Origin of the sequence: Dellaglioa algida (genome assembly GCF_030127605.1) — a bacterium.
Taxonomy (GTDB): domain Bacteria; phylum Bacillota; class Bacilli; order Lactobacillales; family Lactobacillaceae; genus Dellaglioa; species Dellaglioa algida.
The window spans coordinates 57,672-115,342 of sequence record NZ_JANXLE010000006.1; the positions used below are offsets into that span (position 1 = coordinate 57,672).

59 protein-coding genes, 1 tRNA gene and 1 other RNA gene (2 of these 61 cut by a window edge) are annotated in these 57,671 nt (G+C 35.8%); 45 read left to right on the forward strand and 16 right to left on the reverse strand.

Annotated elements, in window-relative coordinates; genetic code table 11:
* A protein-coding gene (locus tag N0K73_RS06025; protein WP_057973729.1) for an ABC-F family ATP-binding cassette domain-containing protein crosses the window boundary here: on the reverse strand, positions 1-697 show its beginning. Its footprint begins 935 nt before the window's first position; only the first 697 of its 1,632 coding nucleotides appear in the window; the start codon lies at positions 695-697; its stop codon lies beyond the left edge, outside the window.
* A gap of 239 nt (positions 698-936) precedes the next feature.
* Between N0K73_RS06025 and N0K73_RS06030 the strand changes: the two genes are divergently transcribed.
* Positions 937-1,995 carry a 3D domain-containing protein gene (locus N0K73_RS06030; RefSeq protein WP_225428602.1) on the forward strand — a complete coding sequence of 353 codons (1,059 nt, stop codon included), beginning with the start codon at positions 937-939 and terminating at the stop codon, positions 1,993-1,995.
* Positions 1,996-2,048: 53 nt separating this feature from the next.
* Here the strand turns inward: N0K73_RS06030 and N0K73_RS06035 are convergent, their stop codons facing one another.
* Positions 2,049-2,615 (reverse strand): GNAT family N-acetyltransferase, encoded by a 567-nt coding sequence (locus N0K73_RS06035; RefSeq protein ID WP_181647371.1) that lies wholly within the window; start codon positions 2,613-2,615, stop codon positions 2,049-2,051.
* 160 nt (positions 2,616-2,775) lie between these two features.
* Here N0K73_RS06035 and N0K73_RS06040 point away from each other — a divergent pair, with 160 nt between their 5' ends.
* From N0K73_RS06040 to N0K73_RS06055, 4 genes are all read left to right on the forward strand, one after another.
* Positions 2,776-4,185, forward strand: coding sequence for an amino acid ABC transporter substrate-binding protein/permease (locus tag N0K73_RS06040; RefSeq protein ID WP_225416488.1), 1,410 nt, complete (start codon positions 2,776-2,778; stop codon positions 4,183-4,185).
* Entirely contained in the window at positions 4,185-4,922 is a 738-nt protein-coding gene (locus N0K73_RS06045) for an amino acid ABC transporter ATP-binding protein (RefSeq protein WP_112250318.1), read from the forward strand. The genes N0K73_RS06040 and N0K73_RS06045 overlap by 1 nt, the downstream gene beginning before the upstream one ends.
* 151 nt (positions 4,923-5,073) lie before the next feature.
* Positions 5,074-6,393, forward strand: coding sequence for a PTS transporter subunit EIIC (locus N0K73_RS06050; protein WP_112250316.1), 1,320 nt, complete (start codon positions 5,074-5,076; stop codon positions 6,391-6,393).
* Entirely contained in the window at positions 6,383-7,252 is an 870-nt protein-coding gene (locus N0K73_RS06055) for an alpha/beta hydrolase (RefSeq protein ID WP_112250314.1), read from the forward strand. The genes N0K73_RS06050 and N0K73_RS06055 overlap by 11 nt, the downstream gene beginning before the upstream one ends.
* Before the next feature lie 74 nt (positions 7,253-7,326).
* Here N0K73_RS06055 and N0K73_RS06060 read toward each other — a convergent pair whose 3' ends face one another.
* The gene (locus tag N0K73_RS06060) at positions 7,327-8,193 is read right to left on the reverse strand and encodes a Cof-type HAD-IIB family hydrolase (RefSeq protein ID WP_112250312.1); all 867 of its coding nucleotides are present in this window, start codon (positions 8,191-8,193) and stop codon (positions 7,327-7,329) included.
* 126 nt (positions 8,194-8,319) lie between these two features.
* Here N0K73_RS06060 and N0K73_RS06065 point away from each other — a divergent pair, with 126 nt between their 5' ends.
* Genes N0K73_RS06065 through tsaE form a run of 3 tightly spaced genes read left to right on the forward strand, consistent with a single transcriptional unit; the run spans position 8,320 to position 10,491 of the window.
* Positions 8,320-9,000 carry a uracil-DNA glycosylase gene (locus N0K73_RS06065; protein ID WP_112250310.1) on the forward strand — a complete coding sequence of 227 codons (681 nt, stop codon included), beginning with the start codon at positions 8,320-8,322 and terminating at the stop codon, positions 8,998-9,000.
* Between the two features lie 17 nt (positions 9,001-9,017).
* The gene (gene pta, locus N0K73_RS06070) at positions 9,018-10,007 is read left to right on the forward strand and encodes a phosphate acetyltransferase (protein ID WP_112250308.1); all 990 of its coding nucleotides are present in this window, start codon (positions 9,018-9,020) and stop codon (positions 10,005-10,007) included.
* Positions 10,008-10,023: 16 nt separating this feature from the next.
* On the forward strand, positions 10,024-10,491 hold the full coding sequence (gene tsaE, locus N0K73_RS06075) for a tRNA (adenosine(37)-N6)-threonylcarbamoyltransferase complex ATPase subunit type 1 TsaE (protein WP_112250306.1): 468 nt from the start codon (positions 10,024-10,026) through the stop codon (positions 10,489-10,491).
* Positions 10,492-10,523: 32 nt separating this feature from the next.
* Here tsaE and N0K73_RS06080 read toward each other — a convergent pair whose 3' ends face one another.
* Both N0K73_RS06080 and N0K73_RS06085 read right to left on the reverse strand, forming a co-directional pair.
* Complete coding sequence (locus N0K73_RS06080) at positions 10,524-10,997, reverse strand: glutathione peroxidase (protein WP_112250304.1); 474 nt, start codon at positions 10,995-10,997, stop codon at positions 10,524-10,526.
* Between the two features lie 35 nt (positions 10,998-11,032).
* Positions 11,033-11,566: a 3'-5' exonuclease gene (locus tag N0K73_RS06085; RefSeq protein ID WP_057973739.1), complete on the reverse strand. Its 534-nt coding sequence runs from the start codon at positions 11,564-11,566 to the stop codon at positions 11,033-11,035.
* 190 nt (positions 11,567-11,756) lie between these two features.
* On the opposite strand from N0K73_RS06085, the gene murB reads away from it, so the two are divergent.
* Together murB and N0K73_RS06095 are read left to right on the forward strand one after the other, a co-directional pair.
* Positions 11,757-12,656: a UDP-N-acetylmuramate dehydrogenase gene (gene murB, locus N0K73_RS06090; protein WP_112250302.1), complete on the forward strand. Its 900-nt coding sequence runs from the start codon at positions 11,757-11,759 to the stop codon at positions 12,654-12,656.
* Between the two features lie 18 nt (positions 12,657-12,674).
* Entirely contained in the window at positions 12,675-14,783 is a 2,109-nt protein-coding gene (locus tag N0K73_RS06095) for a cation:proton antiporter (protein ID WP_112250300.1), read from the forward strand.
* Positions 14,784-14,820: 37 nt separating this feature from the next.
* Here the strand turns inward: N0K73_RS06095 and N0K73_RS06100 are convergent, their stop codons facing one another.
* Positions 14,821-15,477, reverse strand: coding sequence for a DUF1361 domain-containing protein (locus N0K73_RS06100; protein WP_112250298.1), 657 nt, complete (start codon positions 15,475-15,477; stop codon positions 14,821-14,823).
* A 157-nt stretch (positions 15,478-15,634) separates the two neighbouring features.
* Here N0K73_RS06100 and cdaA point away from each other — a divergent pair, with 157 nt between their 5' ends.
* The 17 genes from cdaA to N0K73_RS06185 all read left to right on the forward strand — a co-directional run bounded on the left by cdaA (position 15,635) and on the right by N0K73_RS06185 (position 31,791).
* The gene (gene cdaA / locus N0K73_RS06105; RefSeq protein WP_057973743.1) at positions 15,635-16,474 is read left to right on the forward strand and encodes a diadenylate cyclase CdaA; all 840 of its coding nucleotides are present in this window, start codon (positions 15,635-15,637) and stop codon (positions 16,472-16,474) included.
* Positions 16,471-17,598 carry a CdaR family protein gene (locus N0K73_RS06110; RefSeq protein WP_112250296.1) on the forward strand — a complete coding sequence of 376 codons (1,128 nt, stop codon included), beginning with the start codon at positions 16,471-16,473 and terminating at the stop codon, positions 17,596-17,598. Before cdaA ends, N0K73_RS06110 begins: the two co-directional genes overlap by 4 nt.
* A 21-nt stretch (positions 17,599-17,619) precedes the next feature.
* On the forward strand, positions 17,620-18,975 hold the full coding sequence (glmM, locus tag N0K73_RS06115; RefSeq protein WP_057973745.1) for a phosphoglucosamine mutase: 1,356 nt from the start codon (positions 17,620-17,622) through the stop codon (positions 18,973-18,975).
* Positions 18,976-19,184: 209 nt separating this feature from the next.
* Positions 19,185-21,002, forward strand: a complete 1,818-nt coding sequence (gene glmS / locus N0K73_RS06120; RefSeq protein WP_112250294.1) for a glutamine--fructose-6-phosphate transaminase (isomerizing) — start codon at positions 19,185-19,187, stop codon at positions 21,000-21,002.
* Positions 21,003-21,148: 146 nt separating this feature from the next.
* Positions 21,149-21,859 carry a glucosamine-6-phosphate deaminase gene (locus N0K73_RS06125; RefSeq protein ID WP_112250292.1) on the forward strand — a complete coding sequence of 237 codons (711 nt, stop codon included), beginning with the start codon at positions 21,149-21,151 and terminating at the stop codon, positions 21,857-21,859.
* A gap of 150 nt (positions 21,860-22,009) precedes the next feature.
* Positions 22,010-23,077 carry an ABC transporter ATP-binding protein gene (locus N0K73_RS06130; protein WP_112250290.1) on the forward strand — a complete coding sequence of 356 codons (1,068 nt, stop codon included), beginning with the start codon at positions 22,010-22,012 and terminating at the stop codon, positions 23,075-23,077.
* Positions 23,078-23,367: 290 nt separating this feature from the next.
* Entirely contained in the window at positions 23,368-23,676 is a 309-nt protein-coding gene (locus tag N0K73_RS06135) for a hypothetical protein (protein WP_112250288.1), read from the forward strand.
* Positions 23,677-23,748: 72 nt separating this feature from the next.
* Positions 23,749-23,820, forward strand: a tRNA-Asn gene (locus N0K73_RS06140).
* A gap of 151 nt (positions 23,821-23,971) precedes the next feature.
* Positions 23,972-24,124: a hypothetical protein gene (locus N0K73_RS06145; RefSeq protein ID WP_169787604.1), complete on the forward strand. Its 153-nt coding sequence runs from the start codon at positions 23,972-23,974 to the stop codon at positions 24,122-24,124.
* 147 nt (positions 24,125-24,271) lie between these two features.
* The gene (locus N0K73_RS06150) at positions 24,272-24,973 is read left to right on the forward strand and encodes a ribonuclease H family protein (RefSeq protein WP_112250286.1); all 702 of its coding nucleotides are present in this window, start codon (positions 24,272-24,274) and stop codon (positions 24,971-24,973) included.
* A gap of 185 nt (positions 24,974-25,158) precedes the next feature.
* Positions 25,159-25,503 (forward strand): ArsR/SmtB family transcription factor, encoded by a 345-nt coding sequence (locus N0K73_RS06155; RefSeq protein ID WP_057973751.1) that lies wholly within the window; start codon positions 25,159-25,161, stop codon positions 25,501-25,503.
* Positions 25,504-25,507: 4 nt separating this feature from the next.
* The gene (locus tag N0K73_RS06160; RefSeq protein ID WP_112250284.1) at positions 25,508-27,187 is read left to right on the forward strand and encodes an oleate hydratase; all 1,680 of its coding nucleotides are present in this window, start codon (positions 25,508-25,510) and stop codon (positions 27,185-27,187) included.
* A gap of 90 nt (positions 27,188-27,277) precedes the next feature.
* Complete coding sequence (locus tag N0K73_RS06165) at positions 27,278-28,429, forward strand: aminotransferase class I/II-fold pyridoxal phosphate-dependent enzyme (protein WP_112250282.1); 1,152 nt, start codon at positions 27,278-27,280, stop codon at positions 28,427-28,429.
* 56 nt (positions 28,430-28,485) lie between these two features.
* Positions 28,486-28,659: a hypothetical protein gene (locus N0K73_RS06170; protein WP_169787605.1), complete on the forward strand. Its 174-nt coding sequence runs from the start codon at positions 28,486-28,488 to the stop codon at positions 28,657-28,659.
* Positions 28,660-28,698: 39 nt separating this feature from the next.
* The gene (locus tag N0K73_RS06175) at positions 28,699-29,181 is read left to right on the forward strand and encodes a universal stress protein (RefSeq protein WP_057973754.1); all 483 of its coding nucleotides are present in this window, start codon (positions 28,699-28,701) and stop codon (positions 29,179-29,181) included.
* A 142-nt stretch (positions 29,182-29,323) separates the two neighbouring features.
* Entirely contained in the window at positions 29,324-30,598 is a 1,275-nt protein-coding gene (locus tag N0K73_RS06180; protein ID WP_112250280.1) for a cation:dicarboxylate symporter family transporter, read from the forward strand.
* A gap of 26 nt (positions 30,599-30,624) precedes the next feature.
* Positions 30,625-31,791: an MDR family MFS transporter gene (locus N0K73_RS06185; protein ID WP_057973756.1), complete on the forward strand. Its 1,167-nt coding sequence runs from the start codon at positions 30,625-30,627 to the stop codon at positions 31,789-31,791.
* Between the two features lie 39 nt (positions 31,792-31,830).
* Here N0K73_RS06185 and N0K73_RS06190 read toward each other — a convergent pair whose 3' ends face one another.
* The 3 genes from N0K73_RS06190 to trpX are packed head-to-tail and all read right to left on the reverse strand — an operon-like array spanning position 31,831 to position 34,486.
* Positions 31,831-32,601 carry an ABC transporter ATP-binding protein gene (locus tag N0K73_RS06190; RefSeq protein WP_112250278.1) on the reverse strand — a complete coding sequence of 257 codons (771 nt, stop codon included), beginning with the start codon at positions 32,599-32,601 and terminating at the stop codon, positions 31,831-31,833.
* Complete coding sequence (locus N0K73_RS06195) at positions 32,598-33,491, reverse strand: ABC transporter permease (protein ID WP_057973758.1); 894 nt, start codon at positions 33,489-33,491, stop codon at positions 32,598-32,600. Before N0K73_RS06195 ends, N0K73_RS06190 begins: the two co-directional genes overlap by 4 nt.
* Positions 33,488-34,486, reverse strand: a complete 999-nt coding sequence (gene trpX, locus N0K73_RS06200) for a tryptophan ABC transporter substrate-binding protein (RefSeq protein ID WP_057973759.1) — start codon at positions 34,484-34,486, stop codon at positions 33,488-33,490. Before trpX ends, N0K73_RS06195 begins: the two co-directional genes overlap by 4 nt.
* Positions 34,487-34,926: 440 nt before the next feature.
* Here trpX and N0K73_RS06205 point away from each other — a divergent pair, with 440 nt between their 5' ends.
* From N0K73_RS06205 to N0K73_RS06220, 4 genes are all read left to right on the forward strand, one after another.
* Complete coding sequence (locus N0K73_RS06205) at positions 34,927-36,309, forward strand: L,D-transpeptidase family protein (RefSeq protein WP_112250276.1); 1,383 nt, start codon at positions 34,927-34,929, stop codon at positions 36,307-36,309.
* Between the two features lie 123 nt (positions 36,310-36,432).
* Positions 36,433-36,705, forward strand: coding sequence for a hypothetical protein (locus tag N0K73_RS06210; protein ID WP_057973761.1), 273 nt, complete (start codon positions 36,433-36,435; stop codon positions 36,703-36,705).
* A gap of 33 nt (positions 36,706-36,738) precedes the next feature.
* A complete protein-coding gene (locus tag N0K73_RS06215; RefSeq protein ID WP_112250274.1) occupies positions 36,739-37,545 on the forward strand; it encodes a Cof-type HAD-IIB family hydrolase in 807 nt (268 codons plus the stop codon).
* A 102-nt stretch (positions 37,546-37,647) separates the two neighbouring features.
* Positions 37,648-38,454 (forward strand): Cof-type HAD-IIB family hydrolase, encoded by an 807-nt coding sequence (locus tag N0K73_RS06220; protein WP_181647369.1) that lies wholly within the window; start codon positions 37,648-37,650, stop codon positions 38,452-38,454.
* A 79-nt stretch (positions 38,455-38,533) separates the two neighbouring features.
* On the opposite strand, the gene N0K73_RS06225 is transcribed toward N0K73_RS06220, so the two are convergent.
* Positions 38,534-39,163, reverse strand: a complete 630-nt coding sequence (locus N0K73_RS06225) for an NAD(P)-dependent oxidoreductase (protein ID WP_057973764.1) — start codon at positions 39,161-39,163, stop codon at positions 38,534-38,536.
* 124 nt (positions 39,164-39,287) lie between these two features.
* On the opposite strand from N0K73_RS06225, the gene ssrA reads away from it, so the two are divergent.
* Positions 39,288-39,658: a transfer-messenger RNA gene (gene ssrA, locus N0K73_RS06230) on the forward strand.
* 143 nt (positions 39,659-39,801) lie between these two features.
* Here ssrA and N0K73_RS06235 read toward each other — a convergent pair.
* Entirely contained in the window at positions 39,802-40,668 is an 867-nt protein-coding gene (locus N0K73_RS06235; RefSeq protein WP_112250270.1) for a LysR family transcriptional regulator, read from the reverse strand.
* Between the two features lie 123 nt (positions 40,669-40,791).
* Here N0K73_RS06235 and N0K73_RS06240 point away from each other — a divergent pair, with 123 nt between their 5' ends.
* Positions 40,792-41,358 (forward strand): DapH/DapD/GlmU-related protein, encoded by a 567-nt coding sequence (locus tag N0K73_RS06240; RefSeq protein WP_112250268.1) that lies wholly within the window; start codon positions 40,792-40,794, stop codon positions 41,356-41,358.
* 83 nt (positions 41,359-41,441) lie between these two features.
* Here N0K73_RS06240 and N0K73_RS06245 read toward each other — a convergent pair whose 3' ends face one another.
* Positions 41,442-41,768: a heavy metal-binding domain-containing protein gene (locus tag N0K73_RS06245; protein ID WP_057973767.1), complete on the reverse strand. Its 327-nt coding sequence runs from the start codon at positions 41,766-41,768 to the stop codon at positions 41,442-41,444.
* A 73-nt stretch (positions 41,769-41,841) separates the two neighbouring features.
* A complete protein-coding gene (locus tag N0K73_RS06250) occupies positions 41,842-42,576 on the reverse strand; it encodes a peptidylprolyl isomerase (protein ID WP_112250266.1) in 735 nt (244 codons plus the stop codon).
* Between the two features lie 156 nt (positions 42,577-42,732).
* Between N0K73_RS06250 and N0K73_RS06255 the strand changes: the two genes are divergently transcribed.
* The 12 genes from N0K73_RS06255 to dltD all read left to right on the forward strand — a co-directional run bounded on the left by N0K73_RS06255 (position 42,733) and on the right by dltD (position 54,407).
* Positions 42,733-43,047: an ArsR/SmtB family transcription factor gene (locus N0K73_RS06255; RefSeq protein WP_225416484.1), complete on the forward strand. Its 315-nt coding sequence runs from the start codon at positions 42,733-42,735 to the stop codon at positions 43,045-43,047.
* Positions 43,048-43,168: 121 nt separating this feature from the next.
* On the forward strand, positions 43,169-45,415 hold the full coding sequence (locus N0K73_RS06260) for a transglycosylase domain-containing protein (protein ID WP_284068363.1): 2,247 nt from the start codon (positions 43,169-43,171) through the stop codon (positions 45,413-45,415).
* Between the two features lie 2 nt (positions 45,416-45,417).
* Complete coding sequence (locus N0K73_RS06265; RefSeq protein ID WP_112250260.1) at positions 45,418-46,473, forward strand: hypothetical protein; 1,056 nt, start codon at positions 45,418-45,420, stop codon at positions 46,471-46,473.
* Positions 46,474-46,560: 87 nt separating this feature from the next.
* Positions 46,561-46,806 carry a hypothetical protein gene (locus tag N0K73_RS06270; protein WP_112250258.1) on the forward strand — a complete coding sequence of 82 codons (246 nt, stop codon included), beginning with the start codon at positions 46,561-46,563 and terminating at the stop codon, positions 46,804-46,806.
* Between the two features lie 52 nt (positions 46,807-46,858).
* On the forward strand, positions 46,859-47,473 hold the full coding sequence (locus N0K73_RS06275) for a CadD family cadmium resistance transporter (RefSeq protein WP_112250256.1): 615 nt from the start codon (positions 46,859-46,861) through the stop codon (positions 47,471-47,473).
* 95 nt (positions 47,474-47,568) lie between these two features.
* Positions 47,569-48,294, forward strand: a complete 726-nt coding sequence (locus N0K73_RS06280) for a winged helix-turn-helix domain-containing protein (RefSeq protein ID WP_112250254.1) — start codon at positions 47,569-47,571, stop codon at positions 48,292-48,294.
* Positions 48,294-49,754 (forward strand): sensor histidine kinase, encoded by a 1,461-nt coding sequence (locus N0K73_RS06285; RefSeq protein WP_112250252.1) that lies wholly within the window; start codon positions 48,294-48,296, stop codon positions 49,752-49,754. Before N0K73_RS06280 ends, N0K73_RS06285 begins: the two co-directional genes overlap by 1 nt.
* A 248-nt stretch (positions 49,755-50,002) precedes the next feature.
* Positions 50,003-50,152 (forward strand): teichoic acid D-Ala incorporation-associated protein DltX, encoded by a 150-nt coding sequence (locus tag N0K73_RS06290; protein ID WP_083478933.1) that lies wholly within the window; start codon positions 50,003-50,005, stop codon positions 50,150-50,152.
* Positions 50,153-50,169: 17 nt separating this feature from the next.
* The gene (gene dltA, locus N0K73_RS06295) at positions 50,170-51,699 is read left to right on the forward strand and encodes a D-alanine--poly(phosphoribitol) ligase subunit DltA (protein ID WP_112250250.1); all 1,530 of its coding nucleotides are present in this window, start codon (positions 50,170-50,172) and stop codon (positions 51,697-51,699) included.
* On the forward strand, positions 51,699-52,895 hold the full coding sequence (gene dltB, locus N0K73_RS06300) for a D-alanyl-lipoteichoic acid biosynthesis protein DltB (RefSeq protein ID WP_057973775.1): 1,197 nt from the start codon (positions 51,699-51,701) through the stop codon (positions 52,893-52,895). Before dltA ends, dltB begins: the two co-directional genes overlap by 1 nt.
* A 30-nt stretch (positions 52,896-52,925) precedes the next feature.
* On the forward strand, positions 52,926-53,162 hold the full coding sequence (gene dltC, locus N0K73_RS06305; RefSeq protein ID WP_057973776.1) for a D-alanine--poly(phosphoribitol) ligase subunit DltC: 237 nt from the start codon (positions 52,926-52,928) through the stop codon (positions 53,160-53,162).
* A complete protein-coding gene (dltD, locus tag N0K73_RS06310; RefSeq protein WP_225416483.1) occupies positions 53,163-54,407 on the forward strand; it encodes a D-alanyl-lipoteichoic acid biosynthesis protein DltD in 1,245 nt (414 codons plus the stop codon).
* Between the two features lie 37 nt (positions 54,408-54,444).
* Here dltD and N0K73_RS06315 read toward each other — a convergent pair whose 3' ends face one another.
* From N0K73_RS06315 to N0K73_RS06325, 3 genes are all read right to left on the reverse strand, one after another.
* The gene (locus N0K73_RS06315) at positions 54,445-55,002 is read right to left on the reverse strand and encodes a hypothetical protein (RefSeq protein ID WP_112250248.1); all 558 of its coding nucleotides are present in this window, start codon (positions 55,000-55,002) and stop codon (positions 54,445-54,447) included.
* Positions 54,983-55,756, reverse strand: coding sequence for an FtsX-like permease family protein (locus N0K73_RS06320; protein ID WP_112250246.1), 774 nt, complete (start codon positions 55,754-55,756; stop codon positions 54,983-54,985). Before N0K73_RS06320 ends, N0K73_RS06315 begins: the two co-directional genes overlap by 20 nt.
* A 124-nt stretch (positions 55,757-55,880) precedes the next feature.
* Positions 55,881-57,671: the 3' portion of an LTA synthase family protein gene (locus N0K73_RS06325; RefSeq protein ID WP_112250244.1), read on the reverse strand. Its footprint extends 402 nt past the window's final position; the window shows 1,791 of its 2,193 coding nt (coding positions 403-2,193); its start codon lies off the right edge, out of view — the gene reads right to left on this strand; its stop codon occupies positions 55,881-55,883.

Consider the following 57,671-nt stretch of genomic DNA (forward strand, 5'->3'; position numbering starts at 1 on the left):
ATAATTTGATTTTACCAAAATCAACATCACACATATGTGTGCAGACATTATTCAAGAAATGTCTATCATGGGAAACCACAATAACGGTATTTGAAAAGTTAATTAAGAAATCTTCCAACCAGTTAATTGATTTGATATCTAACCCATTAGTAGGTTCATCGAGTAGCAGAACATCAGGATTACCAAAAAGTGCTTGTGCAAGCAAGATTTTAACTTTTTGACTTTCTGTTAATTCGCTCATCTTTTTATCTTGCATATCTTCGCCAAAGCCTAAGCCTTGTAACAGCATTGAAGCTTCTGATTCAGCTTCCCAACCATTCATTTCGGCAAAGTCAGATTCTAATTCGGCAACTTTGATACCATCTTCGTCAGAAAAATCGGCTTTTGCATAGATAGCGTCTTTTGCTTTCATAATGGCATAAAGTTCTTTATAACCCATGATGACAGTTTCAAGAACAGTATATTCTTCAAAACCATAATGATTTTGTTGAAGCATTGTCATACGTTCATTGGGATCCAATGAAATATTACCCGTGCTTGGTGTGATTTCACCAGATAAAATCTTTAAAAATGTTGATTTACCAGCGCCATTAGCACCGATTAGTCCGTAACAATTACCAGGCGTGAATTTTAAATTGACGTCATCGTATAATTTACGGTCTGAAAAACTTAAACTTACATTACTTACAGTTATCATTTAATACCCTCACTATTCGTTTGTATAATCTACATATCATAGCATATTTTGAGCCTAAAATGAAACGGTTTTGAAAATGCGTGTTAATAAAGCGTTTATTTCTGAAAATGATAGCGGATTAGTCACAGAGTTGTAACATGAGTGATGTTTTGTAATACGACTGACACATGCCTGACTTGTCAGTTCGTTATACTCTGTGGATAAGGTAACTAAGGTATTTATAAAAAAGGAGCATTATTTTGAAAATTAGAAATATTATTGGACTCGGAGTAATTGCGATTGGACTTCTAGGTAACTCAGTTTCTGTTAGCGCAACATCTATCAGTGACTTGAAGAAGCAAGAATCTGCTGCGCAAGAAAAAGTAACGACTGCAAATTCAGATATTGCAAAATCGTTGACTAGTATTAATGATGAGTACGCGAAAGTTGATAAATTAAATCAAGAAGTTTCTGATAAAGAAGATAAGATTGGTTCACAAGATAAATCAATTGAAGACCAACAGGCACAATTAGATACACGAATTGAAAATGCCAAAGATAGATTAAGAAGTCTACAAGTTAATGATTCAAGCAGTAAAATGGTAACAGCCGTCCTTGAAGCAAAAAATGCGGGTGATTTTATTAACCGTGTTTATGCCGTTTCAGTTTTACAATCTGCGGATAATAAAACGATGCAAGATGTCACGGCTAATATTAAAGACATGCAAGAAGCCAAGGCTAAGTTAGAAGTTGAACAAAAAGCATTGAAGTCTAAGCAAGCTGAAGCTAAACAAGAAACGGAAAAAATGGACAAACAATTGGTCGCTTTAAAAGGAACCTTAGGTGATGCTAAAAGCGAACTTGATAAAGTAAAAAAAGCAAAAGATGAAGAATTATCAAAAGAAGCAAGAGAAAAAAAGGCGAAGGAAGACGCCAAAGCAGCAGCTGAAGAAAAGAAAGCTGATGCTAAGGCAACGAAAAATATAGAGTCAACTGATCAAAAAGCAAGTAATGATACTTCTGGTAAAACAACTAAGAAAACCTTGCAAATGGAAGCAACGGCTTATTCAACTAATGCACCAGGTATGGGAACTCATGGTTCATACGGTTTGAGCTTATTAAGTAATCCGCAGCAAATTGCTGTGGATCCAACAGTTATTCCATTAGGAACTGTTGTTTGGGTATCTGGTTACGGCGTAGCGGTTGCCGGCGATACTGGAACTGCTATTAAAGGAAATCGAATTGATGTTCATTTCTTGTCGAATGAGAGATGTTTTGCATGGGGTAGAAAAACAGTAACTGTTAAAGTTTTAGACTAAAATATAACGAAAATGGCCACCTAAAATTTAAATTTTAGGTGGCCATTTTTTAATTAAATATCTTTTTGCATATGGTGGTAGTCATGACCGCTAATAACCGTGTTGCCAACAGTTTTAAAGCCCATTTTAGTGTATAATTTTTCAGCTTTAGGGTTTCCTACATCGACGTTTAAACCAATTTTATTCTTTCCAGCGGCACGGGCAACTTCTGGTAACGACTCTAAAAGAGTTGTCCCAATTCCTTGGCCTTGGAAGTCAGGTGAAACAGCAAGTGTATCGAGATACCATTCATCTGGTAAAACTTCTGATTCTGGGAAAAACTCAGTTGATTCAGGCAAACCAATTTGTGGGAAGAATTGGCTCATCGCGTGATCAATGTGGCCTTCATCTTCATCTGGGTAACCGAAGGCGACTCCGGCAACCTTACCGTCGATATCCGCAATTTGAACGCGACCATAACTATAACGGTAATCTTCTGTTTCAAATGCAAGTTCCAATACCTTGAAGAGGTCAGGCAATGGAATCTCTTTAAGAATAGGGATTTCCATATCTTCTAAGATAATGTTCACTAAAGGAACGACCTCATGTGCATCTTCTTTTGTTGCTCTTCTAATAATCATAAAAACCATCCTTTCCTGAATAAGTCTAGTGTATAGGGTATAGAAATAATTGTCAAAACAACCCAATTGCACGCTGAGAATGGATATGTTATATTATGTAACATGAAGTCAATTTGAGGAGGATATTATGAAAAAATGGCAGTCAATGATCATAACATTCATGTTCGCATGTGGGGTTGGATTATTTTTACATAGTAGTCAAGTGAGCGCAGCAGAAAAAACATATACGATAGGAACAGATGTAACCTATGCACCATTCGAATACCAGGCAGAAGACGGAAAGTCGTACGTTGGTATTGATATGGACATCATGCGGGCCGTCGCTAAAGAAGAAGGATTTAAAGTTGATATCAAAGCTTTAGGATTTAATGCAGCAGTTCAGGCGTTAGAAGCCAACCAAATTGACGGTGTAATGGCGGGAATGACTGTATCTCCTGAACGTCAAGTGAAATTTGATTTCTCAGAGAGTTACTATGATGCTGGGGTTGCAATGGCAGTTGGGACCAACAGCACAATTAAATCATTAGATGATTTAAAAGGAAAAAAAGTTGCCATTAAAGTGGGAACATCCTCTGCAGAGTTTGTTAACTCAATTAAAAAGCAATACAACATTACGACGACAACATTTGATGATTCAAGTAATATGTATGATGACGTCATGACGGGTAATTCGGTTGCTGCTTTTGATGATAAGCCCGTTTTGGCTTACGGAATTAAAAATGGTATCAAAATGAAAATTGTTGGTGAAACATATGAAAAAGGTGAATATGGATTCGCCGTTAAAAAGGGTACAAACAAAGAATTACTCACAAAATTTAACTCGGGCTTAAAGAAACTTAAGGCTAATGGCGAGTACAAAAAAATTGTTGATAAGTATACGGGTACAAATGCCAAGAGCGCTAACTCTAACTCAAAAAGCTCTCGAACAATTTTAGGCTTATTAAAAACAAATAGTGGCACCTTGTTAGATGGCTTTAAACAAACGATGTTACTAACTATTGTTGCAATTGTTTTTGCGACGGTATTAGGAATTATTCTAGGAATGATGGGTGTTGCACCGAATAAATGGCTTAATGGCCTTTCAAGCACATTAATTTATATTTTCCGTGGACTCCCATTGATTGTCTTAGCATTCTTCATTTACATTGGTATTCCTAATTTAACGGGGACTAAGATACCAGCATTCGTTGCCGGAATTATCACGTTAACGTTAAACGAAGGCGCCTATACGGCCGCATTTGTTAAGGGCGGTATAAAGGCCGTTGATAATGGCCAAATGGAAGCGGCCCGTAGTTTGGGGTTACCCTATGGTAAAGCAATGATGAAAGTTATTATGCCGCAAGGAATTAAAATCATGATTCCGTCATTTATTAATCAATTTATTATTACCTTAAAAGATACCTCAATTCTATCCGTTATTGGTATTTTAGAATTAACACAAACCGGCAAAATTATTATCGCAAGGAATCTTGAAGGGTTTAAAATGTGGCTAATTATTGCGGTTATTTATCTCGTAATTATTACGTTATTAACGTGGTTATCTAATTTAGTCGAAAGGAAGATTAAATAATGGCAGCTAAAATTCAAGTAACAAATTTAAAGAAAAACTATGGTTCAAATGAAGTTTTAAAGGGATTAGATCTTTCAGTGGCGGAAAAAGAAGTCGTTTGTATGATTGGACCTTCTGGATCAGGTAAGAGCACATTCTTACGTTGTTTGAATAAACTGGAGGATTTAACTTCTGGTTCAATTGTGGTAGATGGACATGATATTAGTGATGCAAAAACCGATTTAAACGTTATTCGTCAAAATATTGGTATGGTATTCCAGCATTTTAATTTATTTCCACACTTAACGGTTCTTGAAAATATCATTTTAGCTCCTGTTGAGTTGAAGAAAGAAACAAGAGAAGAGGCAATTGAAGAAGCGAAACGATTACTTGCCCAAGTTGGATTAAGTGATAAAGCTGATGCCGCACCTAATTCATTATCCGGGGGACAAAAGCAACGTGTTGCAATTGCGCGTGCATTAGCGATGAAACCGGATATTATGTTGTTCGATGAACCAACGTCTGCGCTTGATCCGGAGATGGTTGGGGATGTTTTAGATGTTATGAAACAACTTGCTAAAGATGGTATGACAATGGTAGTTGTGACGCATGAAATGGGTTTCGCTAAAGAAGTTGCTGATCGCGTCGTCTTCATGGCTGACGGTTATATTTTAGAAAGTAGTACACCAGATGAAATTTTCAGTCATCCTAAAAATGACCGAACAAAAGATTTTTTAAATAAAGTCTTAAATGCGTAGATAATGACTCATGATTAAGACATTGAAGTGAAATCAGTTAGTTTATAACTGGTTTCTTTTTTTGTAAAAATTAATTATTGAGAATAAGAGAACATTGATGTCGTTAGCGTTTTAATAGTTTATAATAAATGACAACTGGAGGGGGAATTTGATGAATACGATATGGTTAGGATTTTCACAAAAATTATTAAAGGTTGATCGATATATAAAAAAATCTTTTACTTACCAGGCAATTGAAAAAACATTCGCAATTATTTTACCATTTATTATTATCGGAAGTCTTAGTATGGCTCTCAGTTCTAGCGTTTTTTCAAAGCAAGGATTCTTTAATCAAATATACGATATTTCATCATGGTTACCTTACGAAGATGTTATAAAAAAGGTATTAGAAATTATTAACACAGTAACAATGAATTTCATTGCAATCATGACGGCCTTTCTAAGTGCAAAGTACATGACAAGATCGTTTAAAAAAGATGAACAAATAGCAGGTTTTACCGGAGCTATCGGGATGCTTGTTTTAAACTATAATTTAGCGAGTTTCACTTCTGATAGCAATCAGGAGACGTTTTTGATGCAAGACCTAGGAATTAGAGGGATTTTTATTTCTTTAATCTTGGGTGTTTTTGTCGGTTATATATTTAAATGGTTCTCACCCAGAAATAAGCAGGAAAAAGTAGATCAATATACATTCATTTCTCGTGGCGTGGGAGGACTACTTCCGCTAGCCATTGTATTAGGTATTTTGATTGGATTAACGCTCCTAGCTTCAATGATTAATCAAATGGGTGTGAATGGGTTATTTTATTCTTTGTTTAGGCTAACAGAAATTAAATCGAAGCATTTGATTATAACGATTCTATTTCTGGCTTTTTTTAATAGTATTTTGTCTGGTATTGGTATTTCGGGACCTTTGGGTATTATGCAAGGGGGCTTGGATGACACCTCAATTGTTAGCAATTTAAGTTATGCCTTAAAACATGGTACATCTTTTGGTGTTCCTTTTCCTATTTCAATTCACACTATTTATGACAGTTTTGGAAGTTTTGGTGGAACAGGCATGACAATGTCTTTAATCATAGCAATCTTAGTCGCTTCTAAAAATAAAAATAGTCGGAAGATAGCTAAATTTTCAATTATTCCGAGTTTTGTTAATATTAACTTTCCATTAATGTTCGGCTTGCCAGTTATTTTAAACCCAATTTTAATGATACCGTTTATAATATCACCAATTGTTTCAATGTTAATTGGTTACTTTTTTATTTACTTCAAGTGGATGCCACCGGCCGTTTATAATTTACCTAGAACAACGCCAGCACCATTAATGGCATTTCTGGGAACTAATGGTCATTGGAGTGCATTGTTTGTTTCGGGCATTGTTCTAGTCGTTACCGTTTTAATTTATATTCCATTCGTTAAATTGAATAATCAGGCAGCACTTATCGACGGAGGTGACCTAGATGAAAAATAAACGAAAAATGGGTCGCTATCTATTTTGGGGAATACTTATTATAACCTGTCTTTTAGCCATAATTATACCGGCAAATACGTGGAATAGTCAGAAGGTTAAAAATAGTCGGATTATCCATAATTCCAAGTTAAATCCCGTTATCTTAATCCCAGGAAGTAGCGCAACTCAAAATCGTTTTGACGAATTAATTGACGTTTTAAATACTTCAACGAACCGTGCACATAGTTTATTGAAAATTACGGTGCAAAAAACGGGTGAGCTTAAAATTACTGGTAAGATCGCTAAGCGTGATATGCAGCCTTTCATTGTCGTTGGTTTTGAAGATAATTCAAATGGATATAGCAGTATAAAAAAACAGGCTAAGTGGTTTAACACGGCATTTAATTATCTTTCTGATAAATATAAGTTTAACCAATTCAGTGGTATTGGACATTCAAATGGTGGCCTAATTTATACGACATTTTTAGAAAAATATTTTGATAATAAGGCTGCGTCCATTAATACCTTGATGACGATTGGCTCGCCGTACAATGGAGAGGAAACAAATCAAAGTACGCGAACACAAATGTTAGCAGACTTTGTGGCGGATCGAAAGAAAATTCCAACAGACTTAGTGCTGTACTCCATTGCTGGAACGGAGAACTACACTAATGATGGGATCGTCCCTTATCAAAGTGTTAATGCCGGAAAATATATTTTTCAGAATCAAGCGAAATCGTACACTGAAATAACGGTTACGGGAAATGAATCAGAACATTCTGATTTACCACAAAATAAACAAATTGTGGCGTTAATCAAACAATACGTGATGGATTCTAATGATTCAAAGAAAAATGGACCAGATGATAAAAAACAATAATTAGTATTTAATAAATAAAAAACGACTAATCAATTAGATTTTCTAACTGATTAGTCGTTTTTATATGTTAATGATTATTTTTTAGCTAATTGTTCAAGAATTGCTAAACCAACGCCATCTTCAGAATTAGTTTTTGCTGAATGGTTGGCAATGCGCTTAACTTCATCATGACCATTTTCCATGGCATAACTAACCCCCGCAACCTTTAGCATTGAAACATCATTTAAGTTATCTCCGATAGCCATTACGTCTGACATAGGGATATTTAATCCTTTAGCGAACGCTTGAAGGGCAATCCCTTTTTGTGCATTTATATTATTAATTTCAAGATTAGTTGGTGCAGAAGATGTTACAACAAGTGAGTCTTCTGCTTCAATTTTTGTTTTCAAAGGTGTTAATTTTTCTTGGCCATCCATACTGAAAACAATTAACTTAAAGATATCAATTTTGGGGTCATCGATAACTGTTTGATAATCATCAACGTAATTAATATTCATTAATTCAAGTCTGGCAGCGGCCAGTGAGACAGCCATTTTAAAAGGTGTATCTGGGTTTGTATCTGAAATTAAGCGTGCCACATTTTGAATGCGGCTCGCACGATTATCAGAATAGACACCATTTGAAGTTGTCATTTCAAAGTAGAAACCTTCTTTTTTAAATAACTGAACCAATGTTTGAGCAACTTCGTCTGAGATGGGCGTGGTGTTAAGTGTTTCGCCATCTTCGTTTAAAACTTCTGCACCGTTAAACGTAATCATTGGACTATTGAATCCAGCCGCAGTAATTAAGGGCTTAACCTCAGTATAGCCACGACCTGTAGAAACGATAAAATGGACCCCTAAAGCTTGCGCCTGTTTGATCGCATCGGCATTTTTTTCAGAAATCACCATTTGATCATTCAATAATGTACCATCCATATCTGATGCAATAATTTTTATCATAAATTCAACACTCCTCTAATCATATTTACTTGTTTTATTTTAACATGAAACCGCTCAATATTTTAATCAAATCGTTTATTTTTGTGTCCGGTAATATGGTAAACTTGATTCATGAGGTGCTGCGTAATGAATATTAATGTCGATAATGACTGGCAACCATTTTTAACGAATGAACTTGCAAAGTCAAAATATACTGCTTTAAAAACTTTTATTGATCACGAATATCAAAATAAGACGATTTTTCCGGAACAAAATCGGATTTTTGAAAGTTTTAAATTAACACCGTTTGCTGAGGTTAAAGTCTGCTTACTTGGGCAGGATCCATACCATGAAGAGCATCAAGCACACGGTTTGAGCTTTTCAGTTTTACCAGGAGAAAAGATTCCACCATCTTTACGTAATATGTACAAAGAATTAGAGTCAGATTTGGGTATTCAACCGGTTAATCATGGTTATTTGAAAGATTGGGCGAGGCAGGGTGTCCTGATGCTGAATACGGTGTTAACCGTTCAAGAGGGTGCCGCTAATTCTCATCGGAATCAAGGGTGGGAAATGTTAACCGATGCCGTTATTCAACACTTGTCGGAATCAAATCAGCCAGTTATTTTTGTTTTATGGGGAAAATCAGCGCAAGATAAGGTGAAATTAATTGATACGGATCATAATTTTGTGATAATATCACCTCATCCAAGTCCTTTAGCCGCTTACCGTGGATTCTTTGGTTCTAAGCCATTTTCAAAAATAAATCAGAATTTAACGAGTCGGGGATTGCAACCAATTGATTGGCAATTACCCATACATGTTTAATTATAGGAGGAAGAATAATGTCATTATTTGAAAGTTTAAAAAGTAAGATTGAAAGTAAAAAAATTAAATTGGTTTTTCCTGAAGGGGAAGAAGAGCGCATTTTAAAAGCTGCCGTTAAATTAGCGGAAGATAACTTAGCAGAACCCATTTTGTTAGGAGATGTAAAAAAAATTCAAGCATTGGCAGCGCAACTTAATTTAGTTATTGAAGGAATTGGCATACAATTACTTGATCCAAAGGCCTACTCCGATGCGGATTTTAATGAAATGAAAGAAGCTTTTGTGGCTCGTCGTAATGGTAAAAATACGCTAGAACAAGCAGATGAAATGTTACGTGATGTTAATTATTTTGGTACGATGCTTGTTTATATGGGACTTGCTGAAGGGATGGTTTCTGGAGCCGTTCACGCAACAGGCGATACCGTACGACCTGCATTACAAATTATTAAAACAAAACCGGGCGTTAGCCGTACAAGTGGTGCGTTTATTATGACTAGAAATAATGATACGGAAAAATATTTATTTTCTGATGCGGCAATCAGTATTAATCCAACTGCTCAAGAGTTAGCAGAAATGGCGATTGCAAGTATCAAAACTGCGCGTATTTTTGATATTGATCCAAAAGTTGCCATGTTGAGTTTTTCAACAAAGGGTTCAGCGAAATCTCCAGAAGTTTCAAAAGTTGCTGAGGCCACTGCAATTGCTCAAAAATTAGCACCAGATGAAGCAATTGATGGTGAATTACAATTCGATGCGGCTTTTGTACCTAGTGTTGGTGAGCAAAAAGCACCCGATTCAAAGGTTGCCGGACATGCTAACGTCTTTATCTTCCCAGAATTACAATCAGGAAATATTGGTTATAAGATTGCACAACGTTTGGGCGGATTTGAAGCGATTGGCCCAATTCTACAAGGATTGAATCAACCAGTTTCTGATTTATCTCGTGGCGCTAACGTCGAAGAAATCTACAAGGTTGGTATTATCACTGCAGCACAAAGTTTAGAGTAATAGGGTGAAATAATTAATGAATATTGAAGTGAATTCCGTTGAAGAAACGCAAAAAATTGCGAAAAAACTAGGACAACTCGTTGAACCTAACACGATTTTATTATTAGATGGTGATTTAGGTGCGGGAAAGACAACTTTCGCGAAGGGTCTAGCCGTTGGATTAGGGATTACGCGAAATGTTAAAAGTCCAACATTTCCAATTGTCAGAGAATATCGTGAAGGCCGTCTGCCACTATTCCATATGGATGTTTATCGCCTTGAAGGAATGGGCGGCGCAGACTTAGGGTTAGATGAATACTTTAATTCTGATGGCGTCAGTGTTGTTGAGTGGTCCGAATTTATTCAAGATGAATTACCAGATGACTCGTTAAGAATTACTTTGTTGAAAGATGAAGATGACGACAATCGTCGTGTCATTAAACTTGATAGTTACGGCTCACAATATACGAAGATGCTTGAGCAGTTGGTTAAAAAAAATGGTTGATAATCCCGATTGGGTTATCAACCATTTTTGCGTTAATGAACTAGTTTTTCGATTTCTGGTATCATCTTTAATGGATCGGTTTTAGGTGCGAAACGCTTAACAACTTGACCGTTACGATCGACCATAAATTTAGTGAAATTCCATTTAATTGAGCGGCCAAAAGTCCCTTTTGTTTCTGCAGTCAAATACGTAAATAACGGTAACGCGTCTTTACCGTTAACATTTCGAATCGTGTGCATTGGAAACGTAACGCCATATGTCGTCCGACAAACCGCGGCAGCTTGTGAATCATCGTCTAGTTCTTGATGGAATTGATTTGAAGGAAAGCCAAGAACGACTAAACCTTGATCCTGATAATCTTCATATAATTGTTCCAACTGTTTAAATTGTGGTGCGAATCCACATTTTGTCGCTGTATTAACAATTAAGAGCGGATGTCCTGCATACTTTTCAAGCGAGTAAACGTCACCGCTTTCTAGTGTGACTTGATAATCATAAATTGACATCGTAATTCCCCCTGACAATAGTTTGATGACAGTTATTAAGCTGGTTTAACGAATGGTTTCAAGCTGTCTTGACCAAAATTATTTTCTTGGTACAGTAAAATATTGGCGCAGGCAACTGAATCATCTAATGCGTTATGGTGGTTCGTTAATTTAATATCTAGTTCGTCGCAGACGGTGTTTAATTTATGGTTTGGAAAATCTGGAAATAGTTTACGACTTGTTTTAACTGTATCGAGTAGCAAAAATTTCGGTGTTTCCAAGCCGTAATAATCTAAAGTATTGTGCAAAATACTGTTATCAAAAGGCGCATTATGTGCCACGATTAAGCTGTTATTTTGAAAGAGTGGTGAAATATGTGACCATAATTCCGGAAATTTAGGTGCGAAGGCAACATCTTCTTCATGAATGCCGTGAATTTGAACATTTCGCCAATTAAAAGGTGTTTCAGGTTTGATAAGCGAATAGAATTCATCGACGATTTGATTGTTTCGGACGACTGTTAGGGCAATTGAACAGGCGCTGTGACGCTGATTATTAGCAGTTTCAAAATCCATTGTGACAAAATTCATAGGCGACTCCTTTTTAATCTGAGATAATAGCCGGGGTACAAAGATATGCCCGGTCTGATAACGTTAACAAAGTATACCAGTTAGGTAATGAAATTAAAAGTCAGCTGTTTATGTGATAAATTAGAAAAATAAACGACGAACGTGTTAAAATAAAAAGAATCGCTAAATGTTGAAAGGAATCGAATAAATAATGAAATATGATACATTTGTAGAACTTTTTCCAACTATGAGAATTTTAAAAAAAGAACCCCTTGCTAAATATACCAATACTGAAACGGGTGGTATGGCAGATGTCTTAGCTTTTCCCAAGACGGTTGCGGAAGTTAAACTTCTTGTTAATATGGCTAACGAAAATGGCATTCCGTTAACTGTTTTAGGTAACTCAAGTAACCTTGTTGTGAAAGATGGTGGTATTCGTGGACTTGTCATCATTTTAACGGATATGGATCAGATTACCGTATCTGGCACAAAAATTATGGCTCAGGCGGGTGCATCTCTAATCGAAACGACAGAACGAGCATACCAAGCTGGGTTAACTCATTTTGAATTTGCTGCCGGAATTCCTGGAAGCGTTGGTGGTGCAGTATTTATGAATGCTGGTGCTTATGGTGGTGAAATTTGCCAAGTTTTAACTGAAGTGAGTGTGATCACGCGTGCAGGCTATGTGAAAACTATGGTTAACGAAGAAATGAACTTTGGCTACCGACATAGCCAGATTCAAGATGACCATGACATTATTTTAGAAGCAACTTTTATCTTAAAAGAAGGTAATAAGCATAACATTCGTGAAACAATGGATAATTTTAATTTTTTACGTGCCTCGAAACAACCTTTGGAATATCCGTCATGCGGAAGTGTCTTTAAGCGACCAGAAGGGTACTTTGCTGGTAAACTAATACATGACGCTGGATTGCAAGGTTATCAAGTCGGTGGTGCTCGGATTTCAACAAAGCACGCCGGGTTTATTGTTAACGTGGACGGTGCGACAGCAACAGATTACATGGACGTTATTAAGCATGTACAAGATACCGTTTGGGAAAAATTTAATGTTAAGTTAGAAACAGAAGTTAGGATTATCGGAGAAGACTAAAAGAGAGGAAGATGGTTAATGCCACTACTTGAATCAGTTATTGTCTTAGCTGCGCTTGTATTATTATCAAACGTCATCAGTCACTATCTGGTTTCGATACCGGTTGGTTTAATTCAGATTACATTGGGATTTATTGTTGCTTTAATTTTTAAAATCTCAATTGAATTGGAAACTGATTGGTTCTTATTACTCTTTATTGCACCATTATTATTCAATGATGGTCGGAAATTTCCAAAACGAGAGCTTTGGAAATTGAGAGGCGCCATTTTTGCGAATGCCATTTTACTGGTCTTTTTGACCACGGTTGCCGGCGGATTTTTTATTCATTTTTTAATTCCAAAGATGCCTTTAGCTGTGGGATTCGCATTGGCCGCTATTCTGTCACCAACTGATCCGGTCGCGGTTCAATCAATTGCAGAGAAAGCTAAATTACCACGAAATATATTAAATTTAGTCAGCGGTGAAAGTTTAATCAACGACGCAAGTGGATTGATTGCCTTTAAATATGCAATTGCCGCAGCTGCAACGGGTTATTTTTCCCTTAGCGAGGCGTTCGGTGATTTTACTTACATTGCGATTGTCGGGTTTATTGCCGGAGCTGTTTTAATGTTATTAATTTCAACTATTCGCGATTTTTTAATGAGACAAGGAATTAATGATGTCGTGTTCAACACGATATTACAGATTTTGACGCCATTTATCATATTTATGTTTACAGAAGAGTTTCTGCATGCTTCCGGCGTTATCTCAGTTGTTGTGGCGGGTGTTATTTCTAGTACACGCAAAAATAGTTTTGCAACCTATTTACCTGAGATTAAATTAGTTACCGAAAAAACGTGGGAGATTGTTGTTTACTTACTGAACGGATTCGTATTTATTATTTTAGGGATTGAATTGCCAATCGCAATGTCAAACACGATAGAAGACAACAATAGCAGTACTTTTACGGCAATTGTAGATGTTGTTGTTGTCTGGCTGTTCTTAGTTTTAATTCGTGTTATTTGGACTTATATTAATATGTTATTTATCTCGAAAAAAGATAAAACAAAAAATACGGAAACGCCAAGTTGGCGTGTTTCGCTAATTTCAGGCTTTTCAGGTGTTCGTGGGGCCATTACAATGGCCGGTGTTTTAACAGTACCGACAATTATAAAATCTGGTGATGCTTTCCCGGAACGGTCATTAATGTTGTTTATTGCAGGTGGAATTATTGTTTTAAGTTTGTTGGCCGCAATATTAATATTACCTTTTCTTACCAAAGAAAAAGACATAATGAAAACCAATAACGAATCATCAGATGGGTTAGTTGATGACGATATTATTATTTCTGAGAATGGGAACGCGCAATTCAATGAAAAACAAGCGCGTATTTATATTATGCGCGTTGCAATTAGTCGGTTGGAGTCTGAACGACGGGAAAGTAATCAAAAAGTTGCCTATGAATTAATTTTGGAATATCAATTTATGATTCGACGACTTGAATTTTCTGATCAAGATGATGAACGATTGCGCCAAATTGTTGAAGAAGAGGCAAATATCAGACGGATAGCTTTAGATGGCGAACTGGAAGCATTGGATAAGATGAAATTAAAAAATGCAATTAGTGATCAAAACTATGCAATTATTAATAAAAAAATTATGAAGCAAAAAGCAAAATTAAGTCAAATAAACAATCGAAAAATATCGTTTGTTACGGTTAGAAATATTAAATATGCGTCTAGACAGATAGGTAAGATGGCTAGGCGAGCATTTTTCTCCGAAACCGAATTGAAGAAAGTTTATGAACGACGAAATATTGAAAAAGCTCTGGCTAAGGCGGCAATTAAGGCACTATCAACTTACGTAAAAAAATCTGATGATGTTAATCAGCAATTTAATCAACAAGCTATATATCATTTGATTGTGTATTATCGTAACCGCATTGAAACTTTAAAACTAACTAAAGAATTTGATCGCTCTGAGTCTGAGGAGCAAAGTTATCAGTTAAGATTGAAGGCCATTGCGGCAGAGCGTACGGCAATGCAAGAATTGATGGAACAGGGTTATATTACGTGGTCATTAGCATCAAGATTACGTGAATATATCAACTACTCTGAAAATGTTATTATGCTTTCTGAGGAAGATTAAAAATAGGAGTGTCTCGCATAAAATATGCGAAACGCTCCTATTTTATTGTTTTACGATATATTTCTAAACTAATAATAATGACTAATTGAACAATAGTTAATAAGACGACAAATGCGAGCATTTTAATATTCCACATATCGCCTATCATTTTTAATGCCCATTTGGGTGATGTGAGTAGGTAGACGGTATGTAATCTCAAAAAGCGACCGACATAGACGCCGATAGATGCTAGAATCGTGAGAACAAAAATAATGGCATAACGAGAATAAGCTGCCGTAAAGTGTAATCTGTCTTTGATCTGGTCAGCAATTTGAGAAAGACCAACGAGTGCAAGTAGCGTGCATGACATTGTACTGACCATTAGATAAGAGTAATTCAACCACATATGAATATCCAACTTAATTAAGCCAGTTGTGATATCGTATGGTCGCAACATCGTTAAATGGAAAAGATCGGTTAGTAAGTACGGCGCATTTGGGTAAAAGAACAACCAGATAAGGGTTAGTACCCAAAACCAACCACTGGACTGATTTTTTTTGAGATGAAAGGCTATCTCAATTGGTAGATAGCCCAGAAAGGTATTAAGTAATAGAAAACTAAACTGTATTTCCTGGCTCGAAATAAATAAATAAATCATAATTAAGTAAGCTAAAAAGAATAATCTGATACCGTTTTTCACGTTCGTATTTGTCATAAATGGGCTTCCTTTTCTATAATGTTCTAAGTGTAGCAAAAAATACGTTGAAATAAAATTATTATCTGACAAATTATAGAAAAATTAAGGGGGGTAAGGAAACGAATTCGACAACGTGGTATAATAAAACGGTTAATAAAATAGAGGAGGCCGAGTGATGTCCATTAACTGGGGTGGTCTTGTAACATGGGGACACATGGTTAACATACTGGATATTATTGTTGTCTGGTTTGTTGTTTATGAACTCATGGTACTTTTAAGAGGAACCAAAGCAGTTCAACTTTTTAGAGGAATCATTATTATTGTTGTGATTAAGCTAATTAGTGTAGTTGTTGGGTTACAAACGGTATCTTGGATTATGGATCAAGTTATCAATTGGGGTGTTATCGCCATGGTCGTTATTTTCCAACCGGAAATAAGGCGTGGTTTGGAACACCTTGGTCGAGGGTCCTTTTTTGCGAGAGGGAAACAAAAAAATAAAGACGAAAAACATATGATTGCTGGGTTAGATTCTGCCATTCAGTATATGTCGAAACGTCGAATTGGTGCATTAATTACGATTCAGATGAATACCGGTTTGGAAGATTATATCGAAACTGGTATTGCGTTGAACGCTGAAATTACTGGGGAATTATTAATTAACATTTTTATTCCTAATACACCTTTACATGATGGTGCTGTGATCATTAAGGATAATAAAATTGCCGTTGCGGCGGCATATTTACCGCTATCTGAAAGTAACCTAATTCCGAAAGAATTGGGAACTCGGCATCGTGCCGCGGTCGGAATAAGTGAAGTCACAGATGCGATTACAATCGTTGTGTCAGAAGAAACAGGCGCTGTTACAATTACACGTAACAATCAACTGATTCGTGATCTGTCGCAAGAAGATTATCTTAAATTATTGAATACTGAATTAATCAAAGATGATGATAAAAAGAACAATCCTTTCTGGGAATTTTTTGAAAATTTCGGACACAGGGGGAGTAAAAAATGAATCTAAATAAGTTCTTTAATAGTCGTTCATTTTATATTGGAACGTCTTTAATTTTAGCAATTCTATTATTTGTCTATGTGAACTATGATCAATTATCAAATACGAATAATCTTTCTGATGAAAAGAAAACGAGTTTAGTTGCGAATACATCAAAAACAATTAACACTGGTCTGCAAATTTCAGCAGACAATGATAAATATTTCATTACCGGATATCCTAAAAATGTAAAGCTAACGCTGGATGGACCAAGTGCTTTGGTTACAACCACAGTGAACACACAAAATTTTAGCGTTTATGCTGATTTAAAGGGATTGAAACCTGGTAAACATACGGTTAAATTGCAGGCAGAGGGATTAAATAAAGAAATTAGTTATAAAATTAATCCTGCTACAATTGATGTTACGATACAAAAACGTAAGACAGCTACTTTCCCTATACAGGTTAAGTTTAATGAACGTCGCTTGGCCCAAGGGTATAAGAGTGGAACGCCAGTACTGGATAATAATACAGTTTCTGTATCGGGAGCATCAGATGATGTGAACGCAATTTCGGAAGTTGTCGCACAAGTTAATATGAAGAGTAATCAAATAAAATCCACAATCTCACAGGAAGTGTTGCTTGAAGCCTTGGATGCGGATGGAAAAACGCTAAATGTTATTGTTACGCCGCAAACGGTTGGCGTTACAATTCCGGTTGAGAGTACAAAGACAACCAAGAAATTATCGTTAAATTTTGTTTCGAGCGGATCAGGCGTATCTGGGAAAATATATAAATTTTCTAGTGATACAAAGCAGGTGAACGTTACGGGAACAAAAGCAACGCTGGATAGCTTAAGCAAGATTGATGTTGTTGTGCCAATAAACAATATCAAAGATTCTGTTACGAAAACGCTCGATATTGATCTGGATAAGAATAATTTAATCTCGGCATCACCAAAATCTGTTAAAGTGAAGATTGACGTTTCTAGTGGGACAGCGGCAACGTCGGAGACGACGAATAGTGAATCAACATCTGAACAGGCATCGTCGAGCTCTGATTCGAGTTCAGAGAGTAGTGAAAGTTCTGCTTCATCAGCGGCGACAAGTTCTGACAGTACGAGTGAATCAACGAATACATTAAACTAAGTAATCAATGAGGAGAAACTAATGAAATATTTTGGTACAGATGGTGTTAGAGGTATTGCAAACAAAGAATTAAGCCCTGAATTGGCATTTAAATTGGGTCGTCTAGGTGGTTATGTTCTCTCAGAACATGCACAACTTGAAAATAACGATAGACCTCGGGTACTTGTAGCCCGTGATACACGTATTTCTGGTCAAATGTTAGAACAAGCTTTAATTTCGGGCTTATTATCTGTCGGGATTGAAGTACTCTCATTGGGCGTTATTTCAACACCTGGTGTGGCTTACCTTGTGCGTGCACAAAATGCCGTTGCTGGTATTATGATTTCAGCATCACATAACCCCGTTCAAGATAACGGAATTAAATTTTTCGGTGGGGATGGATACAAATTATCAGATGAACAAGAAGAAGAAATTGAAGTTCTTTTAGAAAAAGATTCTGATGAGCTGCCAAGACCCGATAGTGAGGGCCTCGGTACGTTGACAGATTACCCGGAAGGCGTTTTAAAATATACGCAATTCCTCGAACAAACAATTCCTGATGATTTAGAAGGCTTACACGTTGGCATTGATTCTGCTAACGGTGCAACAAGTGGTCTTGTTTCACGTTTATTTGCAGATTTAAATGCAGATTTTGAAACAATGGCAACATCGCCTGATGGATTAAATATTAATGCAGGCGTTGGGTCAACGCATCCAGAAGGTTTGGCTGAGTTAGTTGTCGAAAAGAAACTCCAAGCTGGAATTGCTTTTGATGGTGATGGCGATAGATGTATTGCCGTTGATGAATTAGGTAATATTATTGATGGCGATAAAATCATGTACATTTGTGGTTTATACATGAATGAACGCGGTCGTTTGAAAAAAGAAACGGTTGTAACAACAGTTATGAGTAACATTGGCTTATACAAAGCACTTGAAGCCGCAAACTTAACATCAGTTAAGACGCAAGTTGGTGATCGTTATGTCGTTGAGAAGATGCGTGCTGACGGTTACAATATTGGTGGCGAACAATCTGGACATATTGTTTTCTTAGACTACAATACAACTGGTGACGGGATGTTAACTGCTATTCAATTGCTAAACGTTATGAAAAAGACGGGTAAGAAATTATCTGAATTGGCTGCAGCGGTACAAACCTACCCACAAGAACTTGTGAACGTAAAAGTAACGGATAAGCAAGCTGCATTGAATAATCAAAAAATTAAAGATAGTATCACAGAAGTTGAAGCAGAAATGGCCGGTGACGGTCGTGTTCTTGTTAGACCTAGTGGAACTGAAAACTTACTACGTGTTATGGCAGAGGCTCCAACAGAAACGGAAGTTAAAGCTTATGTGGATCGAATTGTGAAAACTGTTCAAACCGAAATGGGTGTTTAAAACGATATTAGAGAGTCATTTGAATGAAAATTCGAGTGACTTTTTTTTTATACACTCGAACATTTTTATGTATACCAATATAATAATTGTTGACAACATAATTATAGAAAGGTATATTAATAGATATTGATAGGGGTTACTTATTTATTAGACATCTATACCAATTTTAAAAACGACTTAAAATATAATTAAAAAGGATGATATAAACTATGTGTGGAATTGTTGGCGTAACAGGAAAAACAAATACTGTTGAAATTTTAATTAATGGATTAGAGAAATTGGAATACCGAGGTTACGATTCAGCAGGTATTTTTGTGGATAACCAAACGGGTGAGGATTATCTCGTGAAAGAAGCAGGTCGAATCTCAAACTTAAAATCAGCTATTGATGATAACATTCATGGAACTGCTGGAATTGGACATACACGTTGGGCAACTCATGGTGTACCAAGTAAGTTTAACGCTCATCCTCACGTTTCTGAAGATGGTCGTTTCTATCTTGTGCATAACGGTGTGATAACTAATTTTTCTGAACTAAAAGCGCAATATTTAAAAGATGTTAACTTTGTGAGTGAAACAGATACAGAAGTTGTCGTTCAGTTAATTGGTTACTTCGCGAATGAAGAAAATTTAACGGCTAAACAAGCCTTCAAAAAAGTTTTATTATTACTTGAGGGTTCTTCATATGCTTTCTTGATGATGGATCGTGAAGAACCAGAAACCTTGTTTGTGGCTAAAAATAAAAGTCCATTATTAATTGGTGTAGGGGATGGATTCAATGTTGTTTGCAGCGATGCGATGGCAATGTTAAAAGAAACGCATGATTTTATTGAATTAATGGATGGCGAAATGGTTGTCGTTAAACCAGGATCCATCGAAATTGAAAATAAAAATGGTGAGGCAGTTTCACGTGATTCATACCATGTTGAAATGGATGATAGCGACTCAGAAAAAGGTGCTTATCCATTCTATATGTTAAAAGAAATTGATGAACAACCTGCCGTTATGCGTCGTTTGCTGAGTGAGTACGTTGAGAACGAAGAAACGGTCAAGATTGACGATCATATTCTAAACGCAATGAAAGCCGCTGACCGCCTTTATATTGTTGCCGCAGGAACGAGTTACCATGCAGGATTAGTTGGAAAAGAGTTGTTCGAAAGTTTGGCTAACGTACCAACAGAAGTACATGTTGCCTCAGAATTTGGTTATCACATGCCATTGCTTTCAGAAAAACCTTTCTTTATTTTCTTGTCACAAAGTGGTGAGACGGCTGACAGTCGTCAAGTTCTTGTCAAGGTTAACGAAATGATGTACCCAAGTTTGACCATTACAAATTCAGCTAATTCAACACTTTCTCGTGAAGCAACGTACACTTTATTGTTGCATGCGGGGCCAGAAATTGCGGTTGCTTCAACGAAAGCTTATACGGCTCAAATTGCCGTTGAAGCGCTCTTGGCAAAAGCGTTAGGAACTGTAACGGGACAAACAAAAGCGATTGATTATGATGTCTATCATGAATTAACGGCAGTTGCGAACGCCATGCAGGCTATGGTTGATGAAAAAGAATTGATTAATGACTTGGCTAAAGAGTTTTTAAGTGAAACACGTAATGCATTTTATATTGGACGCGGGATTGATTATGATGTTTCAATTGAAGCTGCTCTAAAGTTAAAAGAAGTTTCATATGTTCAAACTGAAGGTTTTGCGTCCGGTGAATTGAAGCATGGAACGATTGCTTTAATTGAAGAAGGGACACCCGTTGTTGCAATTATTACGGATGCACCAACCGCAAGCCACACACGAGGTAATGTTCAAGAAGTATTAGCTCGTGGCGCAAACACAATTACAATTTCAATGGAATCATTGGCAAACGAGGGTGATCAAATTGTCTTACCAGATGTTTCTGACTTATTAACGCCATTAGTCAGTATTGTGCCCGCACAATTATTGGCTTATTACACAAGCTTAAATCGTGGATACGATGTTGATAAACCCCGTAATTTAGCCAAAAGTGTGACCGTTGAATAACAAAATTGAATGAAATAATGCTGCCTCATTGAGGTGGCATTATTTTTTTGCTTATTTGGTATAGACCTATTGCTTTTTTTTAATAAACATTGTATTATTGGACTATACCAATTAGGACGATAAACAATTGAAAAGAGGACAATGAAATGAAATTAATTATTGTTAAAGATCAAAATGAAGGTGGCCAAAAAGGCTACGAAGTTTTTAAAGCTGCTAAAGACGCAAATGCTAAAGTTTTCGGACTTGCTACGGGGAGTACACCACTTACAACCTACGCCGCAATTACAGCCAGTGACTTAGATTTTACTGACGCAACATCAGTTAACTTGGATGAATACGTAGGTTTAGGCGAAAAGGATTCACAAAGTTACCGTTACTTTATGAACGAAAATCTTTTTAGCAAAAAACCATTTAAAACATCTTACTTACCTAATGGTCTTGAAGATGACGCAGAAAAAGAAACAAAACGTTACGACAAAATTATCGAAGAAAACCCAATCGATTTACAAATCTTGGGCATTGGTAAAAATGGACATATCGGCTTCAACGAACCTGGTACAGCTGGGGACAGTTTGACACATAAAGTTCATTTAACAGAATCAACAATCAAATCTAATGCGCGTTTCTTTGAAAATGAAGCAGATGTTCCTAACTACGCTTATTCAATGGGTATTGGTTCAATCATGAAATCAAAGAAAATTTTACTTGAAGCTTTTGGCGAAAGTAAGGCAGAAGCAATTAAAGGAATGATCGAAGGTCCTGTTACGGAAGATGTTCCTGCAAGTTTCTTACAAAATCATGATGATGTTACGGTCATTGTTGATGAAGCAGCAGCAAGTTTATTAAAAAATAAATAAAGTTACACTTAATATGTAGAACTAATTCGTTTAAAGCGTTAAAATAAATGGATTAGTTCTATTTGTGTTTCGTGCTTGCTTGACGGTTGATAGTAAGTCTAGTAACATAATGACAATTGTAAGAAAATACGTTTTTAGGAAGTTGAAAAAATGGTCGATTATAAAATTAGAGTAAAAAATGTTACAAAAGAATATGACTTATTTAAAACAAAGTCTGAACATATTAAATCATTCTTTTCTTTTAAAAATACGACCGTACCTCATTTTTGGTCATTAAAAGGAATTTCAATGGATGTGATGAGCGGCGAAACGCTTGGCCTAATTGGTGTTAATGGTTCAGGTAAATCAACATTGTCGAATATTATCTCAGGTATTATTCCGCAAACGACAGGTATTGTGGACGTCCGCGGTGAAACATCAATTATCGCGATTGGTGCCGGTTTAAGAGGGCAGTTAACTGGACTAGAAAATATTCGTTTAAAAGGATTAATGCAAGGCTTAACGAACAAACAAATTGATGATATTTTAGAAGATATTATTAACTTTGCTGATTTAGGTGATTTTGTTTATCAACCCGTTAAAAGTTATTCGAGTGGGATGAAATCTCGTTTAGGTTTTGCCATTGCCGTGCATATTGATCCTGATATCTTAATTATTGATGAAGCTTTATCGGTCGGCGATGATACTTTCTATCAAAAATGTGTCGACAAAATTAATGAATTTAAGGATCAAGGGAAAACAATTATTTTTGTTAGTCATTCTTTAAAACAAATTGAAATGTTATGTGACCGTGTTGCATGGATCCAATATGGCGATTTAAAACAAGTTGGCCCAACTAAAGACGTTGTGGATAAATATAAAGCGTACATCGATTGGTTTAAAGGTTTATCAAAGAAAGAAAAAACGGCCTATCAGTTAGAACAAAAAGAGGCCCAAAAAGCCTTTAGTATCGATGACTACCTTGTCAGCCAAGTTGATAAACAAAGTGCTGAAGAAGCGAATTCTGACGTTTCAAAGCAAGTTATCACTGACAGAGTCAAAAAGGATTTCTACGGTTCCGTTTTAAACGAAAAAATGTCTAAACCAAGTAAAGTATTAACGGTGGTCGTATTACTGGCAGTTGTTTTCTTTAGTTTAGCTAATGTATCGGGACATTCAATTACGCATATTATTGAACATCCAACGAGTCTCATCCATCCGGCTAAAACAAACAAGTAAATAAATGAAACGTTAACGGGTGATAATGCGTTAACGTTTTTTTGTACTGACATTTGGGTAATCTTGAACCGTTTTACTTAATTGTTAAAAGGAATTAGAAAGTTATTGACAACGCTTACATTAAATGTTATCTTAGTCTTGTAAGGTATATGAATTACCTTTATCAATTCTCTTTCTCTCTTATGCTGGCCACTATTGCGATGTAGTGGCTTTTTTTGTGCTTATTGTACTTATGAACGAATGTGTTTATACTTAAGTTAAGCGAATAAATGTAGAAAGTTGGATTTAACATGAAAAGTCATGAAGTTTTATCGTTAATCGAAGAAATTACAAGAAATGATGACTCTAAATATTTTGAATTATCGAACATGGTTCAAAATGGTCGGGCAGAACTTGCGGTTCAAAGAGGTTTTCTGAAGGAAGTCCGTATTTTACAATTAAATATTCCTAGATCATCGCATGTTATCAATTATGAAAAGTATATTAATGAAAATTTTGAAATGCCAATTGAAGCATTTACGGAATATCAAGAGTGGCACAGAACTGAAGAAGCGCAGAACGACTTGGATGCCATATTGATGGACAATCATATTGAGTAAGGAATGCCAAAAACCTCTTTACAAAATGGGTTAATCTATGGTATAAAATAGTATAGACAGAAATGAAATGATTGCTCAGTAGTTCAGCGGTAGAACGCTTGACTGTTAATCAAGATGTCGTAGGTTCGATCCCTACCTGAGCAGTATTCATAGAGGATGATCGACTTACTGCCGATTATCTTTTTTTATTTATGAACTTAACTTTTTGAGTCCATTGTAAGAAATTAATGATTAACTTGAATTATTTCTGAATACAGTTTAAAATTAAGAGATTGTCAGAAAGGGGGATTGCGAAATGTCATCAAACAACCATACAGGTGTCGGTAACGATCGTCGTCCAGTTAACACTCCAAACAAAAAGAACCGTCGTCGTAAACAACAAGAACTTGCTACTTTCTTAAAAGAAAGCAAAGCTAACGACGCAGCAGCTGCAGCAAAAAAAGCATAATTTAGTTAAATAAATGATGGCCACCGTTGATCGTAACGGTGGTTTTTTTGCGTATTTTGTTAAAAGAATCTTTTATTTAAATATATTTATGTAGGATTTTAGCATACAATAAAAGAATCAATAAAACTGACTAACGGAGTGATTAAGATGGCAAAAAATTTCTACGCAGTATACAAAGGACGTAAAACAGGTATTTTTACAAAATGGCCTGATGTGGCTAAATTAGTTAATGGATTTGATGGTGCGCGTTACAAAGGGTTTGAAACTAGGGATGAGGCACAGAATTGGATGGATGATGGTGCACCAAAGCCAACGTCCGTTAGTGGTAAAAAAAGTAGTAAAACAACGCGCAATTCGGTCGTTTTAACGCCTGATTCAATTCAAGTCTGGACTGATGGTGGATCAAGAAATCATGGTAATGTAAAAGGTGGACATGTCTTAAATGAAGACACGGCTGCTTGGGCCTTTTACATCAAGACGCCAGGTGAGACATTTTCCGGTACGGATGGTGAAAAAGGTAAAACCAATAATTATATGGAAATCACGGCATTTTTACAGGCTATAAAAAAATTAATTGATTTAGGATTACGAGAAGAGCATATTGTGTTTATTTTAGATTCTAAATATGTTTTGAATGCCATTGAAAAAAAATGGTTGGCCGGATGGCAACGTCGAGGTTGGAAAAAGGCGGATGGTCAAACTGTACTTAACGTTGAACTTTGGCAACAAGTAGCCGAATTACTACCGGCTCTGACACATGTTGATTTTGAATGGACGAAGGGGCATGCGGATAACGAAGGTAATAATAAAGTTGACGAATTGTTAAATGAAACGATGGATCAGATGTAAGCAGTGTTGAGTGAAGTAAGCGGGTTTTCTATTAACGTAGAAAGCCTTTTTTTGTGGGGATAATTAAAAATAAGGTCACTGGTAACGGTAAAGTAGTTATTTAAAGCGTTTACTGAAAGCGGTTGCTATATTTTGTATATGGTGTTATTATATCCATGAAGATAGATATAAGGAGATGGTTGGGAATGGAAGCTGAAGAGCTAGAACCAAGGCAATCTGAAGCATTACAGGAATTTATTTCAAATTTGGACATACTAAATGCCTTGGCTGATGAAAAAAGGCAACGATTAATCATTTTGCTAGGATCAAGGTATCAACGGGAACTAACAGTATCTGAACTAGTAGATCGTATGTCTTTGTCGCAACCAGCAGTCTCACACCATTTAAAAGTGTTAAAAGATGTGGGGTTAATTGATTTTAAACAAACCGGATTAAAACGATTTTATTTTTTAACACCTGATAAGACGTTAAATCGATTAGAACACCTCATTAAAATGATCCGCGAGGGCGAAAAATTAAAGGAGGACTAAAGTTATGGCTCAAAAAGCATATATGATTGGAACCGGTGTTGGTAATTTAGCAGCAGGTATTTATTTAATTCGTGATGGTGGTTGGCACGGTGACCAAATTACGATGTTTGGACTAGAAAAGCATGGTGCTAATGATGGTGCCGCAGTTGAAGATTACATTTCTGAGTATGGAAATCAAAGTCTAAGTAACCAAAAAGGGTTCTTAGCAAAAGGCGGCCGTATGCTGAATGAGGAAACATACGAAAATCTTTGGGATGTTCTTCGGGAAGTACCATCCCTGGATCATCCTGATAAAACAGTAACAGAAGAAATATTAGATTTTGACCATGCACATCCAACGCATGATATTGCACGTTTGATTGATAAAATGGATGGTATTCGAAATAAAGGTGGTAAGAATGATTACCGCCATATGCAATTTAACACCCGTGATCGTATGTTGTTAACAAAATTAATGATGATGCCAGAATCAAAGGAATCAGAAATTAATGATATTAGTATTGAAAAATGGTTTGAAAATAGCCCACATATGTTTACGACGAACTTCTGGTACATGTGGCAAACAACTTTCGCATTTAAAAAGGAAAGTTCAGCAATGGAATTACGCCGATACATGAACCGAATGATTTTAGAATTTAGCCGAATTAATACGTTGGAAGGTGTTACGAGAACACCATACAACCAATATGAAAGTATTATTTTACCAATGCGCAAATATCTTTCAGATCGTGGTGTAACATTTGTGGATAATCGTAAGATAACTGAATTTAAATTTAAAGATACGGCCTTACGTGACGATATTGTCGTTACCGGTCTTGAATACGAAGAAGTTGACAATGACAACCAAATTGGTGAAATCGTTATTAACGATGGTGATTTAGTCTTTGATACAAACGGCTCAATTACGGATAGCTCTTCAATGGGCGACATTGATACACCAATTGTTGAAAATATGGAATATGCGCCTAGTGCCAAACTTTGGAAACAAGCAACTGAACATTTCTACAGTTTAGGTAAACCGGATAAATTCTTTAACGATCGTCAACAAAGTGAATGGATGAGTTTCACAGTTACGACTGATAACCATTTTGCAGTTAATGAAATCGCACGAATTACGCAACAAGAACCAGGTAACGCATTAAATACCTGGGTTGATAGTAATAATTTGTTGTCAATCGTCGTTCATCATCAACCACATTTCCATGCACAAAAAGAAAATGAAACTGTTTTCTGGGGCTACTGCCTGTACCCACGTCGTAAAGGTGATTTCGTTCAGAAACCATTTATTGAAATGACGGGTCGTGAGATGCTCGAAGAATTACTAGGACATCTTGCTCAGACGGATACGGCAACGGATAACATTAGTCGCCATACTGATGAGATTATGGACAGCGTGGTTAACGTTATCCCTGTCTACATGCCTTACGCAAGTTCATTATTTAATCGTCGTGCAATTGGTGATCGTCCGGATGTTGTACCTGAACATTCAAAAAACTTAGCATTTATCAGTCAATTTGCGGAAATGCCATTTGACATGGTCTTTACAGAACAATATTCATTCCGTTGTGCACAAGTTGCTGTGTATAAGTTCTTAGGGATTTCAGATACACAATTGACACCAATGCATCATTATGAAAAAATGCCAAAAGTTTTGGCTAAAGCAACAAAAACAATGTTTAGATAAACTAAAATAACGATTTATAATCAATTTTATAAATCGTTATTTTTTTTGGTGTATAATTAAGGCTTATTCTAACTCGGAGAAGGTGTCTTAATGATCAAAATTAATGCGGCGGTTGATCAGATAGAATTATCAGGCATTCGTCAATTTGATGAATGGGTTTCAAAAATAGATGGTGTTAGCAAACTAACCTTGGGTGAGCCTAATTTTGTCACGCCACAGCATATTATGGATGCGACAAAAAGAGCGCTTGACCAGGGTAAAACGCATTATGAGGCCTCTGCGGGTAATCCAGAATTACGACGAGCTACCGCTGAGTACTATAACGAAAAATTTGAACTAAATTATAGGGCGTCTAACGTTTTGGTAACCGTAGGCGCAACCGAAGCAATTGCAACGGCGCTTAAAACGATAACGGCACCCGGAGACTATGTTCTGATACCAGTTCCGTGTTATCCGGCATATCTTCCGTTAATGGCATTGCAAGGCGTTAAGCCTATATTTATGGACACTCGTGCAACAAATTTTAGAGTCACGGCAGCGCTCATTGAAGAAACGTTAGGTCAAAATAAGGATAAATCGATCGTAGGTTTTATTTTTAATTATCCAACCAATCCCACTGGAATATCGTACGACTGTGCAGAGTTATCTGCCATTAAAGATATTCTGAAAATGAACGGTATTTGGGTAATGAGTGATGAAATCTATTGTGAATTAACTTACGATCAACCTCATATTTCGATGGCTAGCTTATATCCTGAAGGGACTATTTTAATAATGGGATTGTCTAAATCACACGCTATGACTGGTTGGCGAATTGGGTTTGTATTGGCAGAAGAACGATTAATTACCGCCATGAAAAAAGTTCATCAATATCATGTGACAACTGCGGCGACATTATCTCAGGTAGCTGCGCTTGAAGCAGTCACAAATGGTAAGCAAGATAGTGTTTCAATGAGAGATATTTATCAGACAAGACGTGACAGACTGGTTACATTGTTAAAAAAAATAGGTTATAATTTAATTAAGCCGGACGGAACATTTTATCTGTTCGTCCAAGTACCTGAGAAGTTAAAGGTAACGTCCGTAGAATTTTGTCGGAAACTTGCGATACAAGAAAAAGTGGCCGTTATTCCAGGTAGCGCGTTTACCGAATTCGGTGAGGGGTACTTTAGAGTAAGCTTCGCTGCTAGCGATGAACAATTAGAAAAGGTTGTCATTGCGTTAAAGAACATTGGGCATTAAAGTCAAATTATTAACCTATTTATGGTACGTTTGTGGTAGCTAAAGGAGTGATTAAAATGGATGGAAATGTTGAATGGACAATTACCGAATTGAAAAAAATTGAAACAAAAGAAAATAAATTACTAATTGAGGCAACGATTACGCTGTTAAAAGATCAAGCAGTTGAGATTGAAAGTTTGCATGGTTCAATGGAGGGACAACTTTGGAGCCCTAGTAATTGGCGCAAGTAGCTCGTGAGATTGACAAGATAACAAGTAAGGAGTGACGATATGAATAATAGATTAGAAAAATTAGATTTTGAGATAACACCGGTGACATTCAAACGCGTTTTAGTTGCCATAGATGAGGACGATTCAGCATCGTCTATCTTAGCTTTTAATTATGCGGTAGCGTTGGCCAAACTACAGCAAATTCCATTAGGGATCGTTTCTATTTTGGAGACTAGTGATATGAATATTTTTGATTCTATGACGCCAGACGTTATTAAGAAAAAAAGGCAATCACTTGAAGAAAGTATTGAACGTTACGTAGATAAAGCACGTGATTTTGGGGTTGAACATGTTGAAGCAATTGTTTCCGCTGGTAGACCTGGTTCTGAAATTGTAGAACATATTATTCCAGAATTTAAACCAGATATCTTAATTTGTGGGTCAAAAACAAATAAACCAAGCGGCTCTAAAAAGATGTTCATTGGATCACAGGCAAGCTACATGGCACAAAATGCACAATGTTCTGTTAGCGTGATTAGATAAATATCTTTAAAAACAGAATAATAAAAGGGGGAAAAACTAATAATTTAGTTTTTTGCTCTTTTTTTTTATAAAAATGACAAAAAAGTTCGTATTTGTGATAAGATTATGATTAGTAAATTAAAATATAGTGAGGATGGTTAAATTGAAATATTACAAAGCGTACCGAGTAAGTCTTGGTTGGCAAATACTAATTGGATTAATTTTAGGTGTTATTATTGGGGCTCTTGGTTACCAAAATAAACTTATTATTAATTCGCTTCAACCACTTGGGACCATCTTTATCAATATGATTAAAATGATCGTATTACCGATTGTTGTTTCGTGTCTGGTTGTCGGAATCGCCAATATGGGAGATATCCACAAGTTAGGTAGAATCGGTGGGAAAACATTAATTTACTTTGAAATTATGACCACGATTGCAATTGCATTAGGATTAATTGTGGGTAACTTAACAAAACCAGGTCAATTTATCGATATTACGGCCTTGAGTAAGGTGGATATCAGTCAATATGTGACGACTGAAAAATCAACCTCCACCGGATTGAGTACCATTTTAATGAACGTTGTTCCAACTAATATTTTTAAGTCACTTGTTGAAGGGGATATGTTACCAATCATTTTCTTCTCAGTTTTATTCGGACTTGGAACGGCTACGCTGGGTGAAAAAGGCAAGCCGATTATTGATTTCTTTACGGCCGTATCTGAAGTTATGTTTAAAGTAACAAATTGGGTAATGAAGTTAGCGCCAATTGGTGTTTTTGCCTTAATCGGTGTTACAATAGCCCAGTTGGGTGTCGCAGCGTTGAAGCCATTAGGATTTTTTATCCTAGTGACCTATCTAACAATGATCTTTTTTGTTATTGTAGTAATGGGGCTTGTTGCTAAATTATTTAAAATTGATTTGATTGTATTATTGAAAGTAATTAAGGATGAAATGATACTGGCTTTTTCAACGGCAAGTTCCGAGGCGGCCTTACCTAAAATTATGGAGAAAATGGAAAACTTTGGTGTTAAAAAAGGGATTGTTTCCTTTGTGATTCCAACAGGATATACATTCAACCTTGATGGATCGGCTATTTATCAATCAATTGCGGCATTATTTTTAGCACAGGCTTACCATATTCATCTCTCAATTGGTCAACAAATTACATTACTAGTTGTCCTAATGATTACATCAAAAGGGATGGCCGGTGTACCTGGCGCGTCATTCGTCGTCTTACTGGCTACGATTGCAACTATTGGCGTTCCGGCTTCAGGGTTGGCTTTTATCGCCGGAGTTGATAGAATCATAGATATGGGTCGTACAACCGTCAACGTTGTTGGTAACTCATTAGCAGCAGTAATTATTGCACAATCCGAAAACGAATTTGATCGTGACAAAAATAAAAGGTATTTAAAAGAATTAAACATTAAGTAACCTTAAAAAGGGGGCTTTCGGACAAAATGACAAAAGAAATTAAATTAACATGGCTATTAATTGGTTCAGTAATCAGTAGTGCGGGCTCAAGTTTCGTTTGGCCGTTAACAACAATTTACATGCATAATTACTTGGGTAAAAGTTTAACATTTTCTGGAATTGTATTATTGATCAACTCAGTTGCGACAATTATTGGAAACTATGCGGGTGGGTACTTGTTCGATAAATGGCGACCTTACTATGCCACTTTAGTGGGAATTGTTATCGCTTGGTTATCTATTTTAGGATTAGTCTTCATGCATGGATGGCCAGCGTATCCAATTTTGTTAGTCATTTTAGGATTAGGCAATGGGGTCGTGGCGACCGTTTTGAATTCGTTTGCGGCAACTATCAGAAGAAAAGATAGTCGATATGTTTTTAATCTATTTTACTTAGCATTGAATTTAGGTATCGTTATTGGAACACTACTTGTTGGCTACATAATAGAAGTTAGTATTACAATGGTCTTTGTTTCGGCCTTAATTTTATACTCAATATTTTTAATTATTGCTATTTTTGCTTACCGAGTTGACCCTAAACGTAAGAAGGTTAAACCAACTAAATCAGAAAAAGCAAATGGCGTTAATCCGAAGGTTTGGATTATTGGCGCTATGTGGATAACATTCCTTGTAATCTGGTTAAGTTATGAACAATGGCAAAGTAATTTATCAATTTATATGGACAAGTTAGATATTCCGTTAAGTCAATATAGTTTATTATGGACAATTAACGCTGGACTGATTGTTTTTGGACAACCATTAGTATCACTTGTGACGCGGACAATTGCGAAGTCATTATTTAGACAAATTATTATGGGTATTGGATTATTCGCATTATCATTCACAACGCTTATTTTTGCGAAAGATTTCTCTCATTTTGTCTTCTCAATGGTCTTGTTGACATTAGGTGAGATGGTTGCCTTTCCGGCTATTCCGGCTTGGATCAATGAGCTAGCTGAACCCGGTCAAGAAGGTAAGGCACAGGGGACAATTAATATTGCCGCATCTATCGGTAAAGCTTTAGGACCATTAGTGGGTGGTATCGTAATCGAACGCCTATCATACAATGGCTTATTTATCGGTTCGACATTATTAATTTTACTTGCTTTGGCAGTTGTTGTACTTGCAACGAAGAAAGCAAACATACAATCATAGAAAAAAAGTGTCACAACTATCGCAGTTGTGACACTTTTTCTATTCTAAATCATTAAAATAAGTTAATAAATCAGTCGTAGATAGGTTGGCGCGTGCCTCGCCCGACAAGTCTGATTGGATTTGACCATCGTTTAAAACGATAGTTCGATTGCCATATGATAGTGCATCTTCTAAATGATGTGTAATCATGAGGCACGATAATTGTTCTTGTTCAACAATTTTGGCAGTTAGTTTTAATAACTCTTGACTGGTTTTAGGGTCAAGGGCTGCCGTATGTTCATCTAATAAGAGTAAGTCAGGTTGGACTAAGGTAGCCATTAAGAAACTTAATGTTTGGCGTTGTCCGCCTGATAAATTACCAGCGGGGGTGTTCAAATGTTCTGACAACCCGTTTGGTATTTGTTTAGTTAATTCTTGAAATTTTGTCATTTGTTGTTTTAAATGACGGGGTTTGAATTTACGACGACGGCCTCTATTTAAAGCCAATAAGAGATTTTCAGCGACGGTCATTCTAGGAGCCGTTCCCATCTTAGGATCTTGAAAAACACGGCTAATATAATTTGTGCGTTTAATATCGTTTTCAGATGTAATATTTTTAGTTCCTAACAGAATCTGGCCACTTGCGGGTTTAATATTACCGGCAATAGTATTGAAAAGAGTTGATTTACCGGCACCGTTTGTACCGATAACAGTAATAAAGTCGCCTTTATTACTTGTAAGATTTAAATTTTTCAGAATTTGTTGTTCTTCAGAAGTACCAGTGTTAACTGTTGTGACAATATCTGAAAGTGTGAAAACGGGCTCTGTCATTTTGTACGTCCTCCTTCAAATAATGTATTAAGTCGTAGCGATTTTCTGAGTGTGGGCAACATTAAGCAGAACGCTAAGATAATTGCAGAAATTAATTTTAGGTCGTTGGCGTTAAAACCTAATGATAAGACAATTAAGATAACAAATCGGTAGAATATACTACCAATGACAACAGCAATCAAACGAGCCGTTAACGATAGGTTTCCGAAAACAACTTCACCGATAATAATTGCAGCAAGGCCAATAACAATGGTCCCTATTCCCATACTAATATCCGCATACCCATTATTTTGTGCGATTAAGCCACCGGCCAGACCAATGAAACCATTTGAAACCATTAGGCCTAGTATTTTCATGCGATCAGTTTGAATACCGAGTGAACGAGCCATTTTTTCATTATCACCTGTTGCGATGAATGCTTGACCCAATTCGGTGTTTAAAAAGAAAGCTAACAGGCAAATGCTAACAACAACTAGGATGACGCCTAACACAACGGAATCAAATGATGCGGGTAAGCTAGCTAAAAAGTGGGATGAAAAAATGGTGTCTTTACCAATTAAACTAACATTTGCTTTTGTTAATATTCTTAAGTTAATAGAATATAAACTTGTCATAACAAGAATTCCGGCTAACAAAATAGGTATTTTACCTTTTGTATAAAGCAAACCAGTTGCGAGTCCGGCTAGTGTGCCTGCCAAAAATGCAAATAGTGTTGCTAAGAGGGGGTTGATACCATGAACCAAACAAATAACTGTGACGCTAGCGCCCATTGGGAATGTTCCTTCTACAGTCATATCAGGAAAATCTAAAATTCTAAATGAAAGGAAAAGGCCAAGTCCTAAAACACCCCAGAGGAGACCCTGTCCAATAGCAGATACAATAATTGTCATTTGATTAATTCTCCTTTACTTTTAGCTTGATCAATTAATTTTTGTGGGATTGTAATATTCAATGCTTTTGCTGTTTTCAAATTAATAACCAGATCACCTTTTTTTACAAAATTAATTGGCGTCGTTGCGGGGGTACTTTTACCCGAAAGAACATCTGCTGCCATTTTTCCTGTAGCAACGCCCAGGTCGTACTGATTAATACTAATTGTAGCGAGCCCACCATTTTTAACCATCGTGTCCACGGCAGGGAAAACGGGAATTTTAGCTTGCGTTGCGTTCTTAACGAGTGTTTGCATACTTGATGCAACAGTATTATCCGTCGGAACGTAGACTGCATCAACTGACGATACAAGTGTTTGTGACACTTGATCAACGTCGTTTGTAGACGTGATGGTTGCGGATTTCACTTTTAAACCTGAGTTAAGGGCTGCAGTCTTGAATTGCTGATACTGTTTTGTTGCCGAATCATCACTCGACGTATAAAGAATACCGACCGTTTTCATGTCTGGCATTAATTGTTTCATTAATGCCAGTTGGGCATCAATTGGGGCTTGATCAGAAACGCCGGTGATGTTATTACCGGGTTTTTGATTATTGCTGACTAAACCGGCGCCTTTAGGATCGGTCACGGCACCCAAAATAATAGGTGTTTTTTTCGTAACATTTGCCAAAGACTGTGCAGAAGGTGTTGCGATACCAATCATGAGATTAACATTCTCGTTGTTGAATTTATCACTCATAGATTTTAAATTACTTTGATCGGCCTCCGCGTTTTGGAAATCAATGTGAACTGTTTTGCCGGGTATATAGCCACCCGTTTTTAATCCGGCAATAATGCCCTTATGGATTGCATCTAGTGCGGGATGAGTGGTTAGTTGAAGAATCCCTACGGTTGGAACCTTTTTTGAAGTTGATGATACCGGTTGAAGCGCTGAGAAAAAGGCAATCACTAAGAATAGAAATAACGCAATAATAGTTCCAATTAATCGTTTCATTTTAAATGTGCTCCTTTATTTTTTGGTAAAAAAAGACAGTCCTCAGATTCGAGGACTGTCTTAAAAAGACAAAATCCCCCGTATGAATGTACTGATATCCATACAGAGGGTTTTGATTAATAGAAATCAAACCGGTATACAGATACAATCTGAATAGACAGACTGCATCTGTAAGAACAGACTACAATCTGAATAACCGGCTTTGCCAACGATTATTAAGTTTTACTTGTAAATGAGTCATAGGCTTTGATTTCCCTTCTGAGTTAGTTGATAAATGTAGTATAGATAAATCTCAGATTATTGTCAAATGTTATTTAACAGATTTTAAAAGTTATAAGGAGTATAATCTAAAAGACAACAGAATTGATTCAACATTCAGAGTGCGGTATGATATTTTTGTTGGGAAGATACTTATGAATTTATATATGAGGTGAAAGACCATGAAAAAGTCACTAAAAATTGGTATTAGTATTGGTAGTATTTTAGTTTTGGGAATTCTTGGCGGCGCAAGTTACAATCAGAGCACGCATTTTAACAAGGGAATCAAAATTAACAATACGGATGTGAGTGGATTAAGCGTCGATAAAGTTATCAGTAAATTAAAAAATGAAACATCAAAAAATGTAATTTATGTTGGTAGCACGAAGATAGTTGACGCAAAAGATACGACTACTGGATTTACCGATAAAGATACAGAAGCAATTAAGGCGTTAATGAAGAAGCAACGTACGATTCTTCCTTCAGATGTTAAGAAAAACTATGCGATTGTGCCACAAGAATTGGACACGACAATTAGAAAACAACTGAAATCTGAGCTGAAAACGCGATTAACCGAATTAAATAAAACAAGAACGGTTGCTGTTGATGCGAGCTCTGTCTTGCAAGATGGTAAGGTCTCTGTTATTCCTGCTAAGAAGGGAAATCAGTATGATGTTAAAGCAATTTTAGCTGCCTATGATAAAGCTAGTTATAACAGTGTTACGACGCTAAAAGAAACTGAGCTTCAACCTTTATCAGCTGATAGTAACGTGATAAAGGCAGATACTAAAAAACTAGATACGATTGCGGCCAGCCAAACTGTTTACAAGGTTCAGTCAACAGATTATACGTTAAAAGGATCAGAAATTCTTAAAAAAGTGACCGTCAAAGATGGTGAGTATGTCATTGATACAAGCGGTATTTCTGAGAAAGTAGACGAGATTAATAAGAAGCAAGCAACTTTAAATAAAAAATATGATTTTAAAACTGCGACTGGTGAAACTGTCTCGGTTAGTGGTCAATCATACGGTTGGGCGCTTGGAACTAATGACTCTGTGACGCATATTTTAACGGCATTGAAAAATGGAACCGCAACAATTGATGCAACGAACGACAAGTATGGTGTTGGCTATAATACTTATGGAACTGGTTATACAACAACTACAAATCAGGGTATTGGCGATACGTATGCTGAAGTTTCAATTGCGCAACAAAAAGCTTGGATTCATAAAGATGGTAAAGTGGTCTTGACGACAGATGTTGTTACGGGTAAACAAAGTACCGGTGAAGACACGACTAAAGGTGTTTGGTATATCATGTATAAACAGACACCATCAATACTTAAAGGTAGTGAAGTTGGGAAAGCAAATTATTCCGTAAAAGTTGATTATTGGGCTCAGTTCACAAACAGTGGGATTGGATTCCATGATGCTGGTTGGAGAACAAACTGGAGTAAATCTGCATACCTTAAAGATGGATCTGGTGGTTGTGTGAATACAAAACCGGAAGCAATGGTAACCTTATTTGAAAATGTCTCACAAAATGAACCTGTTATCGTTTATTAATAAAAAGCTTAGCCAGTTATCAGACTGGTTAAGCTTTTTTTAATGGTTTATTACTAATATCTTCATAGATAAGTCATAAAAACGGGGTAGGATGACTTTATACCAGAAAGGAAGTTTAACAATATGAAAAATACACCAGATAACGTAACAGCAAGTGATAATATCGTTTCAGCACAAGTCATTGCGTTAAACGACAATGTCATTACCGTAAAAACTGAAGACTCAGAAATTATAAAAATTAAACAACCTGTGAGTACGCAAGGGGACAATTTATTTTTGGAAACGATGAAAGACATCGTTCGATCAGGATTATGGATTCCGGTCAATCGCGTGATGCGAATCATTATGCGTTACGATTGGTTTGATACACCATTTGAAAAATATAGTTATGTTTAGAAATCATGTATAATAACGTCAGAGGTGGCAGAGATGACGATTAAATTAATTGCGGTGGATTTAGACGGAACCTTTTTAAGGGATGATAAATCTTATGACAAAGAAAGGTTTGCACATCAATTTGAACGAATGCAAGAACAAGATATTCATTTTGTAGTTGCAAGTGGCAATCCAACTTTGGCAATCGCTGAGTATTTTAAAGAATTTAAAGATAAGATAGGCTATGTTGCTGAAAATGGAGCGGTTGTTCAAGATGCGAAAGAGTTGTTGAAAGAATATCTGTTTGATAACAAACTTTATCGAGAAACGGTTAACTATCTAAAAGAAACATTTTCCGAGACTGGTTTATTAGCGGTTAATAACCAAGGTGGATTTTATGAAAAAAGTGAACCGGTTGAATTTATTCAGGATTTAACCGACTACTATCCGAAGGTAACTGGAGTTGAAAGCCTAGCAGTGCTTACTCATGATATTTCAATGCTAACGGGTCATTTTCCAGTATCAATCTATGAAAAAATATCGGCGCAATTAAATGCCGAAATGAGTCACAAGCTACAAGCAAAGGCATCGGGATTTGGCTATATTGATATTAATTCTGTAGATGCTACAAAGAAAAATGGACTTAATTTACTTCAAAATCGTTGGCATATTTTGGATGAAGAGGTCGCAACGTTTGGAGATAATGATAATGATCAAGAAATGTTGGCCTTTACGCCAAACAGTTTTTCAATGGCAACTGGTTCGCGACTCGCAAAACAATCGGCTAACCATATAATTGGGTTGAATCAAGACGATAGCGTTTTAGATACGATTGATGATATTTTGGATCAAAAATTTTGAGGGTAGTGCTCTTTGAAAAAGGCACTGCTTTTTTTAGTTCTTTGTATCCGCTTACCAATGCGGTATACTGGATATATCAAAGCATAAGTGGAGGAATATATTTTGACAGTTAAAATAATCGCGGTTGATTTAGATGGTACTTTTTTGAGGGATGATAAAACGTTTGATGAAATTAGATTTAATCGTCAAATGGTTGCAATGAAAAATAAAGGTATCCATTTTGTAGTTGCAAGTGGCAACCAAGTCATGAAAATTAAAGATATTTTTAAGCGTATTTCTGGAGATATTGGATATGTTTCAGATAATGGTGCAGTCATTTATGACGGGGAAGATCATATTAGATCATTTAATATTGATCCAATCGTGTATGAAGAAACAATTTCGTATATCCAAAAGATATCACCTAGTTATGGTATTTTGGCGTCAACGGATCAGAGCGGCTACATCGATGCACGTGAGTCTGATAAATTTGTTGAAATGGCTAATTTATACTATCCTAATATTATTAAAGTTCCTAATTTGAGTAAGATTGATAAAATCATCTCTAAAGTCACAATTAATGGACCACTTGATGAATATAAAAAATTTGCAGTTGAGTTGAAAGAAAACGTTGATGATTCCCTAGTTGCGAAAGTTTCAGGTTTTGGATTTATTGATATTAATGTTAAAGAAGCCACTAAAAGAAATGGATTGAACGCCTTACAAGAACTTTGGCATATACAAGATGGCGAAGTATTAACTGTTGGAGATAATGATAATGATGCAGAGATGTTGGAATACACGCCGCTTAGCTTTGCAATGGCTAAAGCTTCTGAGACTGCTGCCAAAATGGCAGATCACCGAATTGGATCAAATCAAGATGATAGTGTTTTAGATTTAATTGACGATGTTTTAGCGGGTAAATATTAATTAAAGATAAGTGGTAGTTACCGTTAATCTTTTTGCACAAAAAAGCCACTTTTTTCCTAAAAGTGGCTGATAATTGAATTTATTTAGAAACGACGCTAAAACGTTCTTGATGATGTGAGTTTGCCTCAATTTCATCTACTAAAGCGATGGCATAGTCCGCATAACTTATTTCACTTTCACCTTTTTCATTTTTAGTTAATACATCTCCGGCTATTTGATAATGGCCAGTTTTATGACCGTTAGGATTGAAAAATGCGGCGGGTGAAAGGTAAGTCCAATCAAAATTTGTAACCTTTCGAAGATCAGCCAGGGCATTTCGCATACTTTTAGCTGTTGGTTTGGCAGATTCAGGGAATCCTGGTGTATCTCCTAATACCATTGTTTTTTTGGAATCAATAAATAAGCTACTGGCACCACCGACAACAATTAGTTTATTTTCCGTATTAGCTAAAATAGTGATTAAGTGATCTAGAGATGTTTGATGTAAGGTTTCTTGGCCAAGAGGTGCATTGAAAGCATCTACAATGACATCGAAGGGCGCCAAATCAGTAGCGGTGAGATCAAAAAGATCCTTTTCTATAAAGGGAACCTCTTCCGTTAATTTCCGCTTATTTCTAATAATGGCGGTTACGTCTAGTCCGCGAGATAATGCTTCTTTTAATGTCGTGTGACCTTGTTTCCCAGTTGCACCAATAATGCCAATTTTCATTTTAAGAACCCCTTTTCTGATAACTGACTCTACAATAAGATAATGTTATTTTAATGTCAAAGAATACGTCAGTGGCTTTCGTCTTTATTTTATTGGATAAATATGGTATCTTTATAGTTGTTATGGGGATGTTCAGGATTCGACAGGTATAGGTTGAGCTTGGATTGCGTTTCGAAGTTTGCGTCTTCGTTAAAACGCTCAGTTAAATTATAACTGCAAAAAATAATAGTAATACTTACGCTTTAGCTGCTTAATAGCGCTTTAACGTAGATCCTCCTAGTATCGTCCATGTGCTAGATCTGGGTCCTAAATTAAGTGGACTTACGTTGACTTCTTCCACCTGGAGAAGTTAAAAGAGACTAATCAGGTTAGTCAGACGTGTTAGCCCTGTTATACGGCGCTACGGCTGGTGAAATTTAAATAGTATAACTATGAACGTAGATGTTTGAGTGGCAATATGCTTGGACGCGGGTTCGACTCCCGCCATCTCCATTTTACACTTTGAATAGGATTAAAAAACTTCATATAAGTAACATTTTATATTTTTGAAGATTCTATCCAACATAACAGACAAAAAAGACAACTCCTAAAACGGGTTGTCTTTTTTTATTTTTAAAATTAAATGAATAAACTGGACACTAATCCATCATTAAGAGACGTAAAAATTCTTTTGAAGCATTTGAAAAACGATGATTCTTTTTCCAAACAATATTGATATTTGCGGTTAATGGAGGTGATAAAGGAATGAATTTTAGATTTATATCTGTGGTATTTATAATGCCATCAATACAAAGGGCGCTAGTGACGCCTTCTCTTACTAATAGCGAGGCATTATAAAGTAAGTTATAGGTACCAATGATATTTAAATAATCGATACTTCCCCCCAACCATTCAGACAGTTGATTATCAACTAATGATTGATTTGAAATGAGTAGAGGCGTGTCTTTAATATCGTTTGCGACGACCACTTCTTTATTGGCTAAGGGATGCGAGTTATTGACTAAAATGCCCGAATAATCAACTAAAGGTAGTCTCATGTATTCATATTTTTGCTTTTCTACGGGATCAATAACCAATCCAAAATCGATCAAGCCCTTGTCAACTTTTTCTAAGATATCATCCGCATTTCCACTATAAAGATGAATGTTAATGTCGGGATAGTTATCCCTTAAGGCGTGTAATCTTTCCCCGATGAATTTAAAGGCTCGTGTTTCTCCGCCTCCAATTGTTATCTGACCACTAATGACGTCATTTTTGATAAGATTTGTCGTTGTTGACTCTACCAAAGATAAAATTTCGGTTCCTCTATTTACCAAGTAAATACCATCTTCTGTTAATGTAATAAATCGATTTCCCCTAGTAAACAAAGTAACACCTAGTTCATTCTCTAATTCCTTTAATTGTTTTGAAAGGGTAGGTTGAGAAAGATTTAAGACTTCAGCGGCTTTGCTAATTGTTTTTTCACGTGCAACGGTTAGGAAGTAGGTTAAAACGCGTAATTCCATTCGGCTGCTCCTTTCTATGGCGATTAAGAATACATGGGTATTACATATAAGTATTAGTTAAGTATAACCGATACGTATATACTCTGAACAGTAAAGAATGAATAGATATCAGGAGGTAAGTAAATGTTAGACTTACAAAAGAAAATAGTTGGAAAAGATATTTTAAAAGATTCGTCCTTATTTAACGAAATCCATTCTGTGAAACAGAGTAACGAACAATTGCTTATGATGCTGAATTCGAGATACTATCCCAATGAGGAGGTGTTAAGGCAATTGGAGAAAATAACTGGGCAAACAATTGATTCATCGGTAATAGTTTCATTGCCTTTTTATAGCGATTTTGGTAAACATATTACATTCGGAAAAGACATTTTTATTAATCAAAATGTAACATTTGTTGATTTAGGTGGAATAACACTTGAAGATCAGGTCTTAATTGGTCCGGGTTCTAGGTTAATCACAGTTAATCATTTAATTTCTCCTAAAAATAGGCGTGGACTTAACGTAAAACCGATTTATGTTAAGAAGAATGCATGGATTGGGGCAAATGTAACTATTTTACCTGGAGTTACAATTGGCGAAAATTCGGTTGTTGGCGCTGATTCAACTGTGACGAAAGATGTTCCTGATAACGTGATTATAATTGGTAGTCCAGCTAAAGTAGTTCGTAATATTGAAGAAGAAGCTTAATTAATTTTTGCAGAAAGCATAATAAAAACCCCCAAAAATCCAATTCTGGGGGGTTCACTTTATATAATTCGTTGAAATTATTTTTATTTAATATAACGAACTGCGGTACCATATGCAGCAACTGATTGCATATCTTGACCAATAGAACCGGAATCAAAACGCATCATAACGACCGCATCTGCACCCATGCTCGCAGCATTTTCGCGTAGACGATCAATAGATGTATCACGCGATTCAGCCATCATTTCAGTGTAAGCTTTAATTTCGCCACCAACAATATTTTTAAGACTGGCACCGATATTTTTAATCACGTTTTTAGATTGCGTTGTAAGACCGAAAACTTCGCCAATAACTTCGTACTCTCTACCTGGGATACTTTCTGTTGTCACTACTAATATTTTATCTGACATTTATAAAACCTCCGTTTATTTATTATCTTTATCATAACATAGTCAATTTAGAATGAATTAAAAATTGGCTTTATTATTTTGCTTCTTGAATGACTTTAATTTTATTAACTTTAATATCCGTTGTGGGTTTATCGCCTGAGTTGACCTCAACGGCGGCAATCTTATCGACAACATCCATTCCCTCAATAACCTGACCGAAGACGGTGTAAGTACCATCTAGAGAAGGCGTTCCACCTTTTTTATATGCGTCTAGAATTTTTGAAGGCGTTCCATCTTTAATATCGGCACTTGTACTTACATCTTCATTATTTTGAACGATGTAGAATTGACTACCAATTGAATTAGGTTCAGATGTTTGAGCCATTGCTAGGGCACCGCGAATATGGTAGAGACTTTTCGAAATTTCAGTGCCGAAAGGTTTGCCATAAATACTTTCTCCACCAGTACCATCTCCCTTGGGATCTCCACCTTGGATCATGAATTCATTAATAACACGATGGAAAAGAGTATTATTGTAATATCCTTTTTTACTGTGAGTCAAGAAATTTTTAACGGCTTTCGGTGCATATTCGGGGAATAATTTAATTTTAATATTACCCTTTGTTGTTTGAAGCTCAACAACAGCTTCTTTTTTTGATACTGTCGAACTAAGTTGCGGTAACGCTACATTTGATGCCACGCTCGAAGATGAGTCACTTTCTGAAACATTCGTTGCTTTTGTATTTTGATGATAGAAGAAAAAACAGATTCCTCCAAGAATAATGATGACGATTATTGCGATTAAACTGATTATTTTTTTACTTTTCATAGTGACCCCAAACTTTCTTTCTATTATTTACTTACTACAGTTTAACGTAGACGATAATGGTTGTACAAGTTTTAAATTGAAACGAAATGATAGCGCTTGAATAAGAAGAATATGAATGTTATATTTAACATACGTTTAACAAGGGGGGACTTACCATTGAAGGATAACTTAATACTTATTTCACAAAATGATGCGGTCGAAGCTCAAAAAATATTTAAATTGTTAAGTAACCCAACTAGAATGCAAATTATGTATCTACTTGAGCAAACGGAGTTAACGGTTTCTCAAATTAAGGATCGGCTAGGAATTGAACAGTCAGTTGTTTCACATCAGTTACAGCTGTTTAAACAACATCAGCTGGTTACGGTACGCAAGGTGGGTAAATTAAGTTATTACAGACTTGAAGACCAGCATATTATTAGTATATTGACGCAAACGTTAAAACACGCAAATCATGTTTTACATCATTAAAATGTGGCATGTGATTAGATTATTGGGGGTATATCATGTTTATTAAAAACGAATTTAAATGGGAAAAATTAAATTTATACATAGAACAAATGACCCACGTCGCAAAAGTGGGGATGGCATAATGGAAAAACAAGAAAAAATTAAGAAAACAAAATGGCGATACAGACACCCACATATTTTTAGATATGTCGCGATATTTAGTGTTTTACTTTTATTGGGGGTAGCCGCGATTAGTCTGTACGTTGCCGCGGTTATTAAGTCGGTTCCAACTGTTACTAGTCAGGAATTAATCTCAGATGCTAGCTCTAATATGTACGACAGGGAGGGACAACTAATTTGGTCTTCCGCTTTAAATAAACGGGTATATGTGAAGGCAAAGGATATTCCTAAAATTTACAGTGACCTTTTATTATCGACTGAGGATCAAACCTTTTATAAAGATGCAGGATTTTCACCATCTGGGCTAGCTAATGCCGCTTTTTCGACCGTTAAATCAGCTGTGGGTAAGGGGGAAGTTCGGGGTGGATCAAGCATTGAACAACAATTAATTAAATTAACTGTTTTTTCAACAAGCAATAAAGATCGGACCGTAGATCGGAAAATAAAAGAATTTTTTCTAGCGCAACAGTTATATCACAACTATAGTAAAGACCAAATTTTAGAATTCTATATCAATAAAATGAGTTTGGGCGAAGGTTCTTACGGGGCCCAAACTATTTCGGAAACTTATTTTGGTAAAACGTTAAAACAATTAAGTGTCAGTCAACAGGCAATTATTGCGGGATTGGGTCAGGCGCCATCTACTTATAATTTGTATTCAAATCCTAAAGCAGTTCGAGCGCGTCGAAATATCGTTCTAAAGACTGGCTTGGAGAATAAAGTTATTACAAAGTCTCAATACAAAATAGCAATAGCGGAGTCAGTGACTAAAGATTTGAAAAAACGTCATTGGATGGAGAACTCTGTCACAAAAAAAATTCTTGAAAATAATGCGTATGTTACTTCGGCATTAGAACAGGTGAGTGATAAAGGCTATGATTTATCAAAGACGCCGCTTCAAATTAATACGGCACTTGATTCAAGCAAGAATGCTTATGTAAAAAAACTAGCCGATGATGAAAAATATTATCAGGATTCAACTGAACAATCGGCCATTACAATAACCGACCCTAAAACGGGGAATATTGTTGCTCAATATGGGGGACGCCATCAAAAAACAGCTTTTAGTTATAATCGAGCAATATCTACTCAACGCTCATCAGGATCAGGAATTAAACCACTGCTAGATTACGGTCCTGCAATTGAATATTTTGGATGGGCAACAACGCATGCGCTAGATGGAACTGCTTACGCTTACCGCGGAACTAATTTACTGGCTCAAAACTTTGATGATGTTAGTTATCGGTCAATAACAATGCAAAATGCGCTACGGGTTTCAGCAAATACACCGGCGATTAGGACACTAGATACCGTTGGTAGTGCAAAAGCTGCTCAATTCTTAACTCAAATCGGTATGCCTCAAACCAATGCTCCGGCAGGATCACAAGCTATTGGACTTGATGTCTCCACTGAACAAATGGCGACAGCGTATGGGGCTGTTTCAAATGGTGGTACTTATCATGCTGCCCGTTATGTTACTAGTTTAAAATTTTCAGATAACAGTGTAAAAAAATATGATGTTATTGGTAAACGTGCAATGAAGGCTTCAACCGCTTTTATATTGACTTCAATGATGGAAGGTGTCCCTAACGCTGGTGGGACAGCACCAAATGCTAAAATAAATGGAATCCATCAAGCAATGAAAACGGGAACTGTTGGATACTCAGCGGCAGCTAAATTCCCTGAAAATGCGAATATGGATGTTTGGATGAATGGGTTCACTAAGTCCACATCTGTCTCAATGTGGCTGGGCTACGATGAACCAATGAAAAAGGGACATTACATCACAGATGCCGCTTCTGCAATGACAAACGTCAATTTATATCGTGATTTGATGGAACATTTTTCAAAAGAAAATGATGCGGATAATAGTGAGTGGGAAAAGCCATCAACTGTTAACCAATTGTCAGGAATAGGTCTTTCAGCCCAATATGAACCCAATGATAAAGTGGTCGTATTAGGTGTTAAGGAACCAGAAACGATTGACTTGAAAAAAGCAAAAGTATACAAAACATATTTATCAAAAACAATAGATAAGGACATTTTAAAAGTTAAATTTGAAGATATTGCTTATCAAAAAAAACCTGATTCATACAAAATTGGATCATGGAAGAAAGATACAAATGATAAATTAGATTTAACTCAGAAAAAACTAGATAAGGCCAATGTTGGAATCAAGTCGGCTAAAGAGATGTTAGAGGGTGAGTGAAAATGGAGCCAAGGTTAAGGGGTAAGAAACAAAAAAATGAAAAACTGGTTAAGCGAGAAGACGAAACTAATTTAAAAAAAGGACAAACTCCAAAAAAAGGGCCAAGAAATTTTTGGAAACAAGTATATCGTCTTTTGTTATTTGTGACTATCGGGTTGACTATTTGGAGTGTTTATACGGTCGTTAATCGTTATCGAATTAGTCTTGATTGGTCTAAAAACGATAATTCAGAGTTAACAATGGCCAAGCAAACGCCAGATTCACTCTACGATTCTAACGCTGAATCTAAAGCGGCGAAACAAAACTTTAATGAAATTTATGCAAAGAACTATAATATTAAAACGGAAGATTTAACGTCTGCGGCAACGACAACCGAAATGAAAAAATTACGCCAAACGTTAACCCATATTTCAGCTAATTCACGTGTCGATTACCAGACGAAATACGACGATATAGTGAAAAAAGTAAAAGTGAACGCGTTATATCAAGATATGTTTGTAAAGGGTGATAATGAAACAATTAAACCTAGCGTAACGCCTGAAACTATTCAAAAATTGAACAACTCACAATTCGGATACATTAATCAATTATTGATTGATTCTTCCAATAAAGATGAGTTTGCGCAACGTATTTATAAACGACAATTGAAGTTGGCAAAAGATGCAACGGCAATAAACGGTGTGATTGATATTGCAAAGAAGACAGTTACTTACGAACCGACTTCAGGTGATGTGGTTATTTTAAAAGATAGCACTAATCAGCAAATCAATGATTATACAACCGCGGTAGGACATCTGAATTATTCATGGAAAAATTTAGCTTTTTTAAATGAAATTGAAAAAGTAATTGCAAAAGATTTAGCGAAACAAACGGAACAGTATCAAGTATTTAACGATTATAAAAAAGATCTTTTAGATGAAAAACAAGCGAATAAAAATTTAGACGCGCTTAAGAAAAATTTGTCTGACACATTGATAAAACAAAAATTTGATGAAAAGCAAGCCAAGGATTATATAAAAATACCTAAATTCACCTCTCAATCTGAGGCACAAAGCTAGGCCGATAAAAACGATATAAAAGTAGAATTTACACGTAAATGGGCTAGAAAAAGTGATATAATATCGGATCCAAGCGAAGGTAAACTATTGAAAAGGACAGATAAACTGAAAGTTATCGTTCAGCAAGGAGGTTCAGGTGGGACATCTGCTGACTCAGTTAAGACGAGTTCAAGTACAAATTCTTCAAGTGCGTCTGAAAAAAAAGCAGATTCCAGTTCAACTAAAGAATCAAGTAGTTCAACAGTTGAATCTTCGTCGAAAGTAGAATCTAAAGAATCAAGTAACACGGGGAATGAAGGCAGTTCATTGCTCACTAGTACAACAAAAAAATAAGGAATTTGATAGTGTATATATTAAGTGATTATCAAAATAATAGGGGTAAATAATGACAACAACCATTCTTTCTGGAGTTACAGCTTATATTTCCACAAGTATTGATTATTTAGTTATCTTAATGATTATTTTTGGCCGAATTAAAAAGTCAAAGGCATTCACATATGTGTACTTAGGAGACCTCTTGGGTACAACTGTTTTGGTCTCCGCCGCATTATTTATTAGTTTTATTCTTGGGTTAATACCAGATCCCTGGATTTTAGGATTGCTGGGATTTATTCCGATTGTTATGGGAATCATGGTCATCATCAATGACGAAGATGATGGCGAAGAATCGGTTAATAAACAACTGCACGCGAGTGGCAAGGCTAGAATTATTATTGATGTAGCGTTAATAACAATTATTACATGTGGAGCAGATAATATTGGTATTTATGTACCATTCTTTGTAACGTTAACAATGAGTCAATTAATTATTGTTTTAATTACTTTTTTCTTTATGATGACTTTATTTTGTATCATGGGTTATTTTTTTGGTAAGATACCATTAATTGCTAAAGCTTTTGATAAATACGGCCGATGGATTACGGCAGCGGTGTATATTATCTTAGGACTATATATTGTTTACGAGAATGGTACCTTCGAGAAATTATTATCATTTATATAAACTCAAAGAAAAGACTAAAAAAAATCATATTATTTGATTATAATGATTGTTAGAGGTCAGATATGGGTATTTTAAAGTGAAAAATGGAGAATAATATGAAATTATTAATGGTAGAGGACAATAAAGCAGTTTCCGAAATGATGTCGATGTTTTTCCAAAAAGAAAATTGGGACGTTAAATACGCTTATGATGGTAATGATGCAGTTGCCATGTTTAATGAGGATCCAAATGGCTGGGATGTTGTGACGCTTGATTTGAATTTGCCGGGAATGGATGGAATGCAGGTTAGTTCAGCAATCCGCAAGGTTTCGGCTAACGTACCAATCATTATACTAACAGCTCGCGACACAGAAAGTGATCAAGTCCTTGGTCTAGAAATGGGTGCGGACGATTACGTCACGAAGCCATTTAGTCCTATCACGTTAATTGCCAGAATTAAGGCGCTCCACCGTCGTGCAGAAAAACCGAGTGTTGGGACTGATAATGAAAGAGAAGATGATAGTAATCATTTTGATATTGAAACGGCACACTTCAAATTAAGTACGGCCCGCCGAGAGGCTTACCTGGAAGACGTGTTAATTGATGAATTAACACCGAAAGAGTTCGATTTATTGAAGACGTTAGCGAATAAACCAAAACAAGTTTTTTCTCGAGAAAAATTATTAGAATTAGTTTGGAATTATGAATTTTTCGGTGATGAACGAACGGTTGATGCACACATTAAAAAATTACGTCAAAAAATTGAAAAAGTTGGCCCTCAAGTCATTCAAACAGTTTGGGGCGTCGGCTACAAATTTGATGATTCAGGAGCTGGTCACTAATGAAGTTACTTTACCAACAAATGTTAGCATTTTTCGCGGTTATTATTACATTGGTATTAGTATTTGGGGCTTTATTTCTAAACTTTACAAGCGACATGGTGTATAAAAATACATGGACGCAGTTAGAGGGTTATTCAGATAGCTTGATGTCGGAATCAATGGTTTTAAAGACTGCTGATTCGAAAACAGAATTTAACTTAAATTTAAATAATTTAAGAAATGCTGAATCGATTTTAAAAACACAAAATGTTCGGTTTACAATTTATACGAAGAAATCCAAAATTATCTATCCTTACAACGCGGTTCAAGATAATATAACGAAAGAACAGTGGGCTCAGTTAGAAAAAGGCGAGGTTGTTCATCGTACTCCTCACGCAAATAGGCAATTAAAAACTGATATGAAGGCAATCAGTATGACGGATATTTTAAAGCCTTACTTTTATAATGGAAAATTGTATGCTGTTATATCAGTCGGAGCAAGTGTATCTAATATTCAAGCTAATATGAATCAAATGACCCGAAATTTAGTTATTGCGTTTATTGTGTCCGTGATTGCCGGAATTATTTTGAGTTATCTTCTGGCACGATATTCTGTTTCTAGAATTAATCGACTTAGAAGGGCAACACGAATGGTTGCTGATGGTAATTTTGATGTTCATATTGAAAGTAGACATCGGGATGAAATAGATGATTTAGCACAAGATTTTGATGGCATGGTTTCCTCGCTTAAAGAATCCGAAAAAGAAATAAAGCGTCAGGAAGATCGGCGCAGACAATTTATGGCGGACGCCGCGCACGAGATGCGGACGCCACTTACAACGATTAATGGTTTGCTTGAGGGGTTGGCCTATGATGCAATTCCTGAAGAAAGCAAGGGTAAGAGTATTGAATTAATGCGAAGTGAAACGAAACGTTTAATTCGCTTAGTTAACGAAAATTTAGATTATGAAAAAATTCGAACAAATCAAATTACGCTTGCGCCAAGCACATTTGATTCAGTTGTTGTGATTAACAATATTGTTGAGCAATTAACAAAAAAATCGGTTGAAGCTAATGATCAAATTGAATTGAGCGTTCCTAAAAGTTTAATGGTCTTCGCTGATTACGATCGGTTCGTTCAAGTCATATTTAATATTACTCAAAATGCAATTCAGTTCACCGAATCTGGTACGATTCACATTTCTGCCGAACGTGGCTATCACGAAAGTATTTTCAGGATTACTGATTCGGGTATTGGTATGACAGAAGATCAGTTGAAAAATATTTGGGAACGTTATTATAAAGCAGACCCATCTAGGAAAAATACCAAGTATGGTGAATCTGGATTAGGTTTATCGATTGTTCATCAATTAATGCAATTGCATAATGGAAAAGTGGAAGTAGTGAGCTCTGAAGGAAAAGGAACGACATTCATGTTGACGTTTCCGGACCAGGATGAATCATTATTAATAAATAATTAAGAAACAATTTCTTTTATCTAAAAAGAGATTGTTCTTTTTTGTGATATCGATTAAATTCTGTTATACTAAAAAACGGTCAATTATTATATTACTAATGAGAACTAATAGCGTATTTTGAGTGCGAATAATGCCATTTTACCGGCGTTTATCTTGATGTTACAAAACTGTTAGATTAACATAACGAAGTTGTATGTTAGACAAAAAAAATTAAGTGTATACTGTATTAATTTAATAAGGGAGTGATAACTATGAGTCAAAAATGGCATGATTTAAAAGAAAATGAAATTTTTATGTTTATTGTTCGAACGACCTTTTATTTTATCGTATTGGCGATGTTAGTCTATCTGTATTCATTCAGGGGTATAAGTAACGGTACATTTATCTATAATGAATTTTAGAGGGGAAGCGAAAAAAATTGATAAAAAATGTAATTAAACAAATTGATATGGTTGCAACGTCTGATCCAACTCGCATTGTTTATAACAATTTGGGTGAGACAAATACTTATCAACAATTAAAGGAAAAATCTGACGCGCTAGCGTCGCATATTATTGAATTAGACTTAGATAAAAAATCACCAGTTATGGTGTATGGTAATCAAAAGTTCGAGATGTTAGTTGCCTTTATGGGTAGTGTTAAAGCTGGACACGCATATATTCCAATCGATTCACATTCACCAGCCGAACGTTTGGAAGAAATTCAAAATATTGCAAAACCGGCTGCTTGTATAGCTGTTGCGGAATTACCAGAAATTGAACTTAGTGTTCCCGTAATTTCACATACTAAATTAGTAGAAATCATTGAAAATGGGCAAGGAACTGTAGCTCCTGATCCTAGTCTCCAAGTTCAGGGTAATGACAACTTTTATATTATCTTCACGTCGGGTACGACTGGACAGCCTAAGGGAGTTCAGATTAGTCATGATAATTTAATCAGTTACGTAAACTGGATGATAGACGACTTTTCTTTGCCAGAACGTCCTAATATCTTATCGCAGGCGCCATATTCATTTGATTTATCTGTCATGGATGTGTACCCAGCATTAACTATGGGTGGTCAATTATCTGTTTTACCGCAAGAAGTTACGGATAACTTTAAAGTTCTTTTTCAAACGTTACCTACTTTAGACCTCCAAGTTTGGGTTTCTACACCATCATTCATGGATATTTGTTTATTGGAACCAACGTTTGATGCGGATCATTTACCTGATCTCAGCCGCTTTTTATTTTGCGGTGAGGAACTAACGCATAAAACTGCTTCGGCATTGAAGAAAAGATTCCCAATGGCCAAGATATTTAACACATACGGACCAACTGAAGCAACAGTTGCAGTCTCAAGTGTTGAGATTACGAACGATATTTTAGAAGCATACCCACGATTACCAATTGGTTATTCAAAAGCTGATACAAAAATGACTGTGGTTAATTCGAAAAATGAAGTAGTTCCAAATGGAGACGAAGGAGAGCTAATCATTATCGGACCTAGCGTTTCAAAAGGATATATTAATAATCCTGATAAAACGGCTAGTGCCTTTTTCGAAATGGACGGTGGGAGTGCATATCGAACAGGAGATGCGGCTACCATAAGTTCTGATGGAATGCTTTTGTATCGAGGCCGAATTGATTTCCAAGTTAAACTTCATGGATACCGGATCGAATTAGAAGAAGTTGATCATCACGTGTCATCGGCTCCTTACGTAAAACAGGCAATTACGATTCCGAAATATGATAAGGACCACAAAGTTTCTCAATTGATTGCGTACGTTGTACAAAAAGAGCACCCATTTGACCGTGATATCGAATTGACGGCTGCAATTAAAAAAGATATGGCTGAGACGACAATGTCATATATGATTCCGCAAAAATTTGTTTACGTTGATGCTTTGCCATTAACGCAAAATGGAAAAATCGATCGGAAAAAATTAATTAATGAGGTGAATGCCTAATGGTATCGTTCCAACCTTATGTTAATCCAATTTATTTTTTGTATCTTATTGCGTTTTTAATCCCGATTATTATCGGAATCTTAAATGGCAAACGATTTAGAGTATATGAAACAATCATTTCATTGTTATTTATCTGTCTGATATTTGGTGGACCTAAACTTCACGAAGGATTTAATTTAATCTTATATATCATTTTTGAAGTTTTGATGATTGGGTTGTACATGCGATATCGTAGTAAACATAATCAAACATGGGTTTTTGTTGTGGCGGTTCTTTTAGCAATTTCACCATTATCAATTGTGAAAATTACGCCGGCAATTAATAACGGGATACCATCAATTATCGGTTTCTTAGGAATTAGTTACCTCACATTTAAGGCTGTTCAAATGATTATGGAATCACGGGATGGTAGTATTAAAAAGTTTGATTTAATGCTCACACTACAATTTTTATTGTTTTTTCCAACAATTTCTTCAGGACCAATTGATCGTTACAGACGATTTGTTAAAGATTATCAGAACGTACCAAGCCAAGAAAAATACTTGGAGATGCTACAAAAAGGGATTTTCTATATTTTTCAAGGATTTTTATATAAGTTCTTATTAGCATATCTCTTTGGTACGGTGTTATTACCACCAATTGCTCATGCCGCATTGCAACATGGCGGTATGTCATGGGCATTAGTTGGCTATATGTACACATACAGCATGGATCTATTTTTTGATTTTGCTGGTTATAGCTTATTCGCGGTCGGTATTAGTTATTTTATGGGAATTGAAACACCAATGAACTTCAATAAACCTTTTATCTCGCATAATATTAAGGATTTTTGGAATCGTTGGCATATGACGCTCTCATTTTGGTTCCGTGATTATGTTTACATGAGACTGGTCTTTTTCATGATGAAACATAAATTAATTAAGAGTCGAATAACGACAGCCATTGTTGGTTATTTTGCTTTATTTTTACTGATGGGATTCTGGCATGGGGTAACCTGGTACTACATCGCATACGGGTTATTTCATGCAATTGCCATTGTGATTAATGATACTTGGCTCAGATTTAAAAAGAAACACAAAGGCAGTATTCCAAGTAATAAATTAACTGAAATTTTTGCAATCTTCATTACATTTAACGTGGTTTGTCTTAGTTTCTTAATTTTTTCAGGATTTTTAGATAAACTGTTTTTTTCATAAAATAATTAATTAACTTAAAGGAGAATTAAGATGAATACAAAAGATAAAGTTTTAGAAATTTTAGAAAACACAACAGATAGCGCCGAGGTTAGAAATAATTTGGATATAAACATTTTTGATGAAGGCTTATTAGATTCAATGGGGTCAATTCAATTAATTCTAGAATTACAAAATGAATTGGGCATCGATATTCCAATCTCAGAGTTTGAACGTTCTGAATGGGCAACACCAAATCTAATTATTGCAAAAGTAGAAAGCATGATCTAAATGGGATTGAAAAAGAAGTTATTCATGATTATTGGGCCTGTTATTTTGGCAATCATTTTAATAGTTGTCATCTTACTCGCACCAGTCAAATATAATTTCAGTTCCGCAAAAACTGAAGAAAAAGCTGCAGTATCCCAATCTAAAAACATTTTAGGTGGTTCCGTCATTCGACAACAAGCGTTAGAGGATGGTTACGTTCCATTTATTGGTTCGTCTGAATATTCACGAATGGATTCGATGCATCCTTCGGTTTTAGCAAAAAAATATAATCGTTCATATCGACCATTCTTAATGGGAACGGGTGGTACGCAATCTCTCACCCATTACTTCGATTTACAAGGCATAAAAGATCAAATTAAAAATAAAAAGGCAGTATTTATTGTATCACCTCAATGGTTTGTTCCAGGTGGTGTCAGTAAACAAGCTTTCAATATGTTCTACTCACCATTGCAGACAACGGAGTGGTTATTATCCGCAAATGCTAAAACTGAGTCAGACCAATACGCGGCCAAAAGATTCATCGCTTTGATGTCTGATGGAGGCAATGAGTCTATATTGAAGGCAATGCAAAAAATTGCCGATGGAGAATCTTTATCTGGGACTGATACTAATATATTCCGCATGAAGTTAACAATTTTACAGCATGAAGATGAGTTGTTTTCGGGATTCTCTGTACCTAATAGGATGCAACTTATCGACAGACAAACTAGAAACCTACCTGCTAAGTATGATTTAGCAACATTGGATGTTCTTGCAGGTCGATTTGGTGCTAAGGGAACGACTAATAATGATTTTGGAATTCAAAATAGTTATTGGACGGGTAGACATTTGGATGGAACAGGTAAATTTGCAGGTAAACAGGCTAAGTTAAATTACGATCGTTCTGTTGAGTTCTCAGATTTCCAACTGGTTTTAAATCAATTTTCGAAAGAACATACCAATGTTTTATTCATCGTCCCACCTGTTAATAAACGTTGGTCGGAATATACAGGATTATCAGCAGAAATGTTGAAAAATAATGCTACTAAAATTACGGAACAACTAAAATCTCAAGGCTTTGATCATGTTGCAGATTTTAGTAAACGTGGTAATGAAAAATATTTCATGGCTGATACGATTCATTTAGGCTGGAAGGGCTGGGTAGCCGTTGATAGATACGTAAACCCATTCTTAACGCAAAAACAGGCTAAACCTGATTATCACATGGATAACTATTATTACTCAAAAGATTGGCAACAAGAATAAAAAATAGACCTATATTGCGAATTGTCGCGATATAGGTCTATTTTCTTAGAGGGGATTTATTGAAGGGCATAACCTGAGGTTGGGTGAGTAATTCTGGTTGGTTTGTGGTAATAATAATACGAAGATTCAATTGAAAGGTTAATTCGGTAACGAAATCAATGAAAAATCTTGTTTCCGTTATTGAAAAAGTATCTATTAAATTTGTTAAAATAATTATAGAATTATTATTTAAAACTGCTCTGAATAACAGAATAATCGCTCTATCCATCTGATTTAATGATGTAATTTTCTTATCCATAAAATTTGGTGAGTGACGGTTGAAATGATGACCATAAATCAATTTAGAAATAATACTTTTTTCCGTTTTTTTGTAATTTTTTTTCGTTAAACTCATATTTTGAGTGACACTTAAATAAGGTACTAAGAGTTTAAGATCATCTACCGTGACTAGTTCAATTAGTTTTGAGTGAAGAATATTTTGATCCAAGAGTTGATTAGTGAACTCGGATGCCTGATCTAAAACGATTGAAACTGAATTGGTCGGAAATATCTTTTCTACGATACCACTCATCTCGTTACGCTTTTCTATCTGCATGGATGAACCTCCTATTATTGGATAAGTTACGATTAGAAAGTAATGCGGTTAAGAACGAGAGTAGACTGGCTACAATGCCACTAATGAGTAAGTATGCGGCATTGATAAATAGTTCCTTCGATATCAGGGGACCAAGCGACATACCTGTAGAAGAAATTAAAAAGTTCCCATTAAAATTTGTTAATTTATGGGACATTAATTTTAAGAGTTCAGTTGATATTTCAGATGATGAAAGCCGCATGGATAATGAATGCTCAAGCCAATAACTATTAATTGTTTTAAGTAATGAAGCATAGCTACTTTTAAAAAGGAAAATTAAAACGACTACCGAAATCAATGCCATAATGAAAATGATAAAGATTTCAAGCGCAAATGAAAGAGCAATCTTTGAATCACTCTCACCAATATGATGTAAACCGGCGTGCTCTTCCTTGCGATTTTTAATGATTTTTAAATAAATAAATAGAATAATCAGAAGTGAAATCAGCGATAATCCGGTAATGATGGGGAAAATTAGGTTGATTTGCTTTTCGTGGATATGAGTTAGTATCTTAACTAAATTTGAGCTTGATTTAGTGTCGATATTAATATGTTCTAGCATTTTTTTGAAATTCTTGAATGAATCAAACGAAATTTGATTAAATAAAAGAGCCGAGATACTAATGAACAGGCTGAAAAAGAAAAATATAAATAAACCTAAAGATTGTTTCACATGATATAAAAGACTAGATAGTGATTGTAAAATTAAAGACATGATTTCACCTCTTTACGTAAGCTTATGTTGATAATTTTAGTTAAGAAGTATGAATATTTTATGAAATTGGTTAGAATAAAAAAATAAACGTTACTGAAAGTTATATTTTCAGTAACGTTTGTTTTTAATTTGAGGAAGAATTTGATTTATGTGCAGCAGACGTAGCAGCTGAACTTGTTTTTGAGTCTGAAGAAGAACTTTCAGATGCTGGTTTTAATTCAGGCGCATCCGTTTTGTATAGATTGGTAGTAGACTTGTTGCCCTTTTCTGAATAAAGACTTGTCGAGTTATTTTTGAGTTCCTGTTGTAGTTTCAATAATTTATCATATTGGTTCTTATAATTGTACTTGGCCGGTTGTACGGGTTTAAAGTTATCGGGTGTATAGTAACGTAATAAGTTTTGATTATTAACGGTATCCGATAAATTCAACTCGGTACTGACCTTTTTTTGCTCCTTATTAATAGTCTCTTGGACGGACTTAGAAGGGTGCGTCACTTCTTTACCCGTTGTATTATCATAAATTGTTGAATCTAACACGGTATAGTCAGGTGTAATGAAGTTTTCATTTCTGAACGCGACGGTTTGATCATGTGTTTTGGAGAATAAATCTGTTCCAAATTGAACGTATGATGATGAATCCTGACCTAATAAGTGAAGTAAAGTTGGCAGAACGTCAACTTCACCACCGTATTCGGGTTGAACACCACCGTTATTTATTCCAGGAATGTGAACCATGAAGGGGACACGTTGCATTTGGGTATTATCAAATGAACTCCACGTCTCAGATGACTTACCGAGTAACTTAGCCAACTTTACGTTCCTAGAATTGGAAATACCATAATGATCACCATATAAAACAACCATGGAATTATTATACAAACCAGATTTCTGTAAGTAATCAAAAAATTCTTTAACGGATTCATCCAAATAATGGGCCGTTTGGAAATAATTATTAACAGATGTATCACCGGTATTTGGAACTTCAAAATCTTTATTTTGGGAATCAATATCAAATGGGAAATGATTTGACACCGTAATAAATTTTGCGTAAAAAGGTTGTTGTAATCTTTCTAAGTACTTAACTGAATCATTAAATAGCAGTTTATCTTTTAAACCATACTCAAGCGTATTTTTTGCGGAGTTATCATAATAACTTGAATCGAAGAAATATTGATAGCCCATACTCTTGTAAACCGTGTCTCTATTCCAAAAGGAACCTGTGTTACCATGGAATACGGCACTAGAGTAGCCCGAGGTTTGATTTAAGATAGCTGGGGCGGCTTCAAAGGTATTCTCTGACCCAAGAGACGTGAACACTGATCCCTGGGCTAAACCATAGATACTTGTTTCTAAGAGATTCTCAGCATCAGATGTTTTTCCTTGCCCAACTTGATTAAAGAAATTAGGGAAACTGTAAGTTTGTTTACCATTGTAAAGTGAGTTTAAAAAAGGTGTTACTTCCTTACCATTTACTTTAAAATTGATTAAAAATTGTTGGAAACTTTCTAAATGAATAACGATCACATTTTTACCTTTTGCAACGCCATACATACTTGGATTTGGTGATGCATAATGTGATTTTGTAAAATCTAGTACTTTATTTAAATCGTAACTTTCGGCAGTATCACGGACACGATTATTTTTAACCGTCTTGAAACTATCGTAAACGGTATAAGAATCAATTCCTAAATATTTAACAATATAATTACGATCAAATGTTCTCGTAATTAATTGTGGTCGATCAATTTCGCCTAATGTTAGAGTTGCTAACGTTAGCATTATTGAGAACGACATGATTGCAAATGCGTTTATTTTTTTAAATGGGTTAGCGTTAAACTTTAAGTAACGTGTTATAAATAATAGGATGATCAAAGCCAAATCAATAACATAAAAAATATCGTGAGGCTTCATTAG

Bases quoted from the DNA above. Each gene is read 5' to 3' on its own strand.
- N0K73_RS06035 (WP_181647371.1), bottom strand. From the start codon at position 2,615: ATGATTATTAGAAGAGCAACAAAAGAAGATGCACATGAGGTCGTTCCT.
- N0K73_RS06040 (WP_225416488.1), top strand. From the start codon at position 2,776: ATGTTCGCATGTGGGGTTGGATTATTTTTACATAGTAGTCAAGTGAGC.
- N0K73_RS06045 (WP_112250318.1), top strand. From the start codon at position 4,185: ATGGCAGCTAAAATTCAAGTAACAAATTTAAAGAAAAACTATGGTTCA.
- N0K73_RS06050 (WP_112250316.1), top strand. From the start codon at position 5,074: ATGAATACGATATGGTTAGGATTTTCACAAAAATTATTAAAGGTTGAT.
- N0K73_RS06055 (WP_112250314.1), top strand. From the start codon at position 6,383: ATGAAAAATAAACGAAAAATGGGTCGCTATCTATTTTGGGGAATACTT.
- N0K73_RS06060 (WP_112250312.1), bottom strand. From the start codon at position 8,193: ATGATAAAAATTATTGCATCAGATATGGATGGTACATTATTGAATGAT.
- N0K73_RS06065 (WP_112250310.1), top strand. From the start codon at position 8,320: ATGAATATTAATGTCGATAATGACTGGCAACCATTTTTAACGAATGAA.
- pta (WP_112250308.1), top strand. From the start codon at position 9,018: ATGTCATTATTTGAAAGTTTAAAAAGTAAGATTGAAAGTAAAAAAATT.
- tsaE (WP_112250306.1), top strand. From the start codon at position 10,024: ATGAATATTGAAGTGAATTCCGTTGAAGAAACGCAAAAAATTGCGAAA.
- N0K73_RS06080 (WP_112250304.1), bottom strand. From the start codon at position 10,997: ATGTCAATTTATGATTATCAAGTCACACTAGAAAGCGGTGACGTTTAC.
- N0K73_RS06085 (WP_057973739.1), bottom strand. From the start codon at position 11,566: ATGAATTTTGTCACAATGGATTTTGAAACTGCTAATAATCAGCGTCAC.
- murB (WP_112250302.1), top strand. From the start codon at position 11,757: ATGAAATATGATACATTTGTAGAACTTTTTCCAACTATGAGAATTTTA.
- N0K73_RS06095 (WP_112250300.1), top strand. From the start codon at position 12,675: ATGCCACTACTTGAATCAGTTATTGTCTTAGCTGCGCTTGTATTATTA.
- N0K73_RS06100 (WP_112250298.1), bottom strand. From the start codon at position 15,477: ATGACAAATACGAACGTGAAAAACGGTATCAGATTATTCTTTTTAGCT.
- cdaA (WP_057973743.1), top strand. From the start codon at position 15,635: ATGTCCATTAACTGGGGTGGTCTTGTAACATGGGGACACATGGTTAAC.
- N0K73_RS06110 (WP_112250296.1), top strand. From the start codon at position 16,471: ATGAATCTAAATAAGTTCTTTAATAGTCGTTCATTTTATATTGGAACG.
- glmM (WP_057973745.1), top strand. From the start codon at position 17,620: ATGAAATATTTTGGTACAGATGGTGTTAGAGGTATTGCAAACAAAGAA.
- glmS (WP_112250294.1), top strand. From the start codon at position 19,185: ATGTGTGGAATTGTTGGCGTAACAGGAAAAACAAATACTGTTGAAATT.
- N0K73_RS06125 (WP_112250292.1), top strand. From the start codon at position 21,149: ATGAAATTAATTATTGTTAAAGATCAAAATGAAGGTGGCCAAAAAGGC.
- N0K73_RS06130 (WP_112250290.1), top strand. From the start codon at position 22,010: ATGGTCGATTATAAAATTAGAGTAAAAAATGTTACAAAAGAATATGAC.
- N0K73_RS06135 (WP_112250288.1), top strand. From the start codon at position 23,368: ATGAAAAGTCATGAAGTTTTATCGTTAATCGAAGAAATTACAAGAAAT.
- N0K73_RS06145 (WP_169787604.1), top strand. From the start codon at position 23,972: ATGTCATCAAACAACCATACAGGTGTCGGTAACGATCGTCGTCCAGTT.
- N0K73_RS06150 (WP_112250286.1), top strand. From the start codon at position 24,272: ATGGCAAAAAATTTCTACGCAGTATACAAAGGACGTAAAACAGGTATT.
- N0K73_RS06155 (WP_057973751.1), top strand. From the start codon at position 25,159: ATGGAAGCTGAAGAGCTAGAACCAAGGCAATCTGAAGCATTACAGGAA.
- N0K73_RS06160 (WP_112250284.1), top strand. From the start codon at position 25,508: ATGGCTCAAAAAGCATATATGATTGGAACCGGTGTTGGTAATTTAGCA.
- N0K73_RS06165 (WP_112250282.1), top strand. From the start codon at position 27,278: ATGATCAAAATTAATGCGGCGGTTGATCAGATAGAATTATCAGGCATT.
- N0K73_RS06170 (WP_169787605.1), top strand. From the start codon at position 28,486: ATGGATGGAAATGTTGAATGGACAATTACCGAATTGAAAAAAATTGAA.
- N0K73_RS06175 (WP_057973754.1), top strand. From the start codon at position 28,699: ATGAATAATAGATTAGAAAAATTAGATTTTGAGATAACACCGGTGACA.
- N0K73_RS06185 (WP_057973756.1), top strand. From the start codon at position 30,625: ATGACAAAAGAAATTAAATTAACATGGCTATTAATTGGTTCAGTAATC.
- N0K73_RS06190 (WP_112250278.1), bottom strand. From the start codon at position 32,601: ATGACAGAGCCCGTTTTCACACTTTCAGATATTGTCACAACAGTTAAC.
- N0K73_RS06195 (WP_057973758.1), bottom strand. From the start codon at position 33,491: ATGACAATTATTGTATCTGCTATTGGACAGGGTCTCCTCTGGGGTGTT.
- trpX (WP_057973759.1), bottom strand. From the start codon at position 34,486: ATGAAACGATTAATTGGAACTATTATTGCGTTATTTCTATTCTTAGTG.
- N0K73_RS06205 (WP_112250276.1), top strand. From the start codon at position 34,927: ATGAAAAAGTCACTAAAAATTGGTATTAGTATTGGTAGTATTTTAGTT.
- N0K73_RS06210 (WP_057973761.1), top strand. From the start codon at position 36,433: ATGAAAAATACACCAGATAACGTAACAGCAAGTGATAATATCGTTTCA.
- N0K73_RS06215 (WP_112250274.1), top strand. From the start codon at position 36,739: ATGACGATTAAATTAATTGCGGTGGATTTAGACGGAACCTTTTTAAGG.
- N0K73_RS06225 (WP_057973764.1), bottom strand. From the start codon at position 39,163: ATGAAAATTGGCATTATTGGTGCAACTGGGAAACAAGGTCACACGACA.
- N0K73_RS06235 (WP_112250270.1), bottom strand. From the start codon at position 40,668: ATGGAATTACGCGTTTTAACCTACTTCCTAACCGTTGCACGTGAAAAA.
- N0K73_RS06240 (WP_112250268.1), top strand. From the start codon at position 40,792: ATGTTAGACTTACAAAAGAAAATAGTTGGAAAAGATATTTTAAAAGAT.
- N0K73_RS06245 (WP_057973767.1), bottom strand. From the start codon at position 41,768: ATGTCAGATAAAATATTAGTAGTGACAACAGAAAGTATCCCAGGTAGA.
- N0K73_RS06250 (WP_112250266.1), bottom strand. From the start codon at position 42,576: ATGAAAAGTAAAAAAATAATCAGTTTAATCGCAATAATCGTCATCATT.
- N0K73_RS06260 (WP_284068363.1), top strand. From the start codon at position 43,169: ATGGAAAAACAAGAAAAAATTAAGAAAACAAAATGGCGATACAGACAC.
- N0K73_RS06265 (WP_112250260.1), top strand. From the start codon at position 45,418: ATGGAGCCAAGGTTAAGGGGTAAGAAACAAAAAAATGAAAAACTGGTT.
- N0K73_RS06275 (WP_112250256.1), top strand. From the start codon at position 46,859: ATGACAACAACCATTCTTTCTGGAGTTACAGCTTATATTTCCACAAGT.
- N0K73_RS06280 (WP_112250254.1), top strand. From the start codon at position 47,569: ATGAAATTATTAATGGTAGAGGACAATAAAGCAGTTTCCGAAATGATG.
- N0K73_RS06285 (WP_112250252.1), top strand. From the start codon at position 48,294: ATGAAGTTACTTTACCAACAAATGTTAGCATTTTTCGCGGTTATTATT.
- N0K73_RS06290 (WP_083478933.1), top strand. From the start codon at position 50,003: ATGAGTCAAAAATGGCATGATTTAAAAGAAAATGAAATTTTTATGTTT.
- dltB (WP_057973775.1), top strand. From the start codon at position 51,699: ATGGTATCGTTCCAACCTTATGTTAATCCAATTTATTTTTTGTATCTT.
- dltC (WP_057973776.1), top strand. From the start codon at position 52,926: ATGAATACAAAAGATAAAGTTTTAGAAATTTTAGAAAACACAACAGAT.
- dltD (WP_225416483.1), top strand. From the start codon at position 53,163: ATGGGATTGAAAAAGAAGTTATTCATGATTATTGGGCCTGTTATTTTG.
- N0K73_RS06315 (WP_112250248.1), bottom strand. From the start codon at position 55,002: ATGCAGATAGAAAAGCGTAACGAGATGAGTGGTATCGTAGAAAAGATA.
- N0K73_RS06320 (WP_112250246.1), bottom strand. From the start codon at position 55,756: ATGTCTTTAATTTTACAATCACTATCTAGTCTTTTATATCATGTGAAA.